This window comes from Anaerolentibacter hominis (genome assembly GCF_032380675.1).
Classification (GTDB): domain Bacteria; phylum Bacillota; class Clostridia; order Lachnospirales; family Lachnospiraceae; genus Anaerolentibacter; species Anaerolentibacter hominis.
Window position 1 is genome coordinate 1,614,803 of sequence record NZ_JAWDIX010000001.1, and the last position, 57,671, is coordinate 1,672,473.

At 48.4% G+C, this 57,671-nt stretch carries 55 protein-coding genes, 1 tRNA gene and 1 pseudogene (2 of these 57 running past the window's edge); 7 read left to right on the plus strand and 50 right to left on the minus strand.

The window, feature by feature from the left end; all coding sequences use genetic code 11:
• Positions 1-1,069, minus strand: the 5' portion of a protein-coding gene (locus ABCW47_RS07465) for a carbamoyl phosphate synthase small subunit (RefSeq protein WP_343209225.1). The gene continues 41 nt to the left of window position 1, outside the view; only the first 1,069 of its 1,110 coding nucleotides appear in the window; it begins with the start codon at positions 1,067-1,069; the stop codon falls past the left edge of the window.
• A 386-nt stretch (positions 1,070-1,455) separates the two neighbouring features.
• On the opposite strand from ABCW47_RS07465, the gene ABCW47_RS07470 reads away from it, so the two are divergent.
• Entirely contained in the window at positions 1,456-2,727 is a 1,272-nt protein-coding gene (locus ABCW47_RS07470; RefSeq protein WP_343209226.1) for a peptidoglycan-binding protein, read from the plus strand.
• 167 nt (positions 2,728-2,894) lie between these two features.
• On the opposite strand, the gene ABCW47_RS07475 is transcribed toward ABCW47_RS07470, so the two are convergent.
• The 21 genes and pseudogenes from ABCW47_RS07475 to mtaB form a co-directional block, all read right to left on the minus strand.
• Entirely contained in the window at positions 2,895-3,245 is a 351-nt protein-coding gene (locus ABCW47_RS07475; protein WP_343209227.1) for a sigma-70 family RNA polymerase sigma factor, read from the minus strand.
• A gap of 7 nt (positions 3,246-3,252) precedes the next feature.
• On the minus strand, positions 3,253-4,224 hold the full coding sequence (locus ABCW47_RS07480) for a recombinase family protein (RefSeq protein ID WP_343209228.1): 972 nt from the start codon (positions 4,222-4,224) through the stop codon (positions 3,253-3,255).
• Between the two features lie 74 nt (positions 4,225-4,298).
• On the minus strand, positions 4,299-6,218 hold the full coding sequence (locus ABCW47_RS07485) for a TRAP transporter permease (RefSeq protein ID WP_343209229.1): 1,920 nt from the start codon (positions 6,216-6,218) through the stop codon (positions 4,299-4,301).
• A gap of 65 nt (positions 6,219-6,283) precedes the next feature.
• Positions 6,284-6,763, minus strand: a complete 480-nt coding sequence (locus ABCW47_RS07490) for a DUF1850 domain-containing protein (protein WP_343209230.1) — start codon at positions 6,761-6,763, stop codon at positions 6,284-6,286.
• Positions 6,760-7,725 (minus strand): TAXI family TRAP transporter solute-binding subunit, encoded by a 966-nt coding sequence (locus tag ABCW47_RS07495; protein WP_343209231.1) that lies wholly within the window; start codon positions 7,723-7,725, stop codon positions 6,760-6,762. Before ABCW47_RS07495 ends, ABCW47_RS07490 begins: the two co-directional genes overlap by 4 nt.
• A gap of 128 nt (positions 7,726-7,853) precedes the next feature.
• Positions 7,854-8,141 (minus strand): annotated as a pseudogene (locus ABCW47_RS07500) (sigma-70 family RNA polymerase sigma factor); the annotation flags it as partial.
• 171 nt (positions 8,142-8,312) lie between these two features.
• The gene (locus tag ABCW47_RS07505) at positions 8,313-9,119 is read right to left on the minus strand and encodes an RnfABCDGE type electron transport complex subunit B (protein WP_343209233.1); all 807 of its coding nucleotides are present in this window, start codon (positions 9,117-9,119) and stop codon (positions 8,313-8,315) included.
• 12 nt (positions 9,120-9,131) lie between these two features.
• Positions 9,132-9,707, minus strand: a complete 576-nt coding sequence (gene rsxA / locus ABCW47_RS07510; protein WP_343209234.1) for an electron transport complex subunit RsxA — start codon at positions 9,705-9,707, stop codon at positions 9,132-9,134.
• Complete coding sequence (locus tag ABCW47_RS07515) at positions 9,704-10,426, minus strand: RnfABCDGE type electron transport complex subunit E (protein ID WP_343209235.1); 723 nt, start codon at positions 10,424-10,426, stop codon at positions 9,704-9,706. The genes rsxA and ABCW47_RS07515 overlap by 4 nt, the downstream gene beginning before the upstream one ends.
• Positions 10,427-10,439: 13 nt before the next feature.
• Entirely contained in the window at positions 10,440-11,051 is a 612-nt protein-coding gene (locus ABCW47_RS07520; protein WP_343209236.1) for an RnfABCDGE type electron transport complex subunit G, read from the minus strand.
• The gene (locus tag ABCW47_RS07525; RefSeq protein ID WP_343209237.1) at positions 11,048-11,989 is read right to left on the minus strand and encodes an RnfABCDGE type electron transport complex subunit D; all 942 of its coding nucleotides are present in this window, start codon (positions 11,987-11,989) and stop codon (positions 11,048-11,050) included. The genes ABCW47_RS07520 and ABCW47_RS07525 overlap by 4 nt, the downstream gene beginning before the upstream one ends.
• A 13-nt stretch (positions 11,990-12,002) precedes the next feature.
• The gene (gene rsxC, locus ABCW47_RS07530; protein ID WP_343209238.1) at positions 12,003-13,325 is read right to left on the minus strand and encodes an electron transport complex subunit RsxC; all 1,323 of its coding nucleotides are present in this window, start codon (positions 13,323-13,325) and stop codon (positions 12,003-12,005) included.
• Positions 13,326-13,778: 453 nt separating this feature from the next.
• The gene (locus tag ABCW47_RS07535; protein ID WP_343209239.1) at positions 13,779-15,029 is read right to left on the minus strand and encodes a peptidase U32 family protein; all 1,251 of its coding nucleotides are present in this window, start codon (positions 15,027-15,029) and stop codon (positions 13,779-13,781) included.
• A gap of 31 nt (positions 15,030-15,060) precedes the next feature.
• Entirely contained in the window at positions 15,061-15,717 is a 657-nt protein-coding gene (locus ABCW47_RS07540) for an O-methyltransferase (protein ID WP_343209240.1), read from the minus strand.
• A gap of 35 nt (positions 15,718-15,752) precedes the next feature.
• A complete protein-coding gene (locus ABCW47_RS07545) occupies positions 15,753-16,160 on the minus strand; it encodes an endolytic transglycosylase MltG (protein WP_343209241.1) in 408 nt (135 codons plus the stop codon).
• On the minus strand, positions 16,157-16,504 hold the full coding sequence (locus ABCW47_RS07550; protein ID WP_343209242.1) for a YlbF/YmcA family competence regulator: 348 nt from the start codon (positions 16,502-16,504) through the stop codon (positions 16,157-16,159). The genes ABCW47_RS07545 and ABCW47_RS07550 overlap by 4 nt, the downstream gene beginning before the upstream one ends.
• A gap of 43 nt (positions 16,505-16,547) precedes the next feature.
• Positions 16,548-18,221, minus strand: a complete 1,674-nt coding sequence (locus ABCW47_RS07555; RefSeq protein WP_343209243.1) for a ribonuclease J — start codon at positions 18,219-18,221, stop codon at positions 16,548-16,550.
• 117 nt (positions 18,222-18,338) lie between these two features.
• Positions 18,339-18,602: a DUF1292 domain-containing protein gene (locus ABCW47_RS07560; RefSeq protein WP_343209244.1), complete on the minus strand. Its 264-nt coding sequence runs from the start codon at positions 18,600-18,602 to the stop codon at positions 18,339-18,341.
• A gap of 17 nt (positions 18,603-18,619) precedes the next feature.
• Positions 18,620-19,063 carry a Holliday junction resolvase RuvX gene (ruvX, locus tag ABCW47_RS07565; RefSeq protein ID WP_343209245.1) on the minus strand — a complete coding sequence of 148 codons (444 nt, stop codon included), beginning with the start codon at positions 19,061-19,063 and terminating at the stop codon, positions 18,620-18,622.
• A 13-nt stretch (positions 19,064-19,076) separates the two neighbouring features.
• Positions 19,077-19,337 (minus strand): IreB family regulatory phosphoprotein, encoded by a 261-nt coding sequence (locus tag ABCW47_RS07570; protein ID WP_343209246.1) that lies wholly within the window; start codon positions 19,335-19,337, stop codon positions 19,077-19,079.
• Between the two features lie 358 nt (positions 19,338-19,695).
• The gene (gene mtaB, locus ABCW47_RS07575; RefSeq protein WP_343209248.1) at positions 19,696-21,033 is read right to left on the minus strand and encodes a tRNA (N(6)-L-threonylcarbamoyladenosine(37)-C(2))-methylthiotransferase MtaB; all 1,338 of its coding nucleotides are present in this window, start codon (positions 21,031-21,033) and stop codon (positions 19,696-19,698) included.
• A 147-nt stretch (positions 21,034-21,180) separates the two neighbouring features.
• Here mtaB and ABCW47_RS07580 point away from each other — a divergent pair, with 147 nt between their 5' ends.
• Positions 21,181-21,417, plus strand: a complete 237-nt coding sequence (locus ABCW47_RS07580; protein WP_343209249.1) for an HPr family phosphocarrier protein — start codon at positions 21,181-21,183, stop codon at positions 21,415-21,417.
• Between the two features lie 104 nt (positions 21,418-21,521).
• On the opposite strand, the gene thiI is transcribed toward ABCW47_RS07580, so the two are convergent.
• The 10 genes from thiI to ABCW47_RS07630 form a co-directional block, all read right to left on the minus strand.
• The gene (thiI, locus tag ABCW47_RS07585) at positions 21,522-22,706 is read right to left on the minus strand and encodes a tRNA uracil 4-sulfurtransferase ThiI (RefSeq protein ID WP_343209616.1); all 1,185 of its coding nucleotides are present in this window, start codon (positions 22,704-22,706) and stop codon (positions 21,522-21,524) included.
• A 25-nt stretch (positions 22,707-22,731) separates the two neighbouring features.
• A complete protein-coding gene (locus ABCW47_RS07590; RefSeq protein WP_343209250.1) occupies positions 22,732-23,931 on the minus strand; it encodes a cysteine desulfurase family protein in 1,200 nt (399 codons plus the stop codon).
• A gap of 33 nt (positions 23,932-23,964) precedes the next feature.
• Positions 23,965-24,720: a 16S rRNA (uracil(1498)-N(3))-methyltransferase gene (locus ABCW47_RS07595; RefSeq protein ID WP_343209251.1), complete on the minus strand. Its 756-nt coding sequence runs from the start codon at positions 24,718-24,720 to the stop codon at positions 23,965-23,967.
• 12 nt (positions 24,721-24,732) lie between these two features.
• Positions 24,733-25,689, minus strand: a complete 957-nt coding sequence (gene prmA, locus ABCW47_RS07600; protein WP_343209252.1) for a 50S ribosomal protein L11 methyltransferase — start codon at positions 25,687-25,689, stop codon at positions 24,733-24,735.
• 286 nt (positions 25,690-25,975) lie between these two features.
• Positions 25,976-27,127: a molecular chaperone DnaJ gene (gene dnaJ, locus ABCW47_RS07605; RefSeq protein ID WP_343209253.1), complete on the minus strand. Its 1,152-nt coding sequence runs from the start codon at positions 27,125-27,127 to the stop codon at positions 25,976-25,978.
• Positions 27,128-27,402: 275 nt separating this feature from the next.
• A complete protein-coding gene (gene dnaK / locus ABCW47_RS07610; protein ID WP_343209254.1) occupies positions 27,403-29,286 on the minus strand; it encodes a molecular chaperone DnaK in 1,884 nt (627 codons plus the stop codon).
• Positions 29,287-29,345: 59 nt separating this feature from the next.
• Positions 29,346-29,924 (minus strand): nucleotide exchange factor GrpE, encoded by a 579-nt coding sequence (gene grpE, locus ABCW47_RS07615; RefSeq protein ID WP_343209255.1) that lies wholly within the window; start codon positions 29,922-29,924, stop codon positions 29,346-29,348.
• Positions 29,925-29,944: 20 nt separating this feature from the next.
• Positions 29,945-30,973 carry a heat-inducible transcriptional repressor HrcA gene (gene hrcA / locus ABCW47_RS07620; RefSeq protein ID WP_343209256.1) on the minus strand — a complete coding sequence of 343 codons (1,029 nt, stop codon included), beginning with the start codon at positions 30,971-30,973 and terminating at the stop codon, positions 29,945-29,947.
• Between the two features lie 187 nt (positions 30,974-31,160).
• Positions 31,161-32,468, minus strand: a complete 1,308-nt coding sequence (locus ABCW47_RS07625) for a M18 family aminopeptidase (RefSeq protein ID WP_343209257.1) — start codon at positions 32,466-32,468, stop codon at positions 31,161-31,163.
• 112 nt (positions 32,469-32,580) lie between these two features.
• Entirely contained in the window at positions 32,581-32,916 is a 336-nt protein-coding gene (locus tag ABCW47_RS07630; RefSeq protein WP_343209258.1) for a cyclic-di-AMP receptor, read from the minus strand.
• A gap of 288 nt (positions 32,917-33,204) precedes the next feature.
• Between ABCW47_RS07630 and ABCW47_RS07635 the strand changes: the two genes are divergently transcribed.
• The gene (locus tag ABCW47_RS07635; protein ID WP_343209259.1) at positions 33,205-33,651 is read left to right on the plus strand and encodes a CBS domain-containing protein; all 447 of its coding nucleotides are present in this window, start codon (positions 33,205-33,207) and stop codon (positions 33,649-33,651) included.
• Positions 33,652-33,709: 58 nt separating this feature from the next.
• Here ABCW47_RS07635 and ABCW47_RS07640 read toward each other — a convergent pair whose 3' ends face one another.
• From ABCW47_RS07640 to ABCW47_RS07655, 4 genes are all read right to left on the minus strand, one after another.
• Entirely contained in the window at positions 33,710-34,465 is a 756-nt protein-coding gene (locus tag ABCW47_RS07640) for an amino acid ABC transporter ATP-binding protein (protein ID WP_343209260.1), read from the minus strand.
• A gap of 21 nt (positions 34,466-34,486) precedes the next feature.
• Complete coding sequence (locus tag ABCW47_RS07645; RefSeq protein ID WP_343209261.1) at positions 34,487-35,143, minus strand: amino acid ABC transporter permease; 657 nt, start codon at positions 35,141-35,143, stop codon at positions 34,487-34,489.
• A gap of 15 nt (positions 35,144-35,158) precedes the next feature.
• Entirely contained in the window at positions 35,159-36,010 is an 852-nt protein-coding gene (locus ABCW47_RS07650) for a transporter substrate-binding domain-containing protein (protein WP_343209262.1), read from the minus strand.
• Between the two features lie 148 nt (positions 36,011-36,158).
• Positions 36,159-37,217: a polysaccharide deacetylase family protein gene (locus tag ABCW47_RS07655; RefSeq protein ID WP_343209263.1), complete on the minus strand. Its 1,059-nt coding sequence runs from the start codon at positions 37,215-37,217 to the stop codon at positions 36,159-36,161.
• Between the two features lie 208 nt (positions 37,218-37,425).
• On the opposite strand from ABCW47_RS07655, the gene ABCW47_RS07660 reads away from it, so the two are divergent.
• Entirely contained in the window at positions 37,426-37,992 is a 567-nt protein-coding gene (locus tag ABCW47_RS07660; protein ID WP_343209264.1) for a GrpB family protein, read from the plus strand.
• On the opposite strand, the gene ABCW47_RS07665 is transcribed toward ABCW47_RS07660, so the two are convergent.
• The 5 genes from ABCW47_RS07665 to ABCW47_RS07685 are packed head-to-tail and all read right to left on the minus strand — an operon-like array spanning position 37,986 to position 41,477.
• On the minus strand, positions 37,986-38,522 hold the full coding sequence (locus tag ABCW47_RS07665) for a DNA-deoxyinosine glycosylase (protein WP_343209265.1): 537 nt from the start codon (positions 38,520-38,522) through the stop codon (positions 37,986-37,988). The genes ABCW47_RS07660 and ABCW47_RS07665 overlap by 7 nt on opposite strands.
• Before the next feature lie 29 nt (positions 38,523-38,551).
• On the minus strand, positions 38,552-39,214 hold the full coding sequence (locus ABCW47_RS07670; protein WP_343209266.1) for an HD domain-containing protein: 663 nt from the start codon (positions 39,212-39,214) through the stop codon (positions 38,552-38,554).
• A 37-nt stretch (positions 39,215-39,251) separates the two neighbouring features.
• Entirely contained in the window at positions 39,252-39,905 is a 654-nt protein-coding gene (locus ABCW47_RS07675) for a DUF2628 domain-containing protein (RefSeq protein WP_343209267.1), read from the minus strand.
• Between the two features lie 26 nt (positions 39,906-39,931).
• Positions 39,932-40,282 (minus strand): DUF2500 family protein, encoded by a 351-nt coding sequence (locus ABCW47_RS07680; protein WP_343209268.1) that lies wholly within the window; start codon positions 40,280-40,282, stop codon positions 39,932-39,934.
• A 16-nt stretch (positions 40,283-40,298) separates the two neighbouring features.
• Positions 40,299-41,477 carry an MFS transporter gene (locus ABCW47_RS07685; RefSeq protein ID WP_343209269.1) on the minus strand — a complete coding sequence of 393 codons (1,179 nt, stop codon included), beginning with the start codon at positions 41,475-41,477 and terminating at the stop codon, positions 40,299-40,301.
• Between the two features lie 348 nt (positions 41,478-41,825).
• Here ABCW47_RS07685 and ABCW47_RS07690 point away from each other — a divergent pair.
• Positions 41,826-41,897: transfer RNA gene (locus ABCW47_RS07690), tRNA-Gly, on the plus strand.
• A gap of 155 nt (positions 41,898-42,052) precedes the next feature.
• On the opposite strand, the gene ABCW47_RS07695 is transcribed toward ABCW47_RS07690, so the two are convergent.
• The 9 genes from ABCW47_RS07695 to ABCW47_RS07735 form a co-directional block, all read right to left on the minus strand.
• Positions 42,053-43,054: a uroporphyrinogen decarboxylase family protein gene (locus ABCW47_RS07695; protein ID WP_343209270.1), complete on the minus strand. Its 1,002-nt coding sequence runs from the start codon at positions 43,052-43,054 to the stop codon at positions 42,053-42,055.
• Positions 43,055-43,257: 203 nt separating this feature from the next.
• A complete protein-coding gene (locus tag ABCW47_RS07700; protein WP_343209271.1) occupies positions 43,258-43,587 on the minus strand; it encodes a YqfO family protein in 330 nt (109 codons plus the stop codon).
• 71 nt (positions 43,588-43,658) lie between these two features.
• Positions 43,659-44,870, minus strand: coding sequence for an aldo/keto reductase (locus ABCW47_RS07705; RefSeq protein ID WP_343209272.1), 1,212 nt, complete (start codon positions 44,868-44,870; stop codon positions 43,659-43,661).
• Positions 44,863-46,119, minus strand: coding sequence for a hypothetical protein (locus tag ABCW47_RS07710; RefSeq protein WP_343209273.1), 1,257 nt, complete (start codon positions 46,117-46,119; stop codon positions 44,863-44,865). The genes ABCW47_RS07705 and ABCW47_RS07710 overlap by 8 nt, the downstream gene beginning before the upstream one ends.
• Before the next feature lie 245 nt (positions 46,120-46,364).
• The gene (locus ABCW47_RS07715; RefSeq protein ID WP_343209274.1) at positions 46,365-48,146 is read right to left on the minus strand and encodes an ABC transporter ATP-binding protein; all 1,782 of its coding nucleotides are present in this window, start codon (positions 48,144-48,146) and stop codon (positions 46,365-46,367) included.
• Positions 48,143-49,882 carry an ABC transporter ATP-binding protein gene (locus ABCW47_RS07720; RefSeq protein ID WP_343209275.1) on the minus strand — a complete coding sequence of 580 codons (1,740 nt, stop codon included), beginning with the start codon at positions 49,880-49,882 and terminating at the stop codon, positions 48,143-48,145. Before ABCW47_RS07720 ends, ABCW47_RS07715 begins: the two co-directional genes overlap by 4 nt.
• Before the next feature lie 247 nt (positions 49,883-50,129).
• Complete coding sequence (locus tag ABCW47_RS07725; RefSeq protein WP_343209276.1) at positions 50,130-51,248, minus strand: GGDEF domain-containing protein; 1,119 nt, start codon at positions 51,246-51,248, stop codon at positions 50,130-50,132.
• Between the two features lie 2 nt (positions 51,249-51,250).
• Positions 51,251-51,934 (minus strand): class D sortase, encoded by a 684-nt coding sequence (locus tag ABCW47_RS07730; protein WP_343209277.1) that lies wholly within the window; start codon positions 51,932-51,934, stop codon positions 51,251-51,253.
• Positions 51,918-55,772, minus strand: coding sequence for a SpaA isopeptide-forming pilin-related protein (locus ABCW47_RS07735; RefSeq protein ID WP_343209278.1), 3,855 nt, complete (start codon positions 55,770-55,772; stop codon positions 51,918-51,920). Before ABCW47_RS07735 ends, ABCW47_RS07730 begins: the two co-directional genes overlap by 17 nt.
• A 326-nt stretch (positions 55,773-56,098) precedes the next feature.
• Here ABCW47_RS07735 and ABCW47_RS07740 point away from each other — a divergent pair, with 326 nt between their 5' ends.
• Together ABCW47_RS07740 and ABCW47_RS07745 are read left to right on the plus strand one after the other, a co-directional pair.
• Positions 56,099-56,824: a LytR/AlgR family response regulator transcription factor gene (locus tag ABCW47_RS07740; protein WP_343209279.1), complete on the plus strand. Its 726-nt coding sequence runs from the start codon at positions 56,099-56,101 to the stop codon at positions 56,822-56,824.
• Between the two features lie 14 nt (positions 56,825-56,838).
• Positions 56,839-57,671, plus strand: the 5' portion of a protein-coding gene (locus tag ABCW47_RS07745) for a GHKL domain-containing protein (protein WP_343209280.1). The gene runs 451 nt beyond the window's last position; 833 of the gene's 1,284 nt are visible here — the first part of the coding sequence; its start codon is at positions 56,839-56,841; the stop codon falls past the right edge of the window.

Sequence of the window (57,671 nt, forward strand, 5' to 3'; positions counted from 1 at the left end):
CAAACAGGACCTCTGAATCCTTCGGCCCCGCACTGGCCTCCGGATGAAACTGCACGGTATATATATTCTTACCTATATACGCAAGACCTTCATTCGTTCCATCGTTGACATTGACAAAGCTTGCTTTCGCTTTCGCCGGGTCAAGGCTGTCCATTTTTACCATGTATCCATGATTCTGCGTGGAAATATAGACGCGGCCGGTATCCAGATCCTTCACCGGATGGTTGGCCCCTCTGTGGCCGTACTTCATTTTCTCCGTATCAAAACCGCTTGCCAGCGCCATCAGCTGATGTCCGAGGCAGATCGCAAATATGGGTATATCGGTCTGATACAGCTCTCTCAACTCTGCGATAATCGAGGTACATTCTTTGGGGTCCCCCGGGCCATTGGATAGCATAATTCCATCATATCTGCCCGCAATCATCTCGGATGCCGGGGTAAGGGCAGGAAATACCGTCACACGGCAGCCTCTTTTGATCAGACAGCGCACAATATTTCTTTTCAGTCCAAAATCCATCAATGCCACGGAAAGTCCCCGGTCCTTGATTCCCTCCATCTGAAAATCCTCCGGACCATAGGTTTTCTTCTGCGTACAGCTGACCCGTTCGACCACCTTACCGGTGGTGTAGGCGTGAAGTTTTTTCAGGACTTCTTCCATATTATAAGCTTCATCCACCGTGATCATTCCGTTCATAGTACCCTTTTCCCGGAGAATCTTAGTCAGTGCCCTTGTATCAATTCCGCATATCCCGGCTATATCCTGCTCTGTCAGAAACTTCCCGATACTGTCTTCGCTTCGGAAATTACTCGGCATTCTGGACAGCTCTCTGACAATGAAACCATCCGGCCAGGCCCGGTATGATTCCATATCCTCCCGGCAGATACCGTAATTTCCAATCAGGGGATAGGTCATACATACTGCCTGTCCTGCATAGCTCGGATCGGTTAAAACCTCAAGATAGCCGGTCATGGAAGTATTAAACACAATCTCGCTGACAATTTCTTTCTGTGCGCCAATGCTTCTTCCATTGAAAACCGTTCCATCTTCCAGTATCAGAAAAGCCTTCATAAAATCCTCCATTCTGAAGCGTTCATGCTCCTGTCCTTCAAAGTTCGTTTCGTTTGCCTGGGCAGCATAACGAAAACTGAAATAAGCTCAAAAAAGAAGGGGATGGTCCGCTTAACAAAACAAGCAAGCGACTCTCAACCCCCTTCTTTTTCTTACCTATGCCCAAATTGTTAAGATTGTATCATAAAAAATTTTGAAAAACAAGGAATATTTCAACATGTTTCATTACCAATGTCTGCCTGCCATTTTTCTTAATTATATGAAGTATCCAGGTTTCAAAGCACCCCAGGCACACAGCAACGTTTTGATATACAAATCAGAAAGGAAACTTCTTTTTCCCTGAATCATATCCTAATAGTAATAAAATACCAGAAATGAGATTTTTTATGGATGCAACCCGTATTTATCCGGCTCAGGTCGGTACGGAATCTTCCGGCCAGCTGGAAGTAGACGTCATTTCCATGACAGACAACAGCCCGATCGCCGATGCAACTGTTACTATTGCCGAGATCTCCCAGCCGGATCAGATTCTGGAACAGATTACCACCGATTCCAACGGACAGACGGAACAGGTTGAACTCGCCGCACCTCCGGTGGACTACAGCTTGAGTCCTTCTGTCAACCAGCCCTATTCCGAATATACTGTAACGATTGAGGCACCGGGCTTTGAACCGCTTACCATCTCCGGCGCCCAGATATTTGCCAGTGTCATCGGCCTCCAGAGAGTGGCTCTGCTGCCCATGGCTCCTGCCATCGCCTCGGACAGCGAGCTGTATGTGATTCCTCCTCATACGCTTTTTGGTGATTATCCTCCTAAAATTGCGGAGTCAGAAATTAAAACCGTAGATGAAACCGGTGAAATTGTTTTAAGCCGTGTTGTCATACCGGAATTTGTAGTTGTACATGACGGACCCCCTACTGATTCGTCCGCCCAGAATTATTATGTCCGTTACCGGGATTATATTAAAAATGTAGCTTCCAGTGAGATTTACTCCACCTGGCCGGAAGAGACAATCAAGGCCAATATCATGGCGATCCAGTCCTTTACCTTAAACCGGGTTTATACAGAATGGTACCGTAACCGCGGCTATGATTTCACCATCACCAGTTCCACCGCGTTCGATCACAAGTGGATGCCCAACAGGACGATTTATGACACCATAGACCGGATTGTAGACAATATTTTTGCCGATTATCTGTCCCGGCCCGGCGTAAGCCAGCCTATCCTGACGCAGTATTGTGACGGCCGCAGGGTTTCCTGCCCGAACTGGATGAGCCAGTGGGGCTCTAAGTATCTGGGCGATGAGGGTTATGCCGCAATTGATATTCTGAAGTATTACTATGGGGATTCCATCTATGCCAACTATTCAGAAACGATCTCCGGTGTCCCTGCCTCTTGGCCCAGAGAGGATCTGACCATCGGTTCCACCGGCGACAAGGTCCGCCAGATGCAGGAACAGTTAAACCGCATCTCCGATACCTATACCGCCATTCCAAAAATCACGGCTGACGGCATCTACGGACCGGCTACGGCGGATGCAGTCCGGGCCTTTCAGAAAGTCTTCAAGCTCCCCCAGACCGGTGTGACAGACTATGCCACCTGGTACAAGATTTCTGAGATCTATGTAGCTGTAACCAGAATTGCAGAATTGTATTAGAGTGTTTATCGCCTATGCAGTTCCCGCTTCGATATGGCTGCTGCTTTTTGCAGCGGCCCCTCAGGCGGAGCAGGTACAACCGCTTCCCGATCCACATATATCCTCCCCTGGAACGAAAACAAGACTATTCCAGAGGAGTTTGATCCATCTCTGAAATAGTCCTGCCATCAGGCTTTCTTAAAGCTCTGCTTTAGTTTATAGAGTGCTTTTTTCTCGATCCGGCTCACATAGCTTCTGCTGATTCCCATCATATCCGCAATCTCTCTCTGTGTTACCGCCTCCTGCCGGAACAGTCCATAACGCAGGACGATAATCTCTTTCTCTCTCCTGGTCAGCACCTTGTCGATAAACTGATACAGAGATGTGACATTTTCTTTCAATGACAGAGAATCTACAATGTCCTCATCCAATGATTCGATGATGTCCAGGAGACTGATCTCATTGCCTTCCTTATCCGCCCCAATGGGCTCATAAAGATAGACATCTTTTGCCTGCTTTTTTCCGGCACGAAACATCATAAGCAATTCATTTGCTATTCTTACGCCCGGCAGTCTTAAGGCACTCCTGCACCTGGAACCATTCCTGTCCATGAATCAATCCCTCGTGTCTTCCCACAGCCAGAATCCACTCCTGCGGCCGGCGAAGCGTATTTCCCCGCCCGGTTTTCTGAAGCGTCCTGTTATATGCCATTATGCCGTGAACGCCGTCGAAGTCGTAATAATCTCCATAGATGGTGACTCCGTTATGTATGAAATAGTTGTACGCCGCCTCATCCGCAATCAGATAAACGGGATTGGACAGTATATTTTTAACCGTGACCTTCGTAAATGGCTTTCCATTTTTACTGCACAGCCCAAGACTGGCAAGTTCCCGCTCCGTCCCTGCCAGAGTACCGTGCTTTATGTACAGCCGGTATATTTTTCTTACCAGCTTCGCTTCCTCTGGTTTTATCCTCAGATGGCAGGATTTCCGGACCCGTCCTTCCCCGTCTGTCTCCTCCGCCTGATAGGCTTCATAGCCGGTCGGCGTTACACCTCCAAGCCATCGCCCGGTCTTCGCCAGCTCCAGCATATTATCCCTGATACGCTCGGCGATTGTTTCCCGCTCCAGCTGTGAAAACACAGAGGCGATGTACATCATGGCCCTTCCCAGGGCGGAAGACGTGTCAAACTGCTCTCTGATCGAAACAAAATCCACCTTCCATCGTCCAAGCTGTTCGATCAGAACGGCAAAATCCCCGATGTTTCTGCTGATCCGGTCCAGACGATAGCAGACAATAGCCTGGAGCCTGCCGTTTTTGGCCTCCTCCATCATCCGGGCGAACATAGGCCGGTTCAAATTTTTCCCTGAAAACCCTTCATCCTCATATAGCAGAAGCTCCTGTTCTGATTCAGCCATCTGATGATTGAAAATATAATTTCTGCACAGTTCAATCTGGTTGCCGATGCTTTCGCCCTTTCCGGTAAACTTGGATTTTCTGGAATAAATTGCAATCATATAAGATCCATCCTGAATGTTTCTTCTTTCTATATATATTGGAAACAGGATGTACCAAGTCGCCGGATAAGATATTAGACAGGATTTTTTCTCCTTTTCACAATCTGTGAGATAACACCCAGGGCCACCAGAGATACTCCGGTCAGGTCGGTCACAAGTTTCGGTTCAATGAGAAGCAGCCCTCCCACAGTCACACTAAGCCTCTCCAGCATGTTCATTGTACGGAGCATATACCCCTCCATACCCGCGGAAACCCCGAAGATTCCAATCAGAGATGTGACAGCAATCTGTGCGATCTCAAGAGGTGTGGTATCAATCAGCAGCATAGCTGGGTTTAAGGCAAACATATAAGGAATGATAAACGCCGTAATCGCCAGCCTGGTTGCGGTCAGCCCTGTTTTCAGCGGATTGGAGCCTGCAATTGCCGAACCCGCATAAGCGGCCAGTGCCACCGGCGGCGTAATATCTGCCACAATTCCAAAATAAAAGACAAACATATGGGCTGCCAGTGCGGGTACCCCCATCTTAATTACAATCGGTGCGGTAATGGTGGCCATAATCACATAATTAGCAGTGGTCGGTACGCCCATGCCAATAATAATACAGGCGATCATCGTCATGAAAAGGGCTAGAAGCAGACTGTTATTGGCAACTGATAATAGCACTTTGATCAGATCCTGCCCCAGTCCGGTCATCGTTACGATTCCGATGATCACGCCGGAAACCGAGCAGGCAACTGCCACGCCCACTGTGTTTTTCGCACCGTTTTCCAGAGCCTGGGAGAAGGTGGTAAGATTTAACCTGGTGTCTTTGCGGAACATGCTCACAATGACCGCCGTCAGGATGGCATAACAGGCCGCATAGGCGGAGGTCTTTCCCATGCTCATCAGCACAACCAGAACCAGGATAGGCAGGAAAAGATAGCCCCGCCTCAGAAACAGTCTGCCGAAGTGAGGAATATCCTCCCTGGCAAGGCCCCTTAAGCCTAACTTCTTTGCCTCGAAATGGATCATCAGAAAAATGCCTGTAAAATACAGGATAGCCGGAAGTATGGCGGCCAGCGCTATCCGGCTGTAGGGCAGATCCGTCATCTCCGCCATCAGGAATGCCGCTGCTCCCATAATAGGGGGCATAATCTGACCGCCTGTGGATGCTGCCGCCTCCACCGCCGCCGCAAATTCCGGCCGGTATCCCGCCTGTTTCATAACCGGTATAGTCACACTGCCGCTGCCCACTGTATTGGCCACCGAGCTGCCGGAATAGATTCCCTGCAGGGCGCTGGAAATAACCGCAACCTTTGCAGGTCCGCCTGAGGCAAATCCGGCCACCGAGTTGGCCAGGTCCACGAAGAAGCTGCCGATTCCTGTTTTCTCCAGAAAGGCGCCCAGAAAAATAAACAGTACGATAAAGGTTGCACAGACTCCCAGCGGAGTTCCAAGTATCCCGTCTGTCGTATAAAATAGCTGATGAATCACCCTGCGGAATGTAAAGCCTCTTGCAAAGGCATAGACCACAAACCCTCCTGCCACGATCAGGATAGGTATTCCCGCCACCCTCCGGCATGCCTCAATCAGCAGCAGAAGTCCTGCCAGGGCTATGAGCATGTCCAGAGGACTGATGCGAACCGCCCGGTCCGTAATGGTTTCAAAGTTTAGGATATAGTATAAAAAGGAACCTGCGCCGACACAGGCAAAGATCAGATCATACCAGGGCACATGGTTGATTCGCCTGGCCTGACGCCGTCTGACCGGATATATCATAAAAGTGATAAAAATCAGATAGGCCAGGAAGGAAGCCCTTCTGACCTGCTCCCCGGGAGATGCGATCAATGTAATCCAGAACACATAGACCGTAAAAGAGATCAGCAGCGCCCTGACCAGCAGCGCCGGCGCTCCTGTAAAGTGTCTGATATTTGCCTCCCGGTCAAATTCGGCAATCAGATCCCTGCTCTCTTCCTCCCGTATAACCTTTTCCGTGACACGATGTTTCTTCAAAATGCTCTTCCTCTCTTTATCTGACTCTGACATTCGTTGGGCGAAGAAATTCGCCTCGCCGGGCCCTATCTTATTTCCAGTGAAACCGGAGCATTTTTCCCGCACAGTTTTGTCAGGCTGATCTGCTCCTCCCCGATACTCAGAATATGGTCATAAACCGTGCCTACAATCAGATTCAAACGTTCATATGATAAATCCAAGCCGGATACAATCATGCTGCCGTCGCTTCCGTAGCTCAGGACAGCACCCTCACCCAGTTCATCCAGGGTACCCGCCCCGAATGAATAATACCTTGTCTCTGCTGCAAGAATCTTGTCCCCGACCGTACGAAATAGATCTCTCACCGGACTTTTGCTCACAGAATGAACGTAGGAAATCGAAAACTTCAGGCTTTCATCAATCTCCCACTGTCTGTAAATCTGCCCCGTTTCCTGATGATATAAAACCAGCTTTCGGCCGTGGGGTACTAAGAGAACACAAAACAGCAGGATGAAACACAGTAAAAGTCCGCCTGCTGCCAGCACCCTTCGTCTTTGCACGCTCATTCTGATTCCGCTTCATTCTGCAGAACACCAATTTCCCTGTAATATTTCTCTGCGCCTGGATGAAACGGCACCGAAATCCCCTCCACCGCAAAGTCAGGTGATAACTCGGCCCCTCTAGCATGGGCTCCTGCAATCGCGTCCTTCTGTTCAAAAAGTGCTTTTGTAAGCTCATATACCGTCTCTTCCTTCACTTGCCCGCTGACAATCAGCGTTGCCTTAACAGCCAGAGTCACCACATCTTCATCAATCCCCTTATAAGTACCTGCAGGAATGGTATAGCTCGTATAAAAAGGATACTTCTCCATCAAGAGAGCCGCCTGCTCCGGGTCCACCGAAAGCATGGCGATCCGGTTTGTAGTACCTAGATCCATGATTGCTGTAGTCGGAACACCGGCTGTGCAGAAAAACGCATCAATCTTTTTATCCTTCATCGCATCGGCCGATGCCGTAAAGCTTAAATTCTGTTTGCGGATGTCCTGAAACGAAATACCATAGATATCCAAAATCTGTCTTGCATTTGTCTCCACTCCGCTGCCTGCGTCTCCCACGGATACCGTTCTTCCCCGCAGATCCCAGATGGAACGGATGCCGGATGCCGGATCTACAATAATCTGGCAAACCTCTCCGTAGAGAGCACCCAGCGTCTGAAAGTCCTGTATGACTTCTCCCTCAAACAAATTAGTACCATGATAGGCATAATCCATCACGTCATTCTGTACAATAGCCATCTCCACCTCGCCGTCGGCCACCAGCTGGATATTCGCCTTGGATGCACCCGTAGACTGGACATTGAAGCGATAACCGGTTGTATCTTCCAGTATCTGGGCCATCGCCGTCCCATAGGCATAATATGTTCCGGTATTGCCGCCGGTAGCAAGCCGAATCCGCTGCCGGTCTCCGGAACAGCCGCTTAATAGCAGCGCGGTTATCATAAAAACTCCGAAAAGAAAAGACCGTTTCACGCTCTCCTACCTCCCATTATTTTCCTAGTGAAAGGATTCCCTTTTCGTTTCCCCGCTATGCATGAAAATTAATTACAGAACATGGAATTAAAATATAACGCTGTCTGAACGCCCAGGACTCACTGTTTTCTTACATCGGTAAGAATAGCATTATCTATACATCGTGAAGCATAGGTAGCAAGATGGATTCCCTTGTCAATATCAAAGGTATCAATTGCTTTGATCAGGCCGATTACGCCGATGGATATTAAGTCATCCGTATCCTTTTCCCCTGTTGCATACTTTTTAACAATATGAGCTACCAGCCGGAGATTTCGCTCTATCAGAATTTTTCTTGCCTCTTCATCGCCGTTTCGGAATGCCTTAAAATACTCGTATTCCTCCTGGGCGGTGAGAGGCTTGGGAAATGATTTCAAAAGTGCAGGCGCTCCTTTCATAGGGGTTATTAATACTTTATGCCATACAGAAAGTCCTAGTGCTATTGGACATAAAAGATGGAAAAGACCTGGTTTTCCTAAAAAAACCAGGTCTCGATACATCTATCATGATTCATTTATAATGCCGCCTGTCAGAGGCCCTCTGTTCTCTCAGTCCGCACATTCCTGCAGACGAATCACCTTGACCGGACACTTCTCGGCACATTTTCCGCAGCCGGTACACTTGGCCGGATCAATATGCGCCAGATTATTCTCTACCGTGATAGCCCCGGTTTCGCATACCCGGGTACAGAGCGTACAGCCGATACAGCCCGCATTGCAGCCTGCCTTAACTGCTTTGCCTTTATCCTTTGAAAAACACTGTACCAGATATTTTGAGGCGTAGGGAACCAGCTCAATCAGATGATTCGGACAGGCCTCCACGCACATTCCGCAGGCCCGGCATTTTTCCCGGTCCACTCTTGCAATCCCGTTAACTACATGAATTGCATCGAAGCGGCAGGCTTTCACACAGGTACCATATCCCATGCAGCCGTAGTTGCAGATAAATTCACTCCGGCCCGGCGTGAAGAAGGCCTGCTTGCAATCCGCCGTCCCATAATAGGTATACTTTGTCTTTATATTTTCACAGGTGCCGGAGCAGCGGACAAATGCTACCATCTGTTCTGTCTCTTCCGCCTCCACACCCATGATCTCACCGATCGCTTTTGCTCCTGCCGCTCCTGCCACAGGGCAGGCATTGACGGGTGCTGTTCCCTCCGCAATGGCTTTTGCCAGCCCGTCACAGCCAGGATAGCCGCAGCCGCCGCAGTTATTTCCCGGAAGGCACTCTCTCACAGCCACCTCCGTCTCATTCACTTCAACCTTTAATTTCTGGCCGGCAACCCCCAGCAGGAGGCCGATGACGATGCCGACCATGCCTACCACAACGGCAGCCAGAATGATTCCGCTTCCCATCTGTTTTCCTCCTTACAGTAATCCGCCGAAGCCCATAAAGGCAATCGCCATCAATCCAGCCGTAACCAGGACGATCGGCATTCCCTTAAACGATTCCGGAATATCATTGTCTTCAATCCGCTCTCTGATACTGGCCATAATAACAATCGCAATCAAAAAGCCAACTGCGGTTCCAAATCCGTTTACCAAACTCTTGACAAAGCCATTTCCCTTCTGGATATTGGTAAGCGCCACGCCTAAAACCGCACAGTTGGTAGTGATCAGCGGAAGATAAACTCCCAGCGCCGAATAAAGTGCCGGGCTGATCTTCTTGAGCACCATCTCCACCAGCTGAACCAGAGCGGCGATAACGAGGATAAATACAATCGTCTTTAAATATTCCAGACCATGATTTGCCAGTACCAGATCATAGATCACCCATGTGATGGCGGTAGAAATCGTAATAACAAATATAACCGCAGCACCCATTCCGGCAGCTGTTTCGATCCGCTTTGAGACGCCCAGGAAAGGACATAGTCCAAGAAACTGGCTTAAAACAACGTTATTAACAAGGGCTGCTGAAATAAGTACAAGTATCATCTCTTTCATTTCTCATTCCCCCCTGCTTCCATCTGCTCCCGGTGGAGTGCGTTCTTATTCGCCGTCCTTTCACAGCCCACGCAGGACATACAGTCGCCTCCGCAGGCCATCTTAATTCCCTCTGGCCCGTTCGTCGCCGAAGGCGCCTTCAGTTTATTCTGAAGTGCAGTCAGACAGGCCAGAACAAAGAATGCGCCCGGCGCCAGCACCAGAATCGAAACCGGCTCATAGGACGCCGGCATGATACGATATCCGAAAACCGTACCGGCTCCCAGAAGCTCTCTGCAAAAACCGATCACCGTCAGCGCGGCCGTAAATCCAAGGCCCATGCCGATTCCATCAAATACGGACGGTATAACCGGATTCTTTGAGGCATAGGATTCTGCTCTTCCAAGGATAATACAGTTGACAACAATCAGCGGAATATAGATGCCCAGTACATTGAACAGAGACTGCACATAAGCCTGGAGCAGGAATTCCACCATGGTAACGAAAGTAGCGACAATTACTATGTAAGCCGGCATACGGACTTTATCCGGAATAATCTTTCTCAATGCGGAAATCATTGCATTGGAACATACTAAAACCACCATGGTGGAAAGCCCCATACCAAGTCCGTTCATGGCTGCGGTTGTAACCGCAAGGGTAGGGCACATACCAAGCATCAGCACAAAAGTGGGATTCTCTTTGATGATGCCGTTAAAAAGCCGTTCCATACATCGTTTCAATCTTTTTCCCTCCTCACTGATTTGCTCTGCAGTATTTGGCAAATGCAAGCCCCGCATTGACCGCCTCTGTCACCGCATTGGTGGTAAAGGTGGCGCCGCTGATCGCATCTATTTCATTATCCTGGGCTGCCCCGGTCTTTACAGACTGGACCATATCCGCCCTGATACCGGAAAACTGGTTCTGAAAATCTTCATCCTGGCATTTAGCGCCCAGCCCCGCAGTCTCGCTCATCTGCAGTACCTTGATTCCGGTCAGAACCCCATCATTATCAACACCGAGAGAAATTGTAATGGCTCCGCCATAGCCGTTATTAGACGTTGCTTTCATCACAATGCCCACTGTGTCTCCGGAAGTGTTTTTCGCCTCCATCGCTTCGTCAACCAGCACGCCTTCCAGGTTCAGATCCGCTATGATCTGCTCGCTGCTGCTCACATTATCATTCAGCGCCTGGGATTCTTCAAATACATCGGCCTCAGGGAATACCTGGCGGTAAGCCTCCTGTGTCGCCTTCTCATTCGCCGCTTCGATCGGCTCCTTGGTAATATCAAATATAAAGCCCAGCAGAAGTCCGGATACAAGAGTAATGGCAAACAAAATCAACGCGTCTTTTAGTATCGTTTTCATCTCTTGACCACCTTTCCTTTCATTCCGAACGGAACCGGCATCGTAATCTTTTCAATTAACGGAACCATCAGGTTTCCAAGAAGAATCGCATAGGATACGCCGGCCCCGCCGAATTTCCGAAAAACAGCGGTCATGCAGCCGAGAAATATACCATATACAATTCGCCCTGTCTTGGTAACCGGACAAGTTACGTAATCGGTGGCCATAAAGAAAGCCCCCAGCATCAGACCGCCGCCACACAGCTGAGCCGCCAGATAGTGAAGATCAAAGCCCCTTCCTCCGATCAGCAGGATCAGCACGCTGAACGAAAGCAGATAGCAAAGAGGAATCCGCAGGCTGATCACTCTGCGGGCCAGCATATAGGCCGCGCCGATCAGAATCGCGATTACGGAAGTCTCCCCGATCACACCGGAAACCCTGCCCAGAAACATATTGGATAAATTCACCGCTTCCCCTGCCTTTACCAGCTGGAGGGGCGTAGGGCCGCTCACGCCGTCCAGGGCCGGATATGTAGTCATGCGGGATGCAAAGGAAATCAACAGAAAACATCTGGCAGCCAGGGCCGGATTTACAAAATTCTGCCCCAGGCCTCCAAAGAGCTGTTTTACCACAATGATAGCAAAAATATCGCCCAGCATCACCAGCCAGATCGGCACGGTTGCCGGCATGTTCAGTCCCAAGAGAAGCCCTGTGACAAGAGCGGAGCAGTCGCCGGTGCGCACCGGCTGCTTCATCAGCTTCTGCCATACATATTCAGCCAGCACGGAAGTGGCCACGCTGGTCACCAGGATAATCAGGGCCGGAAGCCCGAAATTGTAGACTCCGAACAGGCTGGCCGGAATCAGTGCAATGGCCACATCCCTCATAATCGTAGCGGTGGTGTCTTTCTGCCTCGTATGAGGTGATACGGATACATTGTATAATTCTAATTCGTTCATAAAAACACCCCCTCTATTTTTTCTTTCGTTTCGCCAGCACGCTTCGTCTTGTCTGGCGGAAAGCCTGGGTCAGATAGCGCTTCGCCGGACACACATAGGTACAGCTGCCGCACTCATAACATTCCATGCCGTTTAAAGCCACAAATCTTTCTTCATTCAGACGGAAAGCCGCCTCTGCCATCTTCTGAGGCACGATACGGCTGGGACAGACCTCCACGCACCGGCCGCACCGGATACAGGGACCGGGCTCATGCTCCGCCACCTCATCCTTCGTCAGTGCCAGCAGCGCCGAAGAAGTCTTGGTTACCGGAACATTCAGATCAAACAGGGCCATGCCCATCATGGTACCGCCCGAAATTACTTTCTCCGGTTTCTCCTTAAACCCGCCTGCCGCTTCCAGAAGTTCGGCATAATTTGTACCGATCCTGGCCTGATAATTGCCCGGATTTGCAATGGCATCCCCGGAAACCGTAACGATTCGCCGCATTAGGGGAGTGGACTCACACACTGCCATGTAAATGGCAACCGTGGTGTCCAGATTCAGCACAATACATCCCACATCCGAAGGGAGCATGGAGGAATTGCTGGTTCTGCCGGTTGCGGCATAGATCAGCATACGCTCTGCACCCTGGGGGTATTTTGTCTTTAAAACCTTCACTTCAATGTTCGGTTCGTCCTTCGTCTGCTCCCGGAGTATTTCAATCGCCTTCGGCTTATTATCCTCAACCATGATACAGCCTTTTGCGTTGGGGAACAGCGCCAGAACCACCTTTAAGCCATTCACCACTTTCTGCGGTGCTTCAAGCATAACCCGGTAATCTGACGTAAGATAAGGCTCACACTCAGCCCCGTTCACCAGAATATAGTCTATCGCATTATCATCCTTCGGTGTGATCTTCACATGGGTGGGAAAACCAGCTCCGCCCATTCCGGCGATTCCTGCATCTTTCACGGCCTGCCGGATCTCTTCTTTGGTCATGCCTTTGTAATCCCTATGTACACCAAACCCCTCAACAGGCGTATATTGATTGTCATTCTCAATGATAATGGCATCTACCATATCTCCTGAGACAATCCTGCGTTTTTCAATTCCCTTAACAGTCCCTGACACCGTACAGCAGATATTCGCGGAAATAAAAGCACTGGCCTCCGCAATCCGCTGGCCCATCAGAACATGATCCCCCGCCGACACAATCGGTCTGGCCGGTGCCCCCAGATGCTGAACCACCGGGTAAACCAAATCCCCTTTCGGCAAATGTTCGATCGTCGGCACATCCATGGCCAGTTCCTTTCCCTCGTAGGGATGGATGCCTCCGATAAATGTTCCCAGTCTCATTTACCTACCCCTTTCTTCGTTTCAGTCTTCCCGCCAAACTTTTCTGCCGTCAGCAGATTTGTGTAAAAAACTAAAACACATTTCATCGTTTGTCACATAATTGTTAGATAAAATGATAAAGGAAAAAACGCAAAAACGCAATGATTGTACTTAAAAAAAGACTGTGAAGTTTTTAACGAACACATGTTCCTGAGCAGGCCGGTTTTTCCTTTAAATAAGGCGCTTTCCCTTGTTAAATTTTGAACATTCTTTTCTTTTCACAGGACGCTTTTCCCTCCGTATATATCGTTAATCAACATCATTTTCCAAACTCTTCCTTTTCGCAATTTTATAAACTTTCTGATAATTATTCTACAATGTCATATGTCTAATTGTAAAAAGAAAAGGCAGCCTGTCAATAAATGACAGGCTGCCCCTAAACTCTTTCCATTCTATTATGCGTATGGAAAACCGCTACTGAGACGGCTCCTCCTTTTTTCTCAGAAGATCAAATCGGTTTAAATCTATGCCCAGATCCACAGCAATCTTCTGCCTGGGATGGGGACAGCTCTCCATCGGATTACCCTCTTCGTCCTCAATCCGGTTAACCCGGACAGAACAGTTCGTGCCGTCCGGCTTCATTACTTCTATTTCGTCGCCCAGAGAAAATTTATTTCTCTGCTCCAGCTCATACAGACCCTTTTCATTTCGATCTCCGATCAAGCCCAGATAAGTATATTCTTTCACATAGGTATTGGCGTCATAGATCTGAGACTCATGAGTCGTCGGTCCGTAGAAAAATCCTGTGGTAAACTGACGGTACGTACATTTTGAAATTTCTTCCCGGTACCATGGCAGATTTTTCTCATAGAGCGCCGGATCATTGAGATAATCATCAATCGCACGCCTGTAGGTTCTGGCTACCGCCGCCACATACAGGGCGGTCTTCATCCGCCCTTCCACCTTAAAGCTGTCGATGCCGGCGGCAATCAGATCCGGGATATGCTCAATCATACACAAATCCCTGGAGTTGAAAATATAGGTTCCCCGCTCATTTTCCTCCACCGGCAGATACTCTCCCGGCCGGCTCTCCTCCACCAGATAATACTTCCAGCGGCAGGGGTGGGTACAGGCGCCCAGATTGGCATCTCTTCCGGTAAAATAATTGCTCAGAAGGCATCTTCCCGAATAAGAAATACACATCGCGCCATGGACAAACGTCTCTATCTCCAGGTCGTCCGGAATATTTTGACGGATCTCCCCTATCTCTTTCAAAGACAGCTCTCTCGCGGACACAACCCGCTTTGCTCCAAGGCTGTGCCAGAAACGGTACGTGGCATAGTTTACATTATTCGCCTGGGTGCTGATATGGCGGTCAATCTCCGGGCAGATCCGGCCCGCGATCTCAAACACGCCCGGATCGGAAATAATAAGGGCGTCCGGACCGATCTCTCTCAGCTCTTCAAAATACTTCTCCACACCGGAAAGATCCCGGTTGTGAGCCGTAATATTAGCCGTCACATATACCTTTTTCCCATGGGCATGGGCAAAGGCAATACCTTCCTTCATATCCTCCGCTGAAAAGTTTTTGGCTTTCGCCCTTAATCCGAACATTTCTCCGCCCAGATATACTGCGTCGGCCCCATACGTTACCGCAACCTTAAGGACTTCCAGACAGCTGGCCGGTATCAGAAGTTCCGGTACTCTGATCTTATTCTCCCCCATGATTTCCTCCATTCCGAAGCGATTCTCTTCTCTATTTCACCTTTGTACTCATCGTAATGCCGTCGCCCACCGGCAGAATAACCGTCTCCAGCGCCTCACTGTGAGTGAGGGCCGATAAGTATTCCCTCATCCTGCTGTGGATCGTGCGGTCCCGCCGTGTGATACTGTATCTGGACTCAATCACCGTTCCATCCTGCAGCACATTGTCAGAAACCAGCAGAGCCCCGGGCTTCATCAATTTCAGCACAGGAGGGAGAAAATGAATATACTGGGCCTTGGCGGCATCCATAAAGACCATATCATACCGGGATGCCTCCTGCACCGCAAGCTCATTCAGCACATCCGCCGCGTCCCCCGTCAGCAGCCGGATACACCGCTCCGGGTCAAACCGCTTTAAATTAGCACAAGCCTCTTCGATTCTCTTGGGAATACGCTCAATTGTGGTAATCTGTCCTCCCTCAGGAAGATATTCTTTCATCAATAAGGCTGAAAATCCTACCGCCGTCCCGACCTCCAGAATCTGCTGCGGTCTGTGAAGCCGCAACAGAAAACGAAGCAGGGACTGGGTTGATTTCCGGATAACCGGAACATGATTTTCCCGCGCCTGCTTCTCCATATCTGCCAGATAATCCGGCAGCGGTGGGTCCAAGGACTGGATATAGACAGCCATCCTCTCGTTTTCTATCAATTCTGTACACTCCTCCGCCATGACGAACAGGCGTGCTACTTCTTCTCTTCCGCCGGTTCCGCCTGACCTGTAATCACCCTCATGATCTCATCGTAATTCATCGAACTGTTCAGGGTATAGGTCCCCGGCTTAACCAGGTTTTTCCGGTTCAGTTTAATCCGTATATAGAATGAATATTTATTTACTACAACCTTATTCACTTCCAGCTTACCCGCTATATTCATAGCAGAGTCGCCTTCATTTATGGTTATTTCCACATCTCTTCCCGGCTCTGCATCCACAGAAACATCCCCGAAGATTTCATAGGCAAATTCATAGGACATAGCCCCTATCTTGCAGATCACCATGATTACCAGAATATAGAAAGCAATCGTAAGAAGCATATTCACAGCTCCTCCGGTCATCTTTAAGGCTACTTTTGTTGTTGATTTCTTTTTGCTCATAACTCATCCTCCAGAAAGCCGGGATCAATCTGTAATCCTTCGTAAATTCGTTTTGTCAGCATGCGGACCAGCTTACAGTAGTCAGTCTCCGCCTTCAGAAAAGCACTGATCACCGGATTCAGACGCAGTTCCTCATACAATTCCCCCAGTTCAGTCAGATGACTGCTGCCCTCTCCTGCATCGGACCAGTGATAGGAAAACCTCTTCCTGCAAAACCGTTTTACCTCATCATACAGTTCCGGTTTTTCCTTCAAGGCCTTCAGCGATGTCTGATATGCCTGGTATACCTCCGTGCTGTGAATATACTCCAGCAGTTGGTCCAGTACCAGCTCCATTTCCTCCATAAGTGCCTCCCCGTATGCAAATTAAGTCTGTCGGTCCGGAAGGTTATACCTCCATAATAATCGGGAGGATCATCGGATTTCTCTTCATCTTCTTCCAGAGGAAATCGCTCAGGGTATCCTTGATCTCGGACTTAATCTTGCCCCAGTCAGTAATATTATTATAAATGCACATCTGCAGCGCACTGTTCACAACCTGTTTTGCTTCTTCCAGCAGATCCTCCGACTCTCTCACATAGACAAAACCCCTGGATACCAGATCCGGTCCGGATAGAACCTGATTGCTGTATTTTTCCAGAGTCACCACGATGACAATCAGACCATTTTCCGAAAGCATCTGACGATCTCTCAGGACAATATTCCCCACATCGCCCACTCCAAGGCCGTCCACCAGAACACCTCTGGCTTCCACCTTGTCTGCGATCCTGGAACGGTCCTCTGACAGCTCCAGCACATCGCCGGAGGAGAGAATATGAATCCGTTCCTTCGGGATACCCAGAGATTTGGCCACATCCGCATTCGCCATCAGATGCCGGTATTCACCGTGCACAGGTATCGCATATTTGGGTTTCACCAGAGAATAGATCAGCTTGATCTCATCCTGGCAGGCATGTCCGGATACATGGGTATCCTGGAATATAACCTTGGCCCCCTTCATGGATAATTCATTGATTACCCGATAAATCGCCTTCTCATTGCCGGGAATAGGAGAAGAACTGAAAATAACCGTATCCCCCGGCTTAATGGAAACCTTCCGGTGAATATTAGCGGCTATTCTCGACAGAGCTGCCATAGACTCTCCCTGGCTGCCCGTCGTAATTAAAACCAGCTTCTCATCCGGATAATTTTTCATCTGCTCTATATCAATCAGCGTATTATCATTCATATGCATATAGCCGACTTCCATAGCGATGGACAGAATATTGACCATACTCCGGCCTTCCACCACGACCTTCCTGCCGAATTTCTCCGCGGAATTGATAATCTGCTGCACGCGGTCCACATTGGACGCAAACGTAGCCACGATGATCCGGCTGTGAATGTTGTCGGCAAATATTGTATCAATGGTCTTTCCTACCGTCCGCTCGGACATGGTTGACCCCTGTTTTGTGGCGTTGGTACTGTCGCACATCAGCGCCAGCACGCCTTTTTTACCCAGTTCCCCCAGGCGCTGCAGATTGATCGGCTCTCCGTATACCGGAGTATAATCCACTTTAAAATCGCCTGTGTGAACAATAATTCCCGCCGGGGTATAGATCGCCAGGGCTGCCGCGTCCGCAATACTGTGGTTCGTCCGGATAAATTCGATCCTGAAACATCCCAGGTTAATGGTCTGTCCGTATTTTACCACCTTGCGCTTTGTGGTTTTGAGCATATTATGCTCTTCCAGCTTATGCTCAATGATGGCAGTGGTCAGCCTGGTTGCATAAACCGGTACATTGATATCTCTCAATATATATGGGAGCGCCCCGATATGGTCCTCATGGCCATGCGTAATGACAAATCCCTTTACTTTCTTTATATTATCCTTCAAGTAGGTAACATCCGGTATCACCAGGTCAATTCCCAGCATCTCGTCATCCGGGAAGGAGAGACCGCAGTCCACCACAATGATGCTGTCCTCATACTCAAAAGCGGTAATGTTCATACCGATTTGTTCCAGTCCTCCCAAGGGTATGATCTTTACCTTCGCATTTTTGTTATCTGTATTCTTTTTCAAAAAATTACACCTCCGTACAATTTCCCCCGTATTTTATTTACCGAATTCAAGTATTTTTCTACATTCATTCTGCGTGCCTGGGGATAAGGGCACATGACCGGCAGGCTAACCCCTGCCTCACTCAATTTCAACGTCGTCCATCAGTTCTTCGAATATTCTGGAAACTGCGCTTAACTCCGTGTCATCCTCCACCGGCTCATAAACACATTCTCCGTTCTCTTCTTTCAGTTCCCTTAAAATAAGGGCTGCCGCTTCGTCCTCGTCCGTATCTTCACATACCAGCAAATAATTAATGCCGTTCACTTTTGTCTGTTCCAAAACAGCAAATTCCGCTTCGTCTCCATCTTCACCGGTAAATACCAGTGTTTCATACCTCGACATGTTTCACCGTGCCTTTCCTATTCCTCTTCTTCTTTCTTTTTGTTGCACAAAAAATCCAGATACCCCTGCAGTATAAATACCGCCGCTACCTCGTCCACAATCTCCGAACGTTTTTCTCTTCGCATTCCGCCTTCAATCAGGCTGCTGTGAGCCGCCACCGTGGTCAGACGCTCGTCCCACAACACCACTGAAAGTCCGGTTCTGCGCTCCAGCATCCCGGCAAATTCTTCCGATTTCTTCGCACGCTCCCCCTCGGAATAATTCATATTCCTGGGATAACCCAACACAATAAGAGAAACCTCATATTCCTTAATCAGTTCCTCAATTCTCGCCAGCGTACGGCGCAGTTTATTCTCTTCTTTTCTTCGGATTACTTCCAATCCCTGTGCCGTCAGTCCCAAAGGATCGCTGACCGCCACACCTACCGTACGGGAACCGTAATCCAGACCGATTATCCTCATTAAACAACTTATCCTATCTCAGATTTTTAATAATATAGTCTTTCAGTAATTCTTCCAGGATTTCATCCCGCTCCACCTTCATAACCAGACTTCTGGCACCATTGTGGCTCGTAATATAAGTAGGATCACCAGACATAATATATCCAACCATCTGATTCACCGGATTATAACCCTTCTCCTTCAAAGCATCATAAACCCTCGCTATCACTTCCCTTACGCTGGGTTCAGGCTCCTTCTGTACTTTAAAATACTGTGTATTATCCAGGTTCTGCATCTCAACCACGTCCTTTAAATGTGTATATCTTGTATCGCATCCGCATCGTACAACTAGATATATTCTAATATAACCGAATAAAAATGGCAAGGAAATAAATCCTTAAAGAAAAATGAAGCAGCCTTCACGCATTCTTTTCCCTCTTCACTCGCAGCTAATCTGCGATTTACATTGGACGCAGACCTGCGTCCATATTTCACCGTTCCGAAGGAACACTTTCACCTGCGGCTTCGCCGCAGCTTTCACTTCCCTCATCCGTTCTTCATTCTTCACTATTCCTTCTTCCTACTTCCCTCATCCGTTCTTCATTCTTCCTTCATTCTTCTCTATTCCTTCTTCATTCTCCCTTCATTCTTCCCTATTCATTCTTCATTCTCCCTTCCATAACTCCTTCTCCCAGTACCCCTGTCACCGTCACCTCCACGATCTCGCCTGAACTGCCGGTTCCGGCAGGAACAGCGATTTTTATATACCTTTCATTATGCCCTGTCATATATCTCTTTCCATCAATCTCTGTCTCTTCTTCCAGAAGCACCCGTTCTTTCCTGCCGATAAACATTCTCTCGTATTCTTCCCGCAAGCGTTTCTCCAGGGAAAGCAGCCTGCTGCTGCGCTCAGCCTTGATCTCCTCAGGAACCTGATCCGGCATTATGTCCGCCCTGGTACCTTTTCTTCTGGAATACTTGAAAATGTGCATCTGAGCAAATGCAGCCTTCTCAAGAAACGCTTCGGTGGCCGCGAATTCCTCTTTTGTTTCCCCCGGAAAGCCTGCAATGACGTCGGTTGTGATCGCAGGAAGACAAAAAGCTTCCCGGATCATTTCACATTTGTGCAAATATTCCTCCGTCGTATATTTCCGGTTCATCCTTCTCAGAGTCTCATCGCACCCGCTCTGCAGCGATAGATGAAAATGGGGACAAAACTTGGTATCATTTTTTAAAGTATTCACAAATTCCGGAGTAATAATCCTCGGTTCCAGTGAACCGAGACGGATTCGTTCCAGATTTTCGATTCCGCTTAAGGTCACAATCAGCGAGAGCAGAGCATTTTCTTCTCCCCGCTCCACTCCATAAGAGGACAGGTGAATACCAGTGAGCACAATTTCCCGGTATCCCTTCCGGACAAGACCGGAAACTTCCTCCACGATATCCGCTTCCTCCCTGCTTCTGATTCTGCCCCTGGCATAGGGAATAATGCAGTAAGAACAGAACTGATTGCAGCCGTCCTGTATCTTGATATAGGCTCTGGTCTTCTCCCCTGCATCGTCAATGTGCAGCGGCTCGTATTCCTTCTCCTGGCCCATATCCAGCAGGCATCCCATATTCTGTCCCCTGCTGCGGCATTCTTCCACAAGAGAGACAATGTGCTGTTTCTGGTTATTTCCTACGATCAGATCAATGGAGGTATCTTTGAGCAATTCCTCTCCCGCAGCCTGCACGTAACATCCCGCCGCTACAACAAGTGCTTCCGGATTCAATTTCTTTGCCCGGTGCAGCATCTGCCTGGACTTACGGTCGGCAATGTTAGTCACCGTGCAGGTATTGATCACATAAATATCAGCTCTGTCATGAAAGTCTTTTATCTGATAGCCGGCCTGCCGAAACTTAAGCTCCATGGCATCCGTCTCATAAGAATTCACTTTACAGCCCAGTGTGAGAAAAGCAACACTGGGATTTTCCCCTTTGTTTTTATCCATTTTAAACCTCTTTTTTATCTGTTCTTCACTTGACTTTTACTGCTTCAAAAGGTAGTATATAAATAGAATTTATAGTCTGCAAAAAGGCTTATAAGAAGCTCTTTGGCATATATCCTGAACGAAAAATTATTATCTGGGAGGTAACTTATGAAAACAGTTAAAATATCATTAAATTCCATTGACCGGGTGAAAGCATTTGTGAATGAAGTCACTAAATTTGATACCGATTTCGATCTGGTTTCCGGCCGTTACGTGATTGACGGAAAATCAATTATGGGAATTTTCAGTTTAAATCTTTCCAAGCCGATTGACCTGAATATCCACTGCGATGAAAGCAACTGTCAGGCTATATTAAATGCATTAAAGCCGTTTATCATTGAATAACATATGAAGTAACAATTCAGAAGCCTCACGCTTGCGTGAGGCTTCTTTTGATATAGGAAACTATGTTCCCCATATCAATAAAATCCGGGGCAGCTTTCCGCTTCCTATGCTTCCACCATTATAACCTCTTCCGTCTCCAGAGCCGCGGCAACCAGATCCTCGATTGTGCCGATCAGTTTCTTCTCCGAATTACGGATAATATTCACATTCGGCTTGGTCACCGGATGTTTGGCCACGAAAATAGTACAGCAGTCTTCAAAGGGCAGAATACTGGTCTCGTAAGTCCCTATTTTCTCAGACAGCGTCACGATTTCCTGTTTATCAAAGGCAATCACCGGACGGTACACCGGCATGGTGCATACTTCATTTGTTGCCGCCAGGCTGTGTAGAGTCTGGCTGGCCACCTGGCCGATGCTCTCACCTGTGATCAGTCCCAGGCACTGATTATTTTCCGCCAGTATCTGTGCGATCCGCATCATATATCGTCTCATAATAATCGTCAATTCATCATGCGGGCATTTATCATAAATCATCAGCTGTATATCCGTGAAATTAATCACATGAAGCCGGATCGGGCCGGTATACCTGGCCACCAGACGGGCCAGATCCACTACCTTCTGCTTTGCTCTCTCACTGGTGTACGGCGGCGCATGAAAATAAACCGCCTCGATGGTGACACCTCTTTTGCTGATCATATAACCGGCTACCGGACTGTCGATTCCTCCGGACAAGAGAAGCATCGCCTTGCCGTTGGAGCCCACAGGCATGCCTCCCGGCCCCGGTATAGTGACGGAGTACACATAGGCTCTCTCTCTCACCTCAACGGTAATCCTTATCTGAGGGCTGTGAACATCCACCGTAAGATGGGGGAAATGATCCAGCAGGTAAGCTCCCATCTCGATACAGATCTCCGGGGACTGAATCGGATAAGATTTATCTCCCCTCTTGGCCTCCACCTTAAAGCTCAGGCTTTCTGCACCGTAAACCTGCTCCACATACTCGGCGGTCCTGACACACAGATTCTCCCATTCCTTGTCTTCAATCACTGCCACCGGGCAGATCGAGGCGATCCCGAACACCTTTGTCAGGGCAGATACCGTCTCTTCATAGTCATAGTCTCCCTGAACCTCCACAAAGATCCGTCCCGGCTCCTTGGAGACAGAAAAGTCGCCCTCCACACGCTTCAGCGCATTTTTAATCTGATCCCGCAGCGCGTTCTCGAAAATAAACCGGTTTTTCCCCTTTATACCGATCTCCGCATACTTGATTAAAAATGCCTTATAGATCATTTTTGACATGAGTTTTCTCCTTCGTTTAATGTCTTGTAAATCTTCGCAGCACCGGAAGCAGCTCCGAGAGTACGGCTAGTGCGTAATCAATCTCTTCCTCCGTGTTAAATACGGACAGACTGAAACGGAGCGTGGAATCCAGCAGTTCTTTTTTCACGCCGATTGCATGGAGCGTTCCGCTCAAAGAAGGGTGATTCGAGGAACATGCGGAACCGGAAGAAACGTATACCCCCCGTTCTTCCAGCGCATGCAAAAGCACCTCGCTTCTCACACCTTCAAAGCTCACACTGATTACATGAGGAGCTGTCTGCCTGACATCTTCCCCCACCGCATTCACCGTAGTACCGGTCAGTTTTCCCACTCCCTCAATAAACCGGCTCTTCAGATCATACAGCCGGTTTATCTTATCCTCGTGTCCGGCATACATTTCCTTTACTGCCTGTCCCATCCCGGCAATGCCCGGCACGTTTTCTGTCCCGGAGCGCATTCCCTTCTGCTGGCCGCCTCCATAGATAAGCGGTTTAATTTTCACTTTTTCATCTATATACAAGAATCCGATTCCCTTCGGTCCGTGTATCTTATGAGCACTGACGCTCAGGAGATCAATTCCCATTCTTTTCGGATAAATATAGTATTTCCCATAAGCCTGTATCCCGTCCACGTGGAAAATCAGGCTCTGTGAAACATTTGGTTTTCCGCTGGCCGCTTTAAGCTTTCGTTTCTTCTCTTTCGCCGCTTTTGACAGCGCCGGAATATCCTGCACACTGCCCAGCTCGTTATTCACCATCATAATGGAGATGAGAATGGTATCTTCCCGTATCGCGGCCAGAAATTCATCCATCCTGACACGCCCCAGGGAATCCACCGGCACATAGGTCACCTCAAACCCCATATCCTCCAGAAAACCCAGTGTATTGTAGACGGAAGCATGTTCAAAATTAGTTGAAATAATATGTCTGCCTGCCCGCTGGTTGGCCATCGCCGTTCCAATCAGGGCCTGATTGTTGGACTCTGTTCCTCCGGAAGTAAAGAAAATTTCCTTCGGCGCCACCTTAAGACTTCCCGCGATGATTTCCCTCGCTTCTCTCACATACTTTTCCGCACCGACTCCCTTGGCGTGAAGGGAAGAGGGGTTTCCAAAGTCATCATCCATCGTCTTCACCATAATATCCCGCACCGACGCAAAGGTCCTTGTTGTCGCCGCATTATCCAGGTAAGCTTCCATACTGATCCCGTCCTTTTCTTCTCTGTCTTGTAGTTACTTTATCTCCTGACACAGCTCCATCTGAAACCCGATCAGAGACAGCACCATAAGCCCCGCCGTCTCCGTTCTCAGAATCCGGTGTCCCAGCGTAACCGGAGTGATTCCTCTCTGCTCTGCCTGCAGAATCTCTTCTTCGTCAAAGCCGCCCTCCGGACCGATGAATATCCCGGCCGAGAGAGCGTTCGCCGCTCTCTTTACAACCGTCTCCGTATGTACGGTTCCGGAAGCAAGTTCATATGGAATCATAGCACAATCCAGTTCTTTTGCATAGTCCAAAGATTCCCCATATCCCATCACAGAGTGTACCTTGGGAACAATTCCCCGATGGGACTGCTTTGCCGCGCTCAGGGCGATGCTGTTCCACCGCTCCAGCTTCCTGGCCTCTTTTTTTCTGTCCTCTATTTTAACTACCGTGCGCCGGGTCTGAACCGGAATGATCTCATATACTCCAAGCTCCACCGCTTTCTGAATAATCCATTCCATCTTATCCTTCTTGGGCAGACCCTGAAACAGATAGAGCCTGCCGGGCAGTTCTGTCCCGGAGGGAATCCCCTCACCGATCTGGATCAGAACCTCCCTGCCTTCTATTTTTATAATCGTTCCAGGGAAATCCATACCCGCGCCGTCACAAAGCATAACCGGCTCGCCAGGTGTGAGCCGCAGCACATTTTTGATATGATTGACCTCATCCCCGGTCAGGATAACCTGATTTCCATACTTCTGTTCCTGTTTAAAATAAAATCGATTCACAGCATTCTCCTGTTATTCAGGCTTCCTGGCAGTAAAACTTACCCAGTCGCCCATATGATTGACTTCCATGATCTCAAAACCATTTGCGAGCAGGGCCTCTCTTACCTCCGCTTCCTTCATATCGATAATGCCGGAGGAGATAAAAATCCCGCCGGGACGCATGTATTCACCGATCAGGCCGGACAGCGGAATAATGACATCGGCCAGAATATTGGCCGCCACCACATCATACCCCGTTCCTACCGTCTCCTTAAGGGAGGGGTCATCCAAAATATTGCCGGCTAAAATATGATAGCGGCTTAAGTCAACGCCATTTACCGCCGCATTTTCCTCAGCCGCGCTTACCGCGCTGGGATCAATGTCTATTGCTGTGGCCTCCCCCGCTCCCAGTTTCATGCCGATGATAGAGAGGATGCCGCTTCCGCAGCCCACATCCAGCAGACGGATAGACGGATTCATAAACGGCTTCAGGGCCAGTATACACAGTTTTGTGGTCTCATGGGAACCGGTTCCGAATGCAGTGCCCGGGTCCATCTCAATCACCAGATCATGTTCGCCGACCTCCGGGCAGGACTCCCAGGTAGGTTTGATCAGAATCTCTTCGTCCACCCGGAATGGCTTGAAAAAGGCCTTCCAGTTGTTCACCCAGTCCTCATCCTTTGTCACAGAGGCTTCCATCTCGCAGCCGCCCACATCCGTAAACGCGGATAAAGCAGCCAGCCGCTCCTTCACAGCCGCCAGCTTTCCATCAATATCCTCGTCTGAATCCAGATAAAACGTAATGACAGCCTTTCCGTCATCTGCAATCGGATCGGGAAGGATGTCCACATACATCTGCTTCTTCTCCGCCTCGCTTAAGGGCACATGGTCCTCTATCTCGATTCCGTCGATCCCCAGTTCCATCAGCTCGCTGCTGACCAGGTCCTCTGCTGCCGTCGTTGTATGCAGCCTGAATTTCTTCCACTCCACTGACATATACCTCCTTCTGGTATCATCCTGTCCAATATATCCATATGTTCAAGTACGCCTCGGCGTACTTGCTGCGAGCCGCACGTCATGCTTTGCATGACATAATACATCTGTGCGTGTGCGGCTCTGCAATCCGCCGGAGGCTTTATCTTGGAAGGAGACTGGGCTCCCACCAAGACGAATTTGTTATTTACACACCACCTATAAAGGTGGGAGTCTTATCTACTTCCATGATAAAAAGCGGCAAGGGAACAATTGTTCTCTTACCGCCCCATCAGTTCAACATTTAACGGTTGAAAATACCCTTTTTCTTTTTACCCTCTTCCCGAGGCTGACCGGCTTTGCCGTTCATGGCATCGTCATACTGCCGCAGCAGATCCTGCTGCTCCTTGGTCATCTTGGTAGGAACTGTCACAACCAGAGTCACATAGTGATCCCCCCGCACCTGTTTGTTGCGCAGTGTGGGAACACCTTTTCCTCTCAGCCGTACACGGGTATCGGTTTGTGTACCAGGTTTTACCGTATAGATCACATCCCCGTCCACCGTATTGATACGGATGTCTCCGCCCAGAGCAGCCGTAGCAAATGAAATCGGCGCGGTAGAATAGATGTCATAATCCTGACGCTGGAATACCGGATGACGGCTGACTGTCACATCAACCAGCAGATCTCCCTGCTCTCCGCCGTTGATTCCGGGTTCTCCCTTGCCGCGGATACGGATACTTTGCCCATTATCAATACCCGCAGGAATGGATACCTGAATCTTTTTCCGGTTCGTCTTATAACCGGTTCCATAACAGTCCGGACATTTATCCCGGACAATCTTTCCTGTTCCGTGACAGTCCGGACAGGTGGACACATTTCTCACCATGCCGAAGATGGACTGCTGCGTCATAACCACCTGGCCTTTGCCTCCGCATTTCGGGCAGGTCTCAGGTGAGGTTCCCGGCTTTGCCCCGGTACCATGGCAGGTCTCACACTCTTCCTTTAAATTCAGATCCAGCTCTTTTTCCGTACCGGAGACTGCCTCCTCAAAGGTAATCCTCACACTGGTACGTACATTCTGGCCTTTCATCGGACCGTTTCTCCGGCCCGCGCTTCGTCCTCCTCCGAAGAAATCGCCGAAACCTCCGCCGCCAAATAAATCACCAAATATATCGCTAAAATCAAAACCGCTGAAATCAAAACCTCCGGCTCCTCCGGCGCCCTGATCAAAGGCGGCATGACCGAACTGATCATATTGCTTTCTCTTATCCGGATCGCTTAAGACCGCATAGGCTTCCGAAGCTTCTTTAAACTTCGCCTCTGCTTCTTTATCCCCCGGATTAATATCCGGATGATATTTTTTGGCCAGCGCTCTGTATGCTTTCTTTAAATCTGCCTCCGTGGCGCTTCTGTCCACGCCGAGGACTTCGTAATAATCCCTTTTCTCTGCCATTTAAGTTCACCCTTATAATTCATATCGCAAGCTCTGCTAACGAAGCTGCCAAATTCTGCTCTAAACTACTCTATGCTCCCGACACGATGCTTTTGTTCATAAGCTGCCGGCACAGTGTGCCGGCGCCTGTTATCACTCTCACAAAAGCGCTGTCAGGTTTCATAATAGCTCAAATCTCACCGGATGTAAAGCTGTAAAATAACTGTTCGCCGCTGGTCTTTACAGTACGGCAGCCGCCCGCACGCTCATGCGGGCGGCTGCCCTGTAAAATCTTTTTATACTTCTCTGTAATCGCCGTCCACTACATTATCGTCAGCACCGCCTGTGCTTCCTGCAGTACCGCCACCCATATCAGCACCGCTCATATCAGGGCCTGCTCCTGCCGCACCGCTCGCCTGTGCCTGCTCATATACCTTCTGGAACAGTTTCTGCGCGCTGTTCATCAGTTTTTCTTTTCCTGCCTTGATCGCATCCACGTCACTGTCGGACATGGTTTCCGGAGCACTCTTCTCAAGCAGCTCTTTCAGGCTCTTTAAGTCAGCCTCAACAGCAGATTTGTCGGATGCGTCGATCTTATCGCCCACTTCCTCCAGAGCCTTCTCTGTCTGGAATACCATAGAATCCGCTTCGTTTCTGGCATCAATTGCTTCTTTTCTCTTCTTATCCTGAGCTTCAAACTCAGCTGCTTCTTTCACCGCTTTATCGATATCATCATCTGACATGTTGGAACCGGCTGTAATGGTGATATGCTGCTCTCTGCCGGTGCCCAGATCCTTCGCAGATACATTTACAATACCATTTGCATCAATATCAAAGGTAACCTCAATCTGGGGAACGCCTCTTCTTGCAGGCGGGATTCCGTCCAGACGGAACTGGCCCAGAGATTTATTGTCTTTGGCAAACTGTCTCTCACCCTGTACCACGTTGATATCAACAGCAGTCTGGTTATCGGCAGCGGTGGAGAAGATCTGGCTCTTCTTCGTCGGGATCGTTGTATTTCTCTCGATCAGTCTGGTAGCAACGCCGCCCATGGTCTCAATGGACAGTGACAGCGGAGTTACATCCAGCAGAAGGATATCGCCTGCGCCTGCATCGCCTGCCAGCTTGCCGCCCTGAATCGAAGCGCCGATGGCTACACACTCATCCGGATTCAGGCTCTTGCTCGGCTCGTGGCCGGTCAGCTGTTTTACCTTATCCTGTACGGCCGGGATACGGGTGGAACCGCCTACCAGCAATACTTTACCCAGCTCCGAAGCCGTCATTCCCGCATCCTTCAGCGCGTTCTGTACCGGTACGGCTGTTCTCTCTACCAGGTCATGGGTAAGTTCATCAAATTTAGCTCTGGTCAGATTCATATCAAAATGTTTCGGGCCATCTGCGGTTGCAGTGATAAACGGCAGGTTGATATTGGTTGTAGTAGCGGATGACAGCTCCTTTTTCGCCTTTTCTGCCGCTTCCCTTAATCTCTGCAGCGCCATCTTATCATTTCCTAAATCCACGCCTTCTTTTGTCTTGAAGTCGCTGATCATGTACTGGGTGATTCTCTCATCGAAATCATCACCGCCCAGACGGTTATCACCGGAGGTTGCCAGTACTTCGATTACGCCGTCGCCGATCTCGATGATGGACACATCAAAGGTACCACCGCCCAGGTCATAAACCATAATTTTCTGTTCTTTTTCATTGTCCAGGCCGTAAGCCAACGCTGCCGCAGTCGGCTCGTTGATGATACGCTTTACATCCAGGCCTGCAATCTTGCCCGCATCCTTCGTTGCCTGTCTCTGAGCATCGTTAAAGTATGCAGGAACCGTGATAACTGCTTCCTTCACAGATTCGCCCAGATAGTTTTCTGCGTCCGCCTTCATTTTCTGAAGAATCATTGCGGAAATCTCCTGAGGAGAATACTTTTTGTCGTCGATTGTTACACGGAAGTCAGTTCCCATATGTCTCTTGATAGAGGAGATTGTTTTCTCTGAGTTGGTAACTGCCTGACGCTTTGCAGGCTCGCCTACCAGTCTCTCTCCTGTCTTCGTGAATGCCACAACGCTCGGCGTGGTTCTGGAACCTTCTGTATTCGCAATAACAACTGGCTTGCCGCCTTCCATAACGGCTACACATGAGTTTGTTGTACCAAGATCAATACCAATGATTTTTCCCATAATAAAAATCCTCCTTATTTTTTCTAACAGCAAGATTATTTTCTTTTTGTCAGTGATTGTCAGTTTGCAACTTTAACCATACTGTGTCTTACCACAGTATCTCTATATAAATACCCCTTCTGGAATTCCTCTGCGACAATGTTTTCTCCGAGTTCTTCGTTCTCTTCGTGCATTACCGCATTGTGGAAATTCGGGTCAAACTCCTGACCGACTGCTTCAATCGGCTTAACGCCCGCTTCTTCCAGGGTGGTCATAAGCTGTTTGTATATCTTTTCAATTCCTTGTACGAATCCGTTCTCCTTTTCTTCCTCCGGCACGGTGGAAAGTCCCCGTTCAAAATTATCAATGACAGGAAGAATCTTCTCTATAATACTTTTCGCCCCTATTTCATACATCTGGGACTTTTCTTTCTCTGTCCGCTTTCTGAAATTATCAAACTCTGCCATATTCCGCATCAGTCTGTCATTCAGCTCTGCAATCTGCTCTTCTTTTTTATCCTTTTTCCTCTTTGACTTCTTCTCTTCTGTCCTTTTATCCGGTTCCTTTGTCTCTCCGCCGGATGTCTCGGCCGTCTCCGTCACATCCTGTGCGTCTGCGACACATTCTGCTTCTTCTTTAAGCTTCTCCTTATCTTCCATGACGCCTTACCTTTCTTCCTTTATCTTTCTTTAAATATTTCATCCAGTTCCATCATCAGTTTCCGCAGCGTCCCGACTACCTTCTCATAGTCCATCCTCTTCGGACCCACAATACCGATTTTCCCATAGATGCCTTCGCCTAATTCATACGTTGCCGTAACAAGAGAACAGTCTTTCATGGAGGAAACGCTGGTTTCATCGCCGATATAAACCTGTATGCCTCTCTCCTGCTCTCCGTCCAGTTTCTCATTCATAATCTGGGTCAGAGTCCGTTTTTCTTCCAATGTGTACAGCAGTTCGGTAGCCTTCTCCCGGTCGCTTAATTCCGGATATTTCAGAATATTGGTAGCGCCGCTTGTATAAACCTCGATATCATCTTCCTCCTGGATCGCTTCTGAAATCGCATCCAGAATATCATTGACCACCGTGTCATACGCTCCGGCCTGCTCCTTCATACTGGATATTAAAGGCATGTTAATCTCTGATAAGCTTCTGCCCTGGAGACAAGTATTCAGCATGATATTCATCTTCAGAATCATATCCTGGCCGATCTGCCCCCTGGATGGGATAATCTTATTCTTTACCAGATTGCCCTCCAGAACGATGACTGCCAGCAGATGATATTCATCCACCGCCGACAGCTGAATAAATTTCACTTTCACACTTTCAAATGTAGGTCCTGATACCAGGCTGGCATAGTTGGTATTCACCGCCAGCAGCTTCGCCACCTCTTTCAGCAGGTTATCTAACTTCCCGGCTTTCTCCATCAGGGCATCCTTCATATCGTCGATTTCCTGAATCTTGTTGTCCATCATGGTGTCCACATAAAGCCGGTATGCCTTATCCGTAGGAATACGTCCTGCCGATGTGTGCGGCTGAATAATGTAACCCAGTTCCTCCAGATCAGCCATCTCATTCCGTATGGTGGCGGAACTCAGATTCAGATCCGTATACTTGGAAATGGTTCTGGAACCCACAGGTTCTCCGGTCTCCAGGTAATTCTGAATGATCGCTTGCAGTATCTTTAATTTTCTTTCACTTAACGGCATTCCAAATCACCCCCGACCTCGTCTTTTTGCATCTGTCAGCACTCATTGTTTTAGAGTGCTAACATTTACTGGTATTAAAATACCACTCCCAATCTATAATGTCAACACCTAAATTCATAATTATCATAAATATTTCACAAATTTTATGTAATAAAAAAAACAGGCCGGTAATTCCGGCCTGAGTAAATTATTCTGCTGTAAAATACACACTCAGCAAGGATTCCAGGGCAGCCTGATCGGAAACCGCCATACACTCTCTGGCCGAATGCATGGCCAGAACCGGCACGCCGATATCCAGAGTCCTCACCGGAATCAGGGAGGATACAATGGAGCCGATCGTGGAGCCTCCCGGAATATCCGATCGGTTTACATACTTTTGAAATGGAATCTGATTTGCCTCACAAAGCTGCATCAGAATGCCTGCCAGTTCACTGTCACAGGCATAGGACTGGCTGGCCGACATCTTGAAGGCCACGCCCTTCCCCGGCAGCACCGGATTGGTAGGGTCTCCCTTCTCCGGGCTGTTGGGATGGTGGGCATGCGCCACATCCACAGAGAGCAGGAATCCGGAGGCAATATCCCGGTAAAGCCGCTCCTTCTCCAGACCCAGGCAGCCGTATATCCGCTCCAGGAGTCCGGGCAGCAGTGCAGAGTCCGCTCCCTGTCTGGTCCGGCTTCCCACCTCCTCGTGGTCGAATAATCCGATCAGATTAAGTCCCGACGGCCTTATATCCCCTGTGATTCCTTCTACACAGGCCTGAACCGAGGTAATGTTGTCAAGTCTTGGGCCGGATAAAAGCTTTCCTGTAAAACCCAGCCTCTCCGCTTCTTCCCTTACATATACCGTCAATTCATAATCCAGGATATCCTCCTTCGCCGCGCCCAGCTCCGCCGCCAGAGCTTCCAGGAAAAACGAGTCGTCACAACCCTCCTCCGGAAAAAGTTCTCCTACGGGCAGCAAATCTTTCTGCCTGTTTAATTCGATTCCTTTATTTACCTCTCTGTTCATATGGATTGCCAGATTAGGTATCGTCAGAACCGGCCGTTTAAAATCAACCAGCCGCATCCTGGGCTCAAATAGACTGCCCTTTAAGGCCACCTTGCCGGAAATCGAGAGCGGACGGTCAAGCCAGGTGTTCAGAATGGGTCCCCCATATACGGAAGTGTTCAGCTTTCCGTATCCTGACTGTTTTATCCCGCAGCCCGGTTTTAGTTTAAAGCCAGGAAAATCCGTGTGGGCGATGGCTGCCCGCAGACTTCCGGCGGTTATAAATTGTCTGCCAGCCGTAAACGCAAAGAGGGCGGAGCCAAAAAACACCGTATAATATTTTCCACCGGGTTTCAATTCCCATTTATCCTCCGGATTTAAATAAGTAAATCCGGCCTCCTTAAGATCCAGTGCAGCTCTCCGGACCGTATGATAGGAGGATGTGGATTCCGCAAGTCTCTGTTTTAGTTCAATATAAATATCCTGTTCTGCTTTTCTTTCCAGCATTGTCTCTCTCCCATTCTATTAGAGGAAAGTCTGGAGACTTTCCTATGTAATGAAATAAATCCCTGCCGACCAGGGCAGGGATTTTAAGTATTATTATCCTTCGTATACTATGTCACACCTTTTCAAACCGATCCACATCGGTCACAAAGACGATCGCCCCGCCCACCTCTATATTCACCGGGGTTGGCATATAGCATCCCACTCCCAGGCCTCCTGCCGGCGGAATCGGCGTATTGTAGACTAACTGTTCTCTCTGAGCGCAATTTTTCTTAACGATGTCGATCACATCCTGTACCTTTTCTTCATCGGTACCGATCAGCAGGGTCGTATTTCCCTTCCTCAGAAATCCTCCCGTGGTGGCCAGCTTCGTAACACTAAAACCATTTTGATTCAGTTCGGAAATCACGTCATTTGCATCATCATTAATAATTGCATAGATTAACTTCATATGCGCTCCCTCCAATCTGTCACTTTCTCCGTCCCATAAAACCTGGGATGGAATAAGAAAGAATTTTTCTTTTTATAAGTATACCATAAAAAAAGAGCTGCGAACGCCAAACCACAAAATTTTCATAAAAATTTAATGTCTTGTCTCTTCTCTTTATAGTATACTTAATGTAGTGAAAAACCTGAGACGGTTCTACATAGAAAACAAGCCCGGAGCGAAGACGCCGAAGCGGCCGCCGGGTAACGATAAATGCTTTGCAAAATGCTGATGAATGGAAATGAGGTAAATATGAACATCTTATTCTTTTTAACACCCAAAAGTGAGGTTGCCTATATTTTTGATGACTATACTGTCAGACAGGCACTGGAAAAAATGGAGTACCACCGCTACTCTGCCGTCCCGGTTTTAAACCGCCAGGGGGAATATGTGGGAACAATCACCGAAGGAGATTTTCTCTGGACATACAAGCACAATCTGATCAGCGGCGAGAAGATTGCCATCGAACACATTCCGGTATCAAATATACCGCGCCGCATTAAAAATCAGCCGATCGGCGCCAATGCCAATATTGAAGACCTGTTTCTGAAGGCCTCCAACCAGAATTTCGTACCGGTAGTTGACGATAAAAATGTGTTTATCGGAATCGTAACCAGAAAGGATATTATTCAGTATTGCATAAACTGCGCCAATGACGCGGAGGCGGCAAAGTCCGACGTGTCTGCGGCTTCCGTCTGAAGAACAATCGAAAAGGCCGGCGTGCTTTTTGCATGCCGGCCTTTGTCATCCGTTCATATTAACCCAGTATACTGTGAATGAACCCCGCAATCCGGGGGGATGAGGGGTGATTAAAGATCTGATCCGGCGTGTCATCCGCCGCGATTCCCTCTTCATCCATAAACAAAACCCGGTCCGCCACTTCTCTGGCAAATCCCATCTCATGTGTCACCACAATCATCGTCATTTTCTCTCTGGCCAGATCTTTCATGACAGCCAGAACCTCGCTGGTCAGCTGAGGGTCCAGGGAAGAGGTAGGCTCGTCAAACAGCAGCATATCCGGGTTCATCATCAGCGCCCGGGCAATTGCCACTCTCTGCTTCTGCCCGCCGGAAAGCTCCGACGGCATGGCTTTTTCTCTTCCTGACAGTCCTACCTTATTTAAAAGCTTAACAGCCTGTTCTTCCGCTTCTTTCTGATTTACGCCCTTCACATACCTGGGGGCATAGGTCAGGTTATCCAGCACCGTAAGGTGGGGAAAAAGATTGAAATTCTGAAATACCATTCCCATCTTGGAACAGACCCTGCGGCACTCTTTTTCAGGAAGATAGCTTCCATCCTTCATCAGCGGTTCGCCCTCGATCAGGATGGTACCGCCCTCCGCCCGCTCCAGATTGATCAGACACCGGAGCATGGTGCTCTTGCCCGCGCCGGAAGGCCCGATCACTGCAATCGTTTCCCCTCTGCACACCTGAAATGAAACATCCTGCAGCACATGCATACCCTCAAAACTTTTATTTAATTTCTCTACTTCAATAATCGGCTGATTTCCCATTGCACTTCTCCGCATCCATTCTTAATAAGAAACTTTCTTTTCCATGCGCTCCAATATCTTCGTCAGAACCAGTGTCATTGCCAGATAGAACAGGGCCGCAACCAGATAGGCTGTCGCGTTAACATCCCTGTTAACCGCACTTTTAGCAAAGTATAGAAGCTCCGTCACCCCGATGGCGGTGATCAGCGAAGTGTCTTTTACAAGGGTAATGCATTCATTGCCCAGAGACGGAAGGCATACCCGGAACATCTGGGGTATAACGATCTTGGTGGATGTCTGCCATCCGGAAAAGCCAAGCACCTTCGCCGCTTCGTACTGTCCCTTGTCCACACTCAAAAGCCCGCCTCTGAAAATCTCACAGAAGTAGGCCGCGTAGTTTAAGACAAAAGCCACGCAGGCCGCCTGAAACCGGTCCATCACCAGATATTCCCCGATCCCCGGAATAAAAGTCAGCCCATAATAGAAGAAATACAGCTGGAGGAGAAGGGGAGTTCCCCGCATCAGCCATATATAAACGCCCAGTATTCCCCGCAGTGCCTTAAACCGGCTTGCCCGCACAAAAGATAGCAGCAGTCCCAGCGGCAATGAAATCAGCAGGGTTATGGCAAACAGCCCAAGGGTATACTGCAGACCGGGAATCAACTGCCGGAATAAGCCGAAGAAATAACTAATGTCCATATCCGCTCCTGTTTATTATTTACTGCTGTCCTGAGTCAGCATATAGTTTCCTACAACTGAGTCTACTACAAAAACGTCGATTCTGCCTGCTTTTAAATCATTATAGGCGTCCACATTGTTGGCATACTCTTTTATCTCTTTCACTTCGCTGCCTACCGGATCGTTGATAACTGCGTCATAGGAAGAGGAGCCCTTCTGAAGGCCGACTACTTTTCCCTTCATATCTGCCCTGGTCTTAACATCAGAGCCTTCCGGAACAATAATAATCTGCTCATTGGCGATATAAGGCTTCGCAAAAAACATCACCTCAACCCGCTCGTCGGTAATCGTCATACCGTTCCACAGACAGTCTACTTTACCGGAGGTTAACTCCATTTCTTTGGAATCCCAGTCAATCGGCTGAAACTCCACTTCCACACCCAGGCGTTTGGCTACCTCTTTCGCCAGATCAATATCATAGCCTGCCAGCTCGCCGGATTCATCCCGGAATCCCATCGGCGGATAGCTGTCGTCCAGACCCACGATGAAGGTACCCTTTTCCTGGATCTTCGTCCAGGAATCGTCCTCAGCAGGTGCCGATGTTTCCTTTATGTAATCCACATCCTTTAACAGCGTATCTCTGCCGAACCATTTCTCGGACAGTTCCAGAGCGGTGCCATCCTCAATCATCTCATCCATCACTTCCTGCACTTTCAGACCGAAGGCAATGTCTTCTTTCCGGAAGCCAACGCCATACTCTTCTTCTGCCAATGTATCGGACAGAGCCACATAACTGTCGGCTTTTTTCTTTCCGCAGCCGGTAAGCGCAGTCGCCGCCATCGTCATAACACATAAAAATGCCAATACCCGTTTCATTTTCTTATTCATGGAAAACTACCTCTCTTTTCACTTTACTTTAGTAATACGACACTGTGAGACATTATAGCACAAGCCCCTTTTGTTTGGCAAGTGCAGATTGTGGAAATAAAAGAGCTGTTGGATGGTTTATTATCACCACCCGCAACAGCTCTTCCTTTTATTGGGTATTGTTTTGATTTGATGACCGGTCTGCTGAATCGGAGGAAAACTGCACCGGCTTTACCTCTTTGTTTAAGGATTCAAAGGTAAATCCCCGGGCTGTCAGTCCTTCTATGATAGAGGGAAGCGCCTCCGCGGTAGTCTGATTCCGCTCTCCCCCATGCAGCAGTATCACAGCATTATTTACCCGGTCAGCCTGACTCAGCACACGTTCTGAAATGACGCCCGCAGCAGCATTTCCGCTTTCATCCCCGGCGCTGATATTCCAGTCAAAATAGAGAAAGCCTCTCCGCCCCAGCTCCTGCTTTATATTCTGATAGACGCTGGTTGTGCTTTTACTTCCGCCCGGAAACCGGAATAAAGAGCAGCGGATACCGGTCAGAGCATATACCTTTTCGTATATTTTATTGAAATCCTCCATATAATTATCAAGCGATTGGTACAGGGTCTCTTCCGGTGTACCGGCCCCACGAAGCGCCAGGATATGGCCCTGCCCGGCAATCTGTTCGTACAGTGCAGTATACTCCGGATTGTCTGTATCGTCCACAAAAAAAGTAGCCGGAATGTCATATTGTTCCAGAATCCCCAGTATGTTCTCCATCTGCCCGCAAGGAGCTCCGTTAAAAGTCAGATACGCTTTTTTCTCTGCAGTTGTTTCCTCCCCGGCTCGCAGCTCCGGGTAAAGTCCTTCATAAATGCCAGGATCATAGGTTAATTCCCCGCCCGCAGCAGAAGTTTCCTCTGTCATGGACATCACGGTATCTTCCAGTTCACCTATATATTCCGCCTGAGAATCCGCCTGCTGCTGCATCTGGTCTTTTTCCTTTATCAGGCTGTTCTTCTTCGATTCCAGCTCGCTGTTCTCTGTCTCCAGTTCTTCAAGGCGCGCCTTCGCAAGCTCCTGCTTGTCCAGCAGCTTCTCCGACTCACCGGACAGGCGGTTAATCAGCATAATGCCCCATACGATGCAGATCAAAAACATCATGCTGATCATAAAGCGGAATACTTTTTTTCGGGTTTTTCTTTTTCTCTGTTTGACTCTCCAATCTCGTTCCATATTTCCTCCTAAACCACCGGCCAAAAGGCAGTCATTTCTTTTTTCGGCACAACATTATAAACATTATTATCCTGACTTGCCTGAAAAAATATGTTGGGAGGTTTTACAAATGAGACCGATTTTTCATAGAGTTCCCGGAAAGTGTATGTTAGAATATTGTGGTAAATTATAATAAAAGAATTCGTTTATTCAAACGGAAGGAATGGAAATGAAAAAAAGACTGGAAGAGATGAGCAATGAGGAGCTGTGGCAGTTATTTCCTATTGAATTGAAAAAACCACAGTTCGAGTGGAAGTCCTGGTATGAAGAAGAATCGGCACTGCTCCGCCGGTTTCTTCCTTCGGATCATATAAAGCGCATCAGCCACGTAGGCAGCACTTCGGTTAAAACAATATGGGCAAAACCGATCGTGGATATACTGGCAGAAATGACCCCGGAGGGCAGCAGAGACGTTCTGAAAGAGTTGCTCCTGCAGCATGGCTATCGCTGCATGTCACAGGATGAAAAACGTATGTCCTTCAACAAAGGCTACACAGAGGAAGGCTTTGCGCAAAAAGTGTTCCATCTGCATCTTAGATATCCCGGAGACAACGACGAACTATATTTCAGGGATTTTCTCATTGACCATCCGGAGACAGCCGAAGAATATGAACGCTTAAAGCTTTCGCTCGGGAAAAGCTTTCAATATGACCGGGATGCCTATACGGAGGCTAAAACCGGCTTTATTGTGCGCTGTACCCGGAAGGCAAGGGAGCTGTATGGTTCCCGCTACTGACCAATACCGGATTCTGCATCTGCCACGGCACGAATCTGGCGGTATGCGCTCACTAGATCGTCAAAGCCGGCCTGGCAGTTGGCCGGACTGGTGGACGGCAGCTTTATAATAGGATATTCGTTCGCACAGGCCGAAAGTTTCCTGTACAGATCTGCAGCCGCAGCGCCGGTCGCAAACACCTGCCGGATGGACGCGGTCTGAAACAGAGTGGTAAAATCGTTTGGGACAGGATTTCGGATGCTGCTGTCGGATGCGCCGGTTATCTCACAGGTCTTTAATACATCCCAGAGGGCCAGATGCTTTCGCACTAAAAAATCCTTCTTTTCTTCAATTGTAGTGAGTTCCGGCTCTCCGTATACCGCCGCCATCACTTTCCAGAACCGGTTTCTGGGATGACCATAAAAAAATCCCGTCTCACGGGATTTGGGCGACGGCATGGTTCCCAGAATCAGAACTCTGGAATCCGCATCCCAGACCGGTTCAATTTCATGCTCCACCAAAGTTCTGATTCCATTCTCCGACTTTTTCATCTTTTGAAACGTTCCTTTCCGGCTCCCGCTCAGATCAGAGCCTGACGGTTGATAATCAGACTGAATTTCAGATCAAAAAATTCAGCAGCTTTTCTGCAGAGTTTCATTCTGCTCAAAAATATTTCAAAATAGTCCATAACCGAACAGATACCCGTATCAATGCCAAGCCGCAGTACAATCTGTCTCTTATCCAGATCCAGTTTCACCTCCGAATACTCCACCGCATAATTAACCCGGTCATGGATATCCAGCGAAATGGTTTCCTTATTTCTCACCCGGCTGCGCCGCACATCTGTCTTATCCGCCAGAATCAGGGCGGCCGCCACAGCATTGACCGGAAAAGCAGTCTTTTCATCATGGTTTCCGATTGCCGTCACGATCACAGCTACATCCTCCGCGTCCATTCCCAGCTTATCCAGAATACGAAACGCCATGATGGCGCCGCTCTGCGCATGGTCCACCCGGTTGACCACATTACCGATATCATGCATATACCCTGCAATCTTAGCCAGCTCCACTTCCCTCTCGCCGTAACCCAGATCCCGAAGCAGGCCGCTTGCCACATAGGCGCTTTTCTTTACATGGACAAAAGAATGCTCCGTATATCCCAGGGCAATCAGCGATGCATCCGCCTGACGGATATAGGTTTTTATTTCTTCCGAATTTAATATATCTTCATAAGTCACTTTCATACTGTGTCTATACCTTTCTGCCGGCCCGAAACTATGTTCAGGAAATCATACTCTTAAGAATCTGGACACCCACCGTATTGAGGATCTGGTTCATCGTCACCGTGATAACCAGAACGCCGGCTACCAGAACCATGCTTACATTCCCCTCGCCCTCCAGCTGTTTTGAGAGCGGAGCGGACGCCTCCGCGCTCCGGTTAAGACAGCCATACCGGTTCAGTACCTTCCTGGTCCTGCGCCAGTAGAGCCGGTCTCCCAGATATCCGAAAATCAGAATCTGAACAACAAACATAATGAGGGACACCATCTGGACATTTGAGGTCAGGCTCTGTGCATTGCCTCCACGTGACAGGATCAGCCCCGCAATACACAAAAACAGCAGATTGCAGACAATGCTGATTCCAAAATAGACCAGGCATTCTCTCCACATTCTGCGGTACGCCAGCCAGTAGTGCTGAAAAATCGCCGCACAGGGATTAAACGTGTTCCGGCCCTGGCTGATCGTTCTGAATTTATACAGATAGGTATCTTCATTTGTTCCCACATAATTACTGATATCCTGTTCCAGATAACCGTCGATCCGGTTCTCCTTCACCTGAAAAGGATGCCCGCAATTGTCACACATTATCGCATCGGGCAGATTATTTCTGCCGCAGACAGGACATGACTTTCTGTTATCCAAAAATTCATCCATAAACACAAGCCTCCCAAAGATTCTTATCAGCGCTCCACTGTCACACCCTTATACTCAAAACTGTAAAACTTATCTCCCGAATAGGCAAGAGTACCGTACCCTTCCTCCGGCAGCTCCCGGAATACTCTCCGGCTCACGTCAAACACCATCTGTTTATCTCCCAGCGCCTCAAAGGTAACGCGCATCACATCCTGTGAAGCCGGAGCACCGTTCTCATCCGTCCCCGGTACCGGTATGATTTCTTTTCCTATAATCCGCGCACCGATACTGACGGTCTTCTTTGCCTTTCCAATCCATTTATTCAGGCTGTGCATGACCACAAAAAGGACAATCGCACCGATCGTCAGCACCAAATAAAACGTTTTATCTGAACCCAATACTCTTTGTCTCCCTTCAGTTATATTCCACGTCAAACCGTTTGGTCCGGTACATCATAACCGCGGCAACCGAGACCACACAAAATGTAAACATAAAGATTGTAACACTGCCCAGTTTCTCATAGAGCAGCCCGTATATGTATCCGTACATCGCTCTGCCCAGCGTGTTGGCAGAGTACATGACCGTAACCGCCGTTCCATACACCTCAATGGGCACTTTTTTCCTGACATAAGCCAGGTTGACCACCGTCGTACACCCCACGGTAAAACAGTGGAGCACAGATCCCATTAAAAAGATATAGGGATTGGAAGCCAGTGAATAGATGGCAAACCGGATCACCAGCGCAAACCCGGATATCAGATATACTTTTCGAAAACCCAGCTTCGGCAGCAGTTTGTTGCTTAGAATTCCCAGGTAGAGTATCTCCGGCACAGCGCACAAAATCGTATTCAGGCTGATCAGCTTCTCCGTACCTCCAAGGGTAAAAATCAGATGATTGCCCATAAAGGATGTAATTCCATCCGCCATTACTCCGGTCATCACGGTTATCATTAGAATAAAGAGATAATCCTTATTTTTAAACAGGACTTTAATATCTCCCTTTTTCTTTTTCTCAGCGGGGTCCTCCGCCGCCCGTCTGCCTGCCTTCACCTTGGGAAATCCCGTCGCCATCAGCAGCGCCAGTCCGATCACCAGCATATAGGTTGGGAACAGGACCACATTCAGCCCTATCTCCGCAGCCAGATAGCCCAGAATCATTCCGCCTATTACCCAGCCGATGGAACCCATGGAGCGGAACCGTCCATAATTCCCCTTCGTCTCGCTGCAGTAATTCATGGTCTGCGTATCTGCCATAGACAGGATGCCGCAGCGGGATGCCTCCAGCAAGATTCCCATAACCAGCGCTCCCAGATACGTAGTCTGTCTGGAGAAAATAAAGGACACCAGAAGCACCCCAGTGAGAAACGAGAGCAAAAGAGTTTTATAATGCTTTGTCTTATCTCCGATCACGCCCCATACCGGTATCAGAAAAACACTGGATAGTACGCTGATTCCGGAAAAAGCGCCCAGCTGGCTCCCGGTAAAATGCAGATATTTTTCCAGATATACATTCATATAGGACATCGCACAGACATGGGCTGCAAAATAGAAAAAATAAAACGCTCCAATTGCAAAATTGGTTTTCTTTTTCATTCCTACTTCTCCTTTTCTGCCTACTGCCGGTGCATAACCCATATAAGATTATTTTAAACATAATCAGGCCAAAATCAATAGCTGGGGCATACTTTACATGGAATTGCTGCAAATTTTACATTCTCCCGGACGGTATCGGCGCAAAACAGATTTCCAGACAGAAAATCTATTTTTTCTTATCTGTTATTTTAAGCATTTATAAGTATATTGTCAAGCATTTATAAGCATTTCATGCAAGCTCATTTTGCACTATTTCTTTCACAGAACTCTCTTTTTTTTGCAAATTTTAGGTTGACAATTTATGACAACTATAGTATAGTAATTTACGTGCCAGTCAATGGCACCTATGCGCGAGTGGCTCAGTGGTGGAGTATCGCCTTGCCAAGGCGAGGGTCGCGGGTTCGAATCCCGTCTCGCGCTCTATTTTTTGTCACAGACACAGAGAAAACTTATATTTCTCTGTGTCTTTTTTCATTTTTTCCGGCAGCCTGAAAGCACGTCAAAACCTGATAAAAGCGCCGTGTTAACGGCGCTTTTATCAGCTATAGGATACTGCTCATACAGTATTTTCTTATTTATTTGGATAACTCTGCAGCTTTGTCACGAACCCATTTCAGATTCTCAATTGGAGTATCGCTCGGTACGGTACAGTCAGCACCGATGATAACGCCCACTTTGCCGCCTTCGGTAATCAGCTTCTCAACGTAAGCTTCGATATCTTCTTTCTTGCCGGCATTGATCAGGCTGCCCGGCATCTGATCGAAGCCGCCGATAACAGCTTTGCCGTGGAAGTACTCTTTACCTTCCGCCAAGTTCATGCCTTCTTCATGTACAGCCCAGTTGAATACAGTAACCGGATAATCTCTGTATACAGAAAGAATATTCTGACGTCCGCGGTAACCGCAGATATGTAAGATATGATTTTCGCTGTACTTGTTGCCCATATCCAGAATCATCGTCTCGGAAGGAGATACCGATTTGCTGTAAAGCTCTGCAGGAATGGTTCTTCCAGGGTTGGCAACGCTTAAATAGAGACCGTCCATCTTACCTTCTGTCAGGATCTGTTCTGCCAGATAACTTAAATCCTCACCCAATTTGTTCAGGGCATACTCTACTGCTTCCGGGTCCTCTTTCAGGTACTCAAATACCTTGGAAGGATCGGTGGAGCCGTTTACCAGGCTGGTTAAGTGATATAACGGAGCAAAGATATTGAAGAAAATCAGGGTGTCGTCACCAAAGATTTCTCTTACATTCTTTGCCAGTTCGATTGATTTTACAAAGTATGGATGATTGTGATCCAGGTTCTCGATCTTTCTGAGATCAGCCGCGCAGTTAATAACAGGCAGTGTGTTGTGGGGGCGGAAAAACAGGCCGTCTGTCATAACCTTTACAAAATCAGGATCAAAATCTTCTTTAAATTTGCGGTGGCCCGCTAAATTCTTTTCCATCAGTTCCGGATGGTCGAGACCCATGTTCATCTGATCCGGCTCCAGGAAGTGGAACCAGAATCCTACCGGGATTCTCTCCGCCGGTTTGTTGTGGAACGCATTCAGTACAATTTCTTTTTTACTTGACATACTAGTATCCTCCCTATGAATAAATAGTTTGTACTATAATAATACCTTTAATATTATTATTACGCAACCCAATAATGTAGAATTTTACTAGTTTTTCGTATTTCTTTACTTCATATTTGTAATAATCTAATAAAAAGAGCCTTGTCCCGCGCTTCAACTTGAAATACAATTCAGGAAAATCTCCTCATATTTTCGACTTTCTTCTACAGACCGACTTCCAGAAGAGGGATTACATTGATGACAGGTTCCTCATAAGGATGGACCTGTTTCACTCCCCGGATCACGTTCCCGGCCTGATCGGTCCGGCAGGTAACCTCCACCTTATACTCCCGGACATAACAGACCTTATTTTCTTTGCCCAGATAGGGCCTGGTTCCTTTAAGAGGTCTAAAGCACCCCGTCACCTCAGAGTAAGACAGGCAGCGGTCATACTTTCCTATATGGCCCGCATCTGCGGACCAAAGCGCCTCGCACAGTACCTCTAAATGGGTTGTCGGTATAAATATCTCCAATTTACAAAACTCTGTTTCCATATTCGTTCACTCTGCCCCTTTCCATGCCTCCGGTGTGGGAACGGCAGCATGTTACAAATTCTATTTCAGGCTCAGGAAAGGCGTCTGGACTTTGCAATAGCCCAGGCAGCCGTCCGGTAAACCGGCGTCTCCAGCACCCGTGCGGCCTGTTTCAGTTCCTGCCGGATGGGTATCTGCTGAGGGCAGTGTTTTTCACACAATCCGCAGCCGACACACAGGGAGGCATTGGACCGCCTGCCTCTCATGGTCGTACACATTATATATTCTTTTAGAGATACAAACCAGCCTTCCGTAAACCGTTCATTGTAACACCGAAAGGAGCCGGGTATATCCACTCCCTGCGGGCAGGGCATACAGTAAGAACAGCCCGTACAGCCCACCCGGATGTTCGCATTGATTTCATCCCTGACCTGACTGATCAGCAGGCTCTCATCTTCTGAAAGCCATTTCTTTTTCTGTCCGGCCGTGCGGATATTTTCTTCCAGCATCTCCATGGAATTCATACCGGACAGAACGGTTGTTACCTCCGGCTGCTGATAAAGCCAGGCAAAAGCCAGACCGGCCGGACTTAAACGGCCCTGTTCCCGCACCAGCTTTTCGGCTGAGGGAGGCAGGCCTCCCGCCAGTCTTCCCCCTCTCAGCGGTTCCATGATAACAACCGGCATTCCTTTCGCGGAAGCGTATTTAAGTCCCCTTCGGCCGGCCTGGGTATTTTCATCCATGTAGTTATACTGGATCTGGCAGAAATCCCAGTCGTAACTGTCCAAAAGTTCCATGAAGGCTATGGCATTTCCGTGATAGGAAAATCCAATGTGCCGGATCTGTCCCCGCTCTTTTTTCTCCCTGATCCAGTTTTCAATCCCCATCCCCTTCAGCCGGTTCCATACGGCGGCGTCAGGAAGCATGTGCATGAGATAATAATCTATATAAGAAGTCTTAAGCCGTTTCAGCTGAACCTGAAAATAACGTTCGATGTCTTCCTCCCTGCGGATCATATAGTGAGGCAGCTTGGTGGCCAGATATATCTTGTCCCGCCAGCCGTTTTTCTCCAATATATTTCCCAGAGCTTCCTCGCTTCCGGGATAGATATAGGCCGTATCAAAATAATTGATTCCGCCCCGGATCGCGGCCCCGATTTCCCTCTCGGTCTCCGTCATATCGATCCCTCCGGCTTTTTTTCTTGGAAATCTCATACAGCCAAATCCTAGAAGGGACAGCTGATCTGCCGTTTTCGTATTCGAGCGGTATGTCATTTTGCCCTGTGTCATTTCAGAATCATCCATCTGTTCTTCCCTTCCCTGCGGCAAACTGTTTCATTCTCTCCCAGACGTCCTTCACCCTCTGAAATTCTTCAAAGTGCACGGGCAGCTGTTCCTCATACCGGTGCAGCTCGTCCAGTACATCGGCAAAGCGCTGTTCATTAAAGTAAGCGCAAATCTGAGGAACCGTCTGTTCCAGTTTCGCTCTGGACTCCCGCATCAGTGCTTCGTAATCTTCTTTCCTTGTAATATAAGTATACAGCGGCTTATATCTGGCCCAGCCGATGCAGGCCCGGTAAAACCGTTCTATCACCGACTGCGAATCATACACCTGTATCCGTTTCAGATTGTTGGGCAGAACTCCCTGCAGCAGCGTCCGGTAAAACGCAAAGCCGTCGTGAAAGGTATAGGACGGCACCTTTTTCACCGTCACGTCGTGCAGACAGGTACTTAAGAATGTATCCTCCCCCCGCGCACCGGGCGGATTATAAAAGGGGAAAACAATCTCGGGCCTGGTCAGATTCAGTCCCAGGTTGCCGCCGGTAATAAATTTCGTCCCGTTAATTTCCTCCACAAGAGAAGCCGCTCTCTCCATCAGGACCTTCTTGTCGGCAAAGGTAACTCCTCCATTTTCGATAACAGCTTTTACATCCTCCCAGTTCAGGATGTCATTGCTCAGCGCTTCAATAAAGGCACGGAACACGTCCTCGGATACGATATTGTCGAATTCCATATAGGGAATCGGAGAGAGATAGCCGCAGTGAAAACCATTCGTAATATCAGAAAATTTCAGATACCGGATGTGGTCCTCTATCACATGCTGGCCGCTCCACAGCACATAGTCCCCTGACTGGGTTGCCGCCATAGGATATTCATCATCATCTAGAAAGATGAGGTAATCCATCCCGCTGCGAAGCGCAGTGTAAACCACTATATTGCGCTGGGCCGCATAGCCGTTGCCAAAGCAGAGGCCTGCCTCCTCCCCTTTCACGATCCCCTCTTCTACCAATTCCCTCTCCGCTGCTCTGATATCCTGCTTCCCAAGAAAGAAACACTTCTCAAACCAGTTCTGTACCCCTGCCGGCAGTTGGGTATAATCCTCCGGCTTGGTATTGGAATAGTCCAGATCATAGGCCACGAATAAATTTAAATTAACGTGTTCAGACTCCCAGAAAAAACGGTACTCGTCCAGTTGATACATATAGGCTCTGAGTACATTTTGAAAGCTGGTTCTTCCTGTTGCAAATCCGATTCCCACATTTAATTGTTCCATTAAAACTGCCTCCTTTCTCTACATCACTACAGTATCAGGTTTCTGAGAAATCCACATCCACTGTCGATGAAGAAAACCCCTGCCGGTCACAGACATCCGTCCCGGCTGACGGTATTATAATAAGTATACCTCATTTTCGGATACAGTTTCAAATAAAAAGGATTAACCAGCAGCAGCCGCACCAATATCGGTGCGGCTGCTGTATCAGTAAGACGGTTCGCAAAGCGTGCCGGCGTTTGTTCCGGTCAGTCGGATTCACCTGGCTTGGGGAACTGACTGTTGTAAAGTGTTTCGTAGGCTCCGCCCGCTTCCAGCAGCTCCTCGTGGGTTCCTTTTTCGATTATGTTTCCCTGCTCCATTACCAGAATCAGATCCGCCTCTTTTATCGTGGAAAGCCGGTGGGCGATCACAAAGCTGGTCTTTCCCTTCATCAGCTTATCGAACGCGGCCTGAATCTTTAACTCCGTACGGGTATCGATGCTGCTGGTCGCTTCATCCAGAATCAGAATCGGAGGATTGATCAGCATGATTCTGGCTATTGTCAGGAGCTGGCGCTGTCCCTGGGACATGGCACTGTTTCCTCCTATTATCGTTTGATAGCCCTCCGGAAGCCTTCTTATAAAACCGTGGATACCTGCCGCCCTGGCAGCAGCCTCAACCTCTTCGTCAGTGGCGTCTGGTTTGCCATAGGCAATGTTATTGCGTATGGTGTCATGGAATAAAAATGTATCCTGGAGTACCATACCGAAATTTCTCCGGAGAGAATCCCGCTTGATCTGATCAATCGGGATGCCGTCCACGTAAATGGCTCCTTTCTTTACTTCATAGAAGCGCATCAGCAGGTTAACCAGGGTCGTCTTCCCGGCGCCGGTCCTGCCTACGATTGCAATCCGGCTTCCGGCCTTCACATCCAGATTCAGATCCGCAATCAGTGGCTTATCCTCCACATAGGAAAAGGCCACGTGGTCAAATCGTATATTTCCCTCACACGTACTCAGTTCCCTGGCGTCCGGAGCGTCCTTAATCTCTTCTTCCTCGTCCAGAAGGGCAAAGATCCGGCCGCAGGAGGCAAACGCCGTCTGAATCTGGGTGATGACGCTGGTGATTTCATTAAATGGCTTGGAAAACAAATTGGAGTAAATCAGAAAGCTGGAAATATTGCCTACCGTAATGCTTCCCATGATCGCCATAACCGCGCCGGTCACCCCGATGACGGAATAAATCGTATTGTTAATCAGCCGCGTTGTGGGGTTGGCCATTGCCCCGTAAAACTGTGACCTGGTACCAACCTGAAACAGCTCCTGATTCACGGCCTCAAACTTCTCCACAGATGTAGTTTCATAGTGGAACGCTTTTACCGTATGCTGTCCGGCGATCATTTCTTCCGCATAGCCGTTCAGCCTCCCAAGCGTTCTGGCCTGTTCTCCAAAATATTTCTGGGACCGCTTTGTGATAAAGCCCGCGACCAGATAGGCAAAGGGCGCCGATAAAATGACAACCAGAGTCATGACAGGACTGATCGGCAGCATAAAGGCGATCGCCCCCGCGATAGTCACCACGCCTGTCATCAGAGAGGCTACCCCCTGAAGCATGCCGTCTACAACCGCATCCACATCGTTGATGAAACGGCTGATGGTATCCCCATGGGGATTGTTATCAAAATACCGGAGGGGCAGACGGTTCATTTTATTGTACAGATCCACCCGCAGTCTGTTCGCCGTCTGATAGGCAAGGCGGTTGGAAAAATAGGTGAGCAGCCAGGTAAATAAAACACTCAGCAGGTAGGTCAGAGCCAGAGCAGCCGCCAGCTTAAACAGGGCGGAAAATACAACCTGACCGGGACCGATCATATGGTCGATGGCTTTTCCGATAAGGGAGGGGGCCAGGAGATTGGCCAGGGCGCTGATTATGGCAGATAAAAAGGCAAGAGGCACCAGTATCCGGCTGCGGCCAATGTAGCCGAGCAGACGGCTGAGGATCTTGCCCTTCTCCGGTTTTCCGGACCGGGCAGTGTTGTTCCGGCTCATCTTCTCACCTCCTCATAAGGCATCTGGGACAGACAGATCTCCCTATATACTTCACAGGTATCAATTAATCGGTCATGTGCGTCAAATCCCACCAGGGCGCCATCGTCAAATACCATGATTCTGTCGGCACGGCGCACCGTGCTCACCCGCTGGGACACGATAAAGACCGTCATATTCCGGCTGTTTTTCCGGATTGCCTGGCGGAGTGCGGCATCCGTGGCAAAATCCAGAGCGGAAAAGGAATCATCCAGAATCAGAATCTCCGGATTTTTTACGAGCGCTCTGGCAATGGCCAGCCGCTGCTTCTGGCCTCCGGAGAAATTCACACCCCCGGCGGCTACCTTCGCCTGATATCCGTCCGGCAGCGCCTGGATGAAAGAATCGGCCTGGGCAATCTCTGCTGCGGCCTTCACTTCCTCGTCCGTGGCATCTTGATTGCCCCATCGGATATTTTCGGCTATTGTGCCGGAGAACAATTCATTTTTCTGAGGCACTACTCCCACCCGTTCCCGCAGTTCTGTCAAAGTATAGTCCTTTACATGAATGCCATCCACCAGCACGGCTCCCTCCGTCACTTCATAAAACCTGGGAATCAGCTGGATAAAAGTGGATTTTCCGGACCCTGTTCCTCCGATGATCCCGATCGTCTCGCCTGGGCGGACAAGGATTGTAATATCCGTGAGAGCCATATCTCCTGTCTCCCCATACCGGAAAGACACATTCTGGAATTCCACCTGACCTCGTAATTCTTCCCTCGTATCCCCCTCTTTCGGTTTCCCGGCGTCCTGAATGGTCAGTTTTGTATCCAGGATTTCATTGATACGGCCGGCGGAAGTGGACGCTTTTGTCATCAAAACAATGAGATTGGAGGCTATCGTCAGAGCATAGACAATCTGAGTCAGGTAATTGATAAATGCCACAATGGTACCGGCTTCCAGATTTCCCGCATTAATATGGGAACCGCCCACCCACAGCAATACCACAATTGCCGTATTAATCACAAACTGGTTCAGCGGGTTAAGCAGAGAGGACAGCAGTCCGATGCGGACGCCGGTTTGCGTCAGCTCATCGTTGGCCTGGCGAAACCTCTTCTTCTCCGTATCCTTTGCCGCAAACGCACGGATGACACGGACGCCGGAAAGGTTTTCTCCGATTACGGAGCCGGTTCTGTCCAGACGTTTCTGATATATCTTATATAAGGGAGAGGTCTTGCTTGTAAAAAAGTATAGCAGCAGAGAGATAAAGGGAATCGTGGCCACCAGAATAAGTGACAGTTTAAAATCCAGCAGCATTGCCATACCGATTGCCCCCAGAAATATAAAGACAGACCGTACAACCAGACGTATTACCATCGCCACTGCTGTCTGAATCTGATTGACGTCGTTGGTGATCCGGTTGGTCAGGGACGCTGCTCCGAACTGATCCAGTTCTTTGTGGGACATGCCGGATATATGCCGGAACAGGGCATTTCTTAAATTGGTTCCAAATCCCTGAGACGCCCTGGATGCAAAAAACTGGCATATCATAGAGCTTAAAAAGCCCAGTACCGACATGATGAACATAATAATGCCCAGCTTCACTACATAGTGGATATCACGGGAAGCAACACCGTTATTGATAATCAGCGCCATCACCGTGGGCAGCATAATCTCCAGCAATGCCTCCAGCATTTTGAAAAAGGGTCCCAGAATACTCTCCTTCCGGTAAGGTTTTAAGTATACGAGCAGTTTGGACAAGATCTCATCTCCTTAAGTATATAAAATTAATATAATTCCTTATGTATTATAACAAACGGCATATGGTAATACCACTATGAATAAAATATGGACTCCATACGAAAATGTTATACAACATAAACGACAGCACGACTCGCGGGCTGTCCTGTTATAACAAACGACGGCAGGCTTCGAATCCCTCTTATTATAACAAATAGGAGCAGGCTGCATTCCCGCAGCTGCTCCTGGTCCTGGTTACATACTCTATTTATTTGCCGTCCCATATGACATACTGGTTCTTGCCCTTCTTCTTGGCCTGATAAAGAGCCTGATCCGACCGGTCAAGAAGGGAAAGATAAGTTTCATCCGATTCCTGCCGAACCGCGGCGCCCACGCTGACGGTGACGATGCCAAAGCGGCTGTACTCTGCCGGGATCTGAAGCCCGCGGATCTTTTCTACCAGCGCGCCGGCATACGCAGACAGTTCTTCCCGATTCGGCTCATCCAGCACAAAGACAAATTCTTCCCCTCCGTACCTGGCCCCGAAAATCTGCGTCTCATCCGTATATTCTCTCAGGGCCTGCCCGATTAAGGCAAGGCAGTCATCCCCGGCCAGATGCCCGAAGGTATCGTTATACTCCTTAAACCCATCAATATCCATCAGCATAACAGCCATCTGCCCGCCGGACTCTTTCCTGGCATCAAACGTCTGTTCCAGAAAGCTGGTGAGCAGCTTTCGGTTCGGCAGCCCCGTCACGGTATCTGTCGAATAAGCGGTCTCCAGCATCTTCCTCAGCTTTCCTTCCCGGATCTGACTATCCAGTATCAGAAAGGAAATCACTCCTCCCAGCACCCATGCCGTAATCGCAGAAAAAAGATCATAGCCCAAAACCCCGGTATCATCCTTAAACAGCACTGCCACCAGGATATAAAGCACCTCAAACGAGGTAAACAGCAGCAGTGTCTTGTGAAAAGGAAAAACAAACAGAATGGACAGCGCCAGATATAGAATGGAAAAAAAGACAGCCGGCCTCTCCGGAAAAGGGAACACGCTGATGCAGATCGTAAAGATCATTATCACAGATACCAGAAATACACAGAGCGGCTGAACGACACTGTACTCTGCCATACCTTTTCCTCTGTACCGGCAGACAAAGACGTACAGGGCAATCATGGCCGCCAATATAAACACATAGATCAATCCAAGCATTTCCGAGCGGAAAATGAAGCAGGTAACAATAAAATAAGCGGCAAACAAAACAGATCCCAATCCGCTGACCAGCTTGAGCATACGAAGATTCCGGTCCGCGATAATGGAGCTGTTTTCAGCAAAAAACTGCCTGCTGTCCTTTATAAACTTTCCCGCCGCATCAATCAAAGTTTTCATCTTTACTGTCCCATTTCATAGTGCTCTGTTTGCATCAAAGAAGCCTGTACGATCAGCCTCTGCGTTCCGATATAAAGGGGAGTGCAGGTTATTAATGTGATCATCTCCTGCTCCGTCTCATACGTCACTTCAATCTGATCCGGCTCCACAATCAGTATATTGGATACTTCATAGGTATATACGGTGTTTTCTGTTTCATATTTGATTATATCATTGACACTCAGCTCATTCAAGCGGTTGAACATGGAGCCATATGCGTAATTCCGGTGTCCCGCCACAACAAAATTACCCTGCTCTCCCGGTAGAGCCGTCCCTTCCATATGCCCCAGCCCGCAGCGCAGAACCTCTGCTCCTGAGCCCTCGCTCACGGCCAGTGTCAGGTCAATAGCGGGTATATTCAGAATTCCCAGCACTCCCTCCGTCATATTAGTATCTGTTTCCCCGGCAGGAACCTCTGCCTGCCGGGCTTTTTTTATTCCACCGATATCGTTTTCATCCGGTTTCTCCCCGGTCTTCCTGTCATCTGCAGCAAGCCCCGGCGCCTGAATAGCCCGGAAGGCACGTATGGCCCGGTCGTTCTGGTACTCCACGTACACCCGGCAGACCGTATTTGCAAACAAGAGCAGCGTCCCCAGAATAATAAGGGCCGGGCCGAGAAAACGTTTTATCCTATTCCTTCTTTCCATATCTTATTATTCCGATCCCGCCAAGTATCAGCATCATTCCGATCAGATAGACCAGACCCGTTCCAAAAAATCCTCCGGTCTTTGGAAGCTCTGCCTTATCTGCTTTATTCTTTTCGGATTCATCCCCTGCCCCTTCCGTATCCTCATGAGGCTCCTTCTCCGTATCCTCCGCCCCCGGTTCTTCCGTCTCTTCCGGGTCAGAGTCTGAGCGATCCGGCTCTTGTGCTGCCTCACCGTCTGTCTCCGCTTTATTCATCAGTGTAATCTGCTGCATCACGATGCTGTCCACCACAACATCCACCGGTTCAGCCAGCCGTACAAAGCCGTCCGGCGCTTTTGTCTCTGTGATCTGGTAGGTACCAAAGTGCAGATTCCGGAAAACAGCGCTGCCCTGCGCATCAGAAACAGCCTCCTGGATCAGTTTGCCCTTCTCGTCCCGCAGTTCGAAAGAAGCTCCTGCAAGAGGTTTTCCCTCCTCGTCAGTCTTTACGACTTTAATGCCCCCAAGGAGCACGGGCATAATCCCCTGTCCCGGTATGGCCTGATTTACGATATTGACAACGGGTGTCCCCGCCGGATCTGCCTGGTCCGCAATATTGGAACAAATGCCGTCAATGTCTATGGAAACGGTAAAGATCTGTTCATTTTTCTCGTATCCGGACGGAGCATTTGTTTCGGCCAGGAGATAATTTCCAATCGGCACATCCGCAAATACAACCTTTCCGTCCGCCTGGCTGACCGCGGTCAGAAGAGGCGCCGTAAGCGCGGCGTCCGAATCGGCAAACAAGGCAAACTCCGCATTTGCTACAGACCTTCCGCTATCATCTGTCTTAAAAAATTCGACACTGCCGGTATTGGGTTTATTGTCAAACTGAGCCGTCAGTTTTTTATTGCCGTCGGTGGGATTAATATCTATTTTAGCCAGTGTCTTCTGGTAACCTCTCGGCGCTTCAGTCTGTTCCAGGGTATAGGTTTTATTCAGATTCAGATAGGAAAAGGTAATCTTGCCACTGGAGTCGGTCTTGCCCTCCTGAAGCAGCATATCGCCCTGGTACAAAAAGAAAGTACCGTTTTGCAGTGGATTACCCGTTTCGTCCAGAAGCGTCAGCGTCACACTTCCCATTTTGGCTAACATACCGCCCCCGCCGGCTGAATTGACAGCCACCGAGTTCACCTTATTGCTGTCCCCAATGCCGGTGCTGGCACTCCCGAGAACCGCACTATTTTCAAAACTGCTCTGCACGTCCACGATCAGGGCCATATACTCCAGCACATAGGCCTTATTGGGATCGTTTGGCAGCGTCAGCTTAAAAATATTGGTATCGGTCCTTCTGCTATATTCATAGTGATAGTCCGCCTGATCCACTTCATTTCCTTTTACAAACGCTCCGTCAGAAGCTACGGAAGCTTCATATAATATGATAGATTCCGTATTCAGCATCAGCCCCTTGGGAAGGGTATCTGTAATTGTGAAGGCCGGAAGGACAACCCGGTTCTGATTAACCTTGATGGTATACTCGATAAAGTCATTCCCGCGGGTGTAGGCCGCTGATTTGCCGATCAGCTGATTGTTCAGCTGGGTTTTGCCCGTAACGTTAATGTCAGCATAGTTATCCCTGATCATGGTGACCTCATTGGTAACCTCTGCTTTTCCATTATCAGTGTGGAAAGAAGCCACCATATCCGGGTCCAGCTTCGTCTGAAAACTGATTTCCCATTCTTCCTGAATACTTCCCAGGGTAACGGACAGTTTAGAATCTTCATACGTATACTTATCAGATGGGACAGCTTCAAGAGTTTCCCCCACTTTGCCCGCTTTCAATGTATTTTCCTGAAGGGTCTGTCCCTGTGGAATAGTATCAAGAATCACTACATTATCCATCGGCAGCTTATTTTTATTTACCCGAATATTCCATGTGAGCATCTGGGTTTCGTAATCGTAGGTTTTCGATTCCTTCTCCAGCACTGTGCTTGTTATTTTATAATCTGCCTCTGTAGTTCCGTTAATCTCCTTATCCGCATACTTGGCAGCCAGGGCTGCCTCATTGTGAAAGACTCTGGCAGCATTGGCAGCGTAAAACGATGCGTCCCCAACCAGTGTTTTAAAGGTGAAGTAAAAGGTATTCGTTCCCGTATTGCCGAAATCAAATACCGGATTCTTCCCCGACATAGTTACATTTGGTGTTATAGCACTGCTGACCGGTTCACCCTTATCGTCCGTCATAACTAAAGAACCGGATACATAGCTCAGCTTTCCCTCGTCATCTCCGGTACTCACCATATCCGTCACTTTTACAGCGCTCAAGTCCAGATTGTTCCGGTTCACCTCCGCCAGCCAGGTTATTTCATGAGTTGCTGTGTTGTAGGAAAGGCCTTTTTTCGTAATGGTACTAAGCGGCGCCTTCACCCCTTTGCCGATCTCCGGGAGTATGAAAGAAACAGGTGCTCCATTTCCCTGCCAGTCCCAGTCAAAGGTGAGCCAGGCCTTATTTTCAAAGCGAATATCCTTGTTTTCTTTATATAATTCCGGGTTCACATCGGTTTTATAGGAGATCGTAACCGGTTTATCCGCCGTGCCGGTGCCTGGGGTAAAAGAAAATTCCCCGCCGGTGTAATCAGCGGAAATACCGGCAGGGTCGCCCTGTGCCGCTCCGCTTATCATAAGGCTTCCTGACTGAAAGGAAAGTCCTGCCGGCAGCCGGTCGTGAACCACGATATCGCTCAGGTCATGTCCATTGGAATTTAAGGTCAGTGTCCATTCGATTTCCCGTTCACCGTGTTGATAAGCCCCGTCTTTTTCAAGCCAGGATATGGGCACGTCAGCCGAAGCCGAAGCTGTGCTCACCGGTGAACTCTCTCCCTGCAGCGACAGGCTGGCTGCATTCTGCACCTTCACCGAACCGCTGGTGACCAGATCATTCCCGCTGACAAAAAGGGAGTTGGATGGCTTCGTGGCATAGGTGATCTTCTCTGGCAGGGAGGCCGCATCCGCCGCCGATATGGTATAGGTCAATTTATTATTTTCTATTTTCACCGGACCATCCGGGGCAATATCCGCTATCTTGACACCATCGGCCATAAAGCTTCCGGCCACATACTCCTGGTCACTTCCCAGCTCATCGGTCAGCACCAGATCTGCCGGCCATTTATTGCCGGCTATCAACGAAATCTCCCACAAAATCGTGCCATCGTTCTTCTGATAGATCCCGGTTTTTGTAATTGAAGGGTCCATTGGCTGATTGTCGCTGATATAAACAGTCACCGGAAGATTATTTTTATCCACCGGGATATCGATCTGATATTCATTTCCCACCTGATTTTGATCCAGCGCAGCTCCCAGATGCAGGTAGGCATTGTTAATTCCGCTCTCATCTTTAATAGCATCGGAAAAGTAAAACTCAGCCTTACCATCATGAATATAAATTTCTCCCAGTTTCTTGCCGCCTGTTAGAGTTACTTCCGTCCTATCTGACTGATTAGCAGAAAGTTTTATACTTATATAATCCGGAATTGGTATCTGATAAGCCTCTGTAAGGTTTCCGGCTATCGTACTTGTCTGATTGAAAACCATGTTATTGATCTGTTCTTCTGATAAATCAAAATAGTAAGTAAGCTGAAATTGATCCTGCAGACTCAGAGAGTCTCCCGTATGAATCTCTTCAAATATCCCTCCATCCGATTTCTTCAGTTCCGTCCGGTCGATAAATTCGCTCATGGAAAGGCCGCCGGCTCCGCCGCTGTCCTCCGCCGATGCCCTGGCAGAGAATTGAACGCCGCAGACTAAAATTGATAGCACGACAATAAAACTTGTTATTCGATATAATACCTTTTTCTTCATATGTATCCATCCGAAGATGTCTTGTCCCCCATTCTGTTATCTATTACCCCTGCAGCAAAGAAACAGGCATATCCGCCTGTACGCCCCGGAGCTTTATATACTGTCTGATTTTTATAGACAACAATCCGAAATAAAAAGTTGCAATTTGTCGTAAAATGCTTCATAATTTTATCAAATTAAACTAATCATATCAGCATCATTTTGTTTTCTGTACACGCCAGCACAAAACCTGACTGCCTTTGCACACAATAAACGGATGGTGCCTTATCATAACAAGAACTTTTGTGATATCATAAAAATAATGTTGAAAATTGGGGGTTTTGATTTTGCGTCTTGCAATTTGTGAAGATAATATTGAGGAGTTGAATCTTGTTTTATCTCAGCTTTTTCGTTATACTGAGCTCCATCCGGAATGGGATGTATCAATTCACCCGTTTTCCTCTCCCAAGGCACTGTTAGCTGCTGCAAAAGACGGACAATTTGATCTGTTCCTGCTGGATATATTGATGCCGGAAACAAACGGGATCGAGCTTGGCCGCCAGCTGCACGAAATACGGCCGGCAGCAGTCCTGATTTATCTGACTTCTTCTCCTGAATTTGCTCTGGAGGCCTTCCGCGTCTCGGCCTTTCAGTATCTTTTAAAACCGGTTTCGGACAATCAGTTGTTTCAGGTTCTGGATCAGGCCATGATTAGGATACAGACCAAACTTTCCCAGAATATGGCTGTAAGAACAAAGGAAGGCTTAATCGCTCTTCCGTTTTCTACAATCGCTTATTTGGAGAGCAGGGGGCATGTGCTCTATTTTACCCTTCAGGACCGCCGTCTGGTCACCAGCACACACATTCGAACAACTTTTGAAGAAGCCGCCGCTCCCCTTCTGGGAGACAGCCGGTTTATTCATCCTCATAAATCCTATATCGTCAATATGGCGTTCGTTCATAAGCTTACGCTGAAAGAATTTATGATGTCAGATAATACCGCTATACCCATATCCCGCAAGAACTATAGTGAGGTGAAGAGCCGCTATCTGAAATTCTTAGGTATGCTGTAAAAAGGAGCTGTTCCATGAAACCAGTCGATATTGTCAATACAGTCGGAGATATCCTGTTCTTTTACATCTTTGTTTATTTTCTTATTAAAAGGCGATATTCCGTAAAACAAACCTTAATTACACTCATGATCAGTTTTGCTGTTATTCTCACCGGCAATCTGATTCTGATCCACGTTCTGGGACGTGACCTGACTGTCCAGCTCTCCGGTTTGACCGTCACGGTTCCGGTTATTATTATCTGTTATGTATTATCCAAATACCGGGGCTTCCAGTGTGTATTCTGTGTTCTCACCGCTGCGTCCTTTTTAATGTTTTCGGGCCTGATCCGCATGATCGTAGAGTTTTTCCAGATCGGTATGTGGTTTGATAATTTTATCAGTTCTCTTACCTATCTGCTTGCTTTGTTTATGATAATCAGACTTCTCCGGCGGCCATTATGGACGGTTATGGAGCATTTGAAGGTTGGCTGGGCATCTCTAAGCCTGATTCCTATTATTTTCTGTTTTTCCATTGACTTTTTACTTACTGCGTATCAGCCTGTCTACCAGCATCCCATTGTTTTGTGGTCTCTGATCCCCCTGCTGCTTTTCCTGGTGATCTCCTATTATCTGATCTACCAGCTTTTTAAAAATATGCAGCAGGAATTCATCAATCAGGATGCCTTAAATGCACTTTCCCTGCAGACACAGCTGCTAAAAAAACATCTGATGCTGATGCAGCAGGAAGAGGAGAAAAATAAAATTAACCGTCATGACCTGCGCCACTATATGCAGATTATACGTTCGCTGGTTCTGGACCAGAAATGGGAGCAGGCATTGTCCACCATTGACAAATACAGCAGTGACCT

What these genes read in the sequence shown, in the direction of transcription:
- ABCW47_RS07470 (WP_343209226.1), top strand. Translation starts at nt 1,456, where the DNA reads ATGGATGCAACCCGTATTTATCCGGCTCAGGTCGGTACGGAATCTTCC.
- ABCW47_RS07475 (WP_343209227.1), bottom strand. Translation starts at nt 3,245, where the DNA reads ATGATGTTTCGTGCCGGAAAAAAGCAGGCAAAAGATGTCTATCTTTAT.
- ABCW47_RS07480 (WP_343209228.1), bottom strand. Translation starts at nt 4,224, where the DNA reads ATGATTGCAATTTATTCCAGAAAATCCAAGTTTACCGGAAAGGGCGAA.
- ABCW47_RS07490 (WP_343209230.1), bottom strand. Translation starts at nt 6,763, where the DNA reads ATGAGCGTGCAAAGACGAAGGGTGCTGGCAGCAGGCGGACTTTTACTG.
- ABCW47_RS07505 (WP_343209233.1), bottom strand. Translation starts at nt 9,119, where the DNA reads ATGGGAAGCGGAATCATTCTGGCTGCCGTTGTGGTAGGCATGGTCGGC.
- rsxA (WP_343209234.1), bottom strand. Translation starts at nt 9,707, where the DNA reads ATGAAAGAGATGATACTTGTACTTATTTCAGCAGCCCTTGTTAATAAC.
- ABCW47_RS07520 (WP_343209236.1), bottom strand. Translation starts at nt 11,051, where the DNA reads ATGAAAACGATACTAAAAGACGCGTTGATTTTGTTTGCCATTACTCTT.
- ABCW47_RS07525 (WP_343209237.1), bottom strand. Translation starts at nt 11,989, where the DNA reads ATGAACGAATTAGAATTATACAATGTATCCGTATCACCTCATACGAGG.
- rsxC (WP_343209238.1), bottom strand. Translation starts at nt 13,325, where the DNA reads ATGAGACTGGGAACATTTATCGGAGGCATCCATCCCTACGAGGGAAAG.
- ABCW47_RS07535 (WP_343209239.1), bottom strand. Translation starts at nt 15,029, where the DNA reads ATGGGGGAGAATAAGATCAGAGTACCGGAACTTCTGATACCGGCCAGC.
- ABCW47_RS07545 (WP_343209241.1), bottom strand. Translation starts at nt 16,160, where the DNA reads ATGAGCAAAAAGAAATCAACAACAAAAGTAGCCTTAAAGATGACCGGA.
- ABCW47_RS07550 (WP_343209242.1), bottom strand. Translation starts at nt 16,504, where the DNA reads ATGGAGGAAATGGAGCTGGTACTGGACCAACTGCTGGAGTATATTCAC.
- ABCW47_RS07560 (WP_343209244.1), bottom strand. Translation starts at nt 18,602, where the DNA reads ATGTCGAGGTATGAAACACTGGTATTTACCGGTGAAGATGGAGACGAA.
- ruvX (WP_343209245.1), bottom strand. Translation starts at nt 19,063, where the DNA reads ATGAGGATAATCGGTCTGGATTACGGTTCCCGTACGGTAGGTGTGGCG.
- ABCW47_RS07570 (WP_343209246.1), bottom strand. Translation starts at nt 19,337, where the DNA reads ATGCAGAACCTGGATAATACACAGTATTTTAAAGTACAGAAGGAGCCT.
- mtaB (WP_343209248.1), bottom strand. Translation starts at nt 21,033, where the DNA reads ATGGATAAAAACAAAGGGGAAAATCCCAGTGTTGCTTTTCTCACACTG.
- ABCW47_RS07580 (WP_343209249.1), top strand. Translation starts at nt 21,181, where the DNA reads ATGAAAACAGTTAAAATATCATTAAATTCCATTGACCGGGTGAAAGCA.
- thiI (WP_343209616.1), bottom strand. Translation starts at nt 22,706, where the DNA reads ATGATCTATAAGGCATTTTTAATCAAGTATGCGGAGATCGGTATAAAG.
- ABCW47_RS07590 (WP_343209250.1), bottom strand. Translation starts at nt 23,931, where the DNA reads ATGGAAGCTTACCTGGATAATGCGGCGACAACAAGGACCTTTGCGTCG.
- dnaJ (WP_343209253.1), bottom strand. Translation starts at nt 27,127, where the DNA reads ATGGCAGAGAAAAGGGATTATTACGAAGTCCTCGGCGTGGACAGAAGC.
- dnaK (WP_343209254.1), bottom strand. Translation starts at nt 29,286, where the DNA reads ATGGGAAAAATCATTGGTATTGATCTTGGTACAACAAACTCATGTGTA.
- grpE (WP_343209255.1), bottom strand. Translation starts at nt 29,924, where the DNA reads ATGGAAGATAAGGAGAAGCTTAAAGAAGAAGCAGAATGTGTCGCAGAC.
- hrcA (WP_343209256.1), bottom strand. Translation starts at nt 30,973, where the DNA reads ATGCCGTTAAGTGAAAGAAAATTAAAGATACTGCAAGCGATCATTCAG.
- ABCW47_RS07625 (WP_343209257.1), bottom strand. Translation starts at nt 32,468, where the DNA reads ATGCTGGAAAGAAAAGCAGAACAGGATATTTATATTGAACTAAAACAG.
- ABCW47_RS07630 (WP_343209258.1), bottom strand. Translation starts at nt 32,916, where the DNA reads ATGAAGTTAATCTATGCAATTATTAATGATGATGCAAATGACGTGATT.
- ABCW47_RS07635 (WP_343209259.1), top strand. Translation starts at nt 33,205, where the DNA reads ATGAACATCTTATTCTTTTTAACACCCAAAAGTGAGGTTGCCTATATT.
- ABCW47_RS07640 (WP_343209260.1), bottom strand. Translation starts at nt 34,465, where the DNA reads ATGGGAAATCAGCCGATTATTGAAGTAGAGAAATTAAATAAAAGTTTT.
- ABCW47_RS07645 (WP_343209261.1), bottom strand. Translation starts at nt 35,143, where the DNA reads ATGGACATTAGTTATTTCTTCGGCTTATTCCGGCAGTTGATTCCCGGT.
- ABCW47_RS07650 (WP_343209262.1), bottom strand. Translation starts at nt 36,010, where the DNA reads ATGAATAAGAAAATGAAACGGGTATTGGCATTTTTATGTGTTATGACG.
- ABCW47_RS07655 (WP_343209263.1), bottom strand. Translation starts at nt 37,217, where the DNA reads ATGGAACGAGATTGGAGAGTCAAACAGAGAAAAAGAAAAACCCGAAAA.
- ABCW47_RS07660 (WP_343209264.1), top strand. Translation starts at nt 37,426, where the DNA reads ATGAAAAAAAGACTGGAAGAGATGAGCAATGAGGAGCTGTGGCAGTTA.
- ABCW47_RS07665 (WP_343209265.1), bottom strand. Translation starts at nt 38,522, where the DNA reads ATGAAAAAGTCGGAGAATGGAATCAGAACTTTGGTGGAGCATGAAATT.
- ABCW47_RS07670 (WP_343209266.1), bottom strand. Translation starts at nt 39,214, where the DNA reads ATGAAAGTGACTTATGAAGATATATTAAATTCGGAAGAAATAAAAACC.
- ABCW47_RS07675 (WP_343209267.1), bottom strand. Translation starts at nt 39,905, where the DNA reads ATGGATGAATTTTTGGATAACAGAAAGTCATGTCCTGTCTGCGGCAGA.
- ABCW47_RS07685 (WP_343209269.1), bottom strand. Translation starts at nt 41,477, where the DNA reads ATGAAAAAGAAAACCAATTTTGCAATTGGAGCGTTTTATTTTTTCTAT.
- ABCW47_RS07695 (WP_343209270.1), bottom strand. Translation starts at nt 43,054, where the DNA reads ATGTCAAGTAAAAAAGAAATTGTACTGAATGCGTTCCACAACAAACCG.
- ABCW47_RS07700 (WP_343209271.1), bottom strand. Translation starts at nt 43,587, where the DNA reads ATGGAAACAGAGTTTTGTAAATTGGAGATATTTATACCGACAACCCAT.
- ABCW47_RS07705 (WP_343209272.1), bottom strand. Translation starts at nt 44,870, where the DNA reads ATGGATGATTCTGAAATGACACAGGGCAAAATGACATACCGCTCGAAT.
- ABCW47_RS07710 (WP_343209273.1), bottom strand. Translation starts at nt 46,119, where the DNA reads ATGGAACAATTAAATGTGGGAATCGGATTTGCAACAGGAAGAACCAGC.
- ABCW47_RS07715 (WP_343209274.1), bottom strand. Translation starts at nt 48,146, where the DNA reads ATGAGCCGGAACAACACTGCCCGGTCCGGAAAACCGGAGAAGGGCAAG.
- ABCW47_RS07725 (WP_343209276.1), bottom strand. Translation starts at nt 51,248, where the DNA reads ATGAAAACTTTGATTGATGCGGCGGGAAAGTTTATAAAGGACAGCAGG.
- ABCW47_RS07730 (WP_343209277.1), bottom strand. Translation starts at nt 51,934, where the DNA reads ATGGAAAGAAGGAATAGGATAAAACGTTTTCTCGGCCCGGCCCTTATT.
- ABCW47_RS07735 (WP_343209278.1), bottom strand. Translation starts at nt 55,772, where the DNA reads ATGAAGAAAAAGGTATTATATCGAATAACAAGTTTTATTGTCGTGCTA.